A 57,671-nucleotide genomic window follows, 5' to 3' on the forward strand; every position below is an offset into this window, starting at 1 on the left:
GGACAGCGCCACCTCAGGCCACCGCGCTGCGCGGCTTGAGCGGTACCACCTTGGTATTGGCGTCGGCGCGGCGGGCCAGCGCCCGGTCGATGCGTGCGAACACATCGCGCATCACCTCGGCCTCCGGCAGCAGCGTCACCCGGAAGTGGTGGCGGTAGGGCACGTTGAAGCTCGAACCCGGCACTACCAGCACGCCTTCCTCGTTCATCAGTTCCAGCGCGAAATCGTGGTCGTCGAAGCTGCGCGCGGCTGCGCCCACCACCGCCGGGAACGCATAAAGCGCGCCGGCCGGAGCCACCAGCGACAGATGCTCGCTGGCGTCGCAGGCCTCGATCACCGCGCGCCGGGTTTCATACAGGCGGCCACCGGGGGCGCACAGCGCCGACACCGTGTCCGGGCCGTTGACCGCCGCATCAATGGCGTACTGGCCCGGCACGTTGGCGCACAGGCGCAGCGCGCTGAGAAGGTCCATCGCGGCGCGGAACTCACCCAGCCGTTCCGCCGCACCAGACAGCATGGCCCAGCCCACGCGCCAGCCGCACGCGCGGTGCACCTTGCTCAGGCCGCTGAAGGTGATGCACGGATGCTCGCCGGCCAGCGGGGCCACGGGCTGGAACCGCGCGTCGTCGTACAGGATCTGGTCGTAGATCTCATCGACCATCAGCAGCAGATTGTGCTTGGCCGCGATGGCCACGATACGCTCCAGCAGCTCGCGCGGATAGCTGGCGCCGCTGGGGTTGTTCGGGTTGATCAGTACGATGGCGCGGGTGCGCGAGGACACCAGCGTCTCGATCTCCACCGGGTCCGGCTGGAAGCCGTTCTCGGGCGCACAGCGGTAGTACACCGGGCGGCCGTCGTTGAGGATGGTTGCCGCCGACCACAGCGGATAGTCGGGCGAGGGCACCAGCACTTCGTCGCCGGGGTTGAGCAGGGCGCGCAGCGAGAGGTCGATCAGCTCGCTGACACCATTGCCGATGAATACCCGGTCCGGGTGTGCATCGGGCGCGCCACGGCGGGCATACGCGGCGGCGATGGCCTCGCGTGCCTCGGGCAGGCCCTGCTGGTGGGTGTACGGATCGGTGCGACCCATGTCGTCGGCAATGGCACGCTGCAGGTGTTCCGGCGCGCGGAATCCAAAGTTGCCCGGGTTGCCGATGTTCAGCTTGATCAGCTTGCGGCCCTGCGCCTCCAGCTCACGCGCTCGCCGCGCCAGTTCGCCCCGGATCTCGTAGCGGACTTCGGACAGGCGCTCGCGGGTGGCAAGCGGCTTCAGCGGGGGCGTGGACATGACTGGGCCGTGGTTCGGGCATGGAAATCGCATACTAGCGGAAATGCTGCGTTGCAGGGCAAGGGCTCCCGGGCAAATTCCCAGCATTGGCGGGCAGTTGCCGCCGATGCCTCTAGAATGGGCACATGAGCGAACCGATCGACTACCGCGCCCTGCAGACCATGGGCTGGCCCTGGGCAGGCGCCCCCGAGCCGCCCAGCTGGCAGGCCCTGTTCGAGCAGTACCCACAGGCCCGCCCGGGCCGGGTGGTCGAACAGCACCGCACCGGCTACGTGGTGGCCGATGCCCCGGGCGCGGCGATCAAGACCGAATCCCCGGCCGAATGGCAGCGCCCGCGCTTCCCCAGCCACGAACGCGCGGCGGTCGGCGACTGGGTGCTGCTGGACGGCATCCTGATCGTAGCGCTGCTGCCCCGGCGCACCGCGATCAAGCGCGGTGCGGCCGGCGAGCATTACCACCAGCAGGTGATCGCGGCCAACATTGATACCGTGTTCATCGTCTGCGGGCTGGATTCGGACTTCAACCCGCGCCGGATCGAGCGTTACCTGATGCTGGTGGGCGGTGGCGGCGCGCAGCCGGTGGTGGTGCTCACCAAGGTCGACCAGACCGAGTACAGCGAAGACGCCCTGGCGGTGCTCGAAGAACTGGCCGCGCAGGACATCCCGCTGCTGGCCATCAACGGCCGCGACCCGGCCAGTGCCCGCGCGCTGCTGCCGTGGCTCGGCGCCGGGCAGACCGTGGTCCTGGTCGGCTCCTCCGGCGCCGGCAAGTCGACCCTCACCAACACGCTGCTTGGCTACGAGCTGATGAAGACCGCCGAAGTGCGGGGCAATGATTCCAAGGGCCGCCACACCACCACCCATCGCGCGCTGATTCCGATGCCGTCGGGCGCGTGCCTGATCGACACCCCTGGCATGCGTGAGCTCAAGCCGACCGGTGAAGAAGCGTTGGGCGAAGTGGGCTTTGCCGACGTGGAAGCGCTGGCTGCCCAGTGCCGCTTCCGCGACTGCGCGCACCAGCGTGAGCCGGGATGTGCGGTGCGCGCGGCGATCGACGCCGGTGAGCTGGACGAAGAACGGCTGCTCAACTACTTCAAGCTGAAGGACGAAGTGGCCGCCGCGGCGGCCAAGCTGGCCGTGCGCCAGGCCCAGCAGGCGCTGGAGCGCAAGCATGTGAGCAAGGGCGCGCAGTGGCGCCCGCCGGGGAGGAAGCGCTGACCAAAGCGCGCTGGCCCTACCAGGGGAGGGGCCGACAGCGCGGTTCGGGCCTGCTAATGTCCGCGTCATGAGCATCGCTCCTCACCGCCCGCCGATGACCGTGGACCGGGACGTGGCCCACCACACCGAGCTCGATGCCCGGCTGGTGCAGGCCGTGGGGGGGCTGCGGCTGCTGGGCCTGACCAGCTGGCCGGCCGCCCTGCAGGCCCCGTTCCTGGCCAGCGTGGCGCGCGGCCAGCCGGTGCTGCCGGTGCTGGAGTACCCGAAACTCGATTTTGCCGACACCCGCCGCGAACTGGCCGCGATCAGCGCACAGTGCGACGTGGACCACCCGATCGGCCTGTACATCCGCCGCTCCGCGCACAGCTGGGACCAGGCGGCCGGCCTGCTTGAATCGCTGGGCACCGCTGCGGTGGACGGGTATTCGGTGGAATTGTTCGGGTCGCCCGAACAGCCGCTGCCTGGCAATGGGCCCAGCACCCGCGACGCGGCCCGCCACTTCATCCAGATCGCCCAGGAACTGGACCACGAGCTGCTCGCACCCGAAGAGCAGGTGCCGGTATCGGCCACGGCCTTGCAGCTGCAGCTGCAGAGCGACCTGGATACATTCTTTGAATCACGCATCATCAGCGTACAGCTGGACCCGGAATTGATCTCCAAGGCGGCCGCCGGCCCGACCCGCATCCGCCTGCGCACCAGTGCGCGCTTCAGCGCCTACGACCGCGCGCAGCTGTTCCACCACGAAGCACTGGTGCACTCGCTCACCGCGCTCAACGGCCGGGAGCAGCCGCACCTGCCCAGCCTGGCGTTGTCCTCGCCCCGAGTGACCGCTACCCAGGAAGGGCTGGCCACGTTCGCCGAACAGATCACCGGCAGCATCGACATCGAGCGGCTCAAACGCATCAGCCTGCGCACTGAAGCCATCGCGATGGCGCGCGAAGGCGCCGATTTCATCCAGGTGTTCCGCTACTTCTGCGATGCCGGACAGAACAACGAAGAGAGTTTCGCCTCGGCCCAGCGCGTGTTCCGCGGCGTGCCTGCCACCGGCGGCGCGGCCTTCACCAAGGACACCGTGTATCTGCGCGGGCTGGTGTCGGTGCACACCTTCTTCCGCCACATGCTGGCCGAAGACCGGCTGCAGAACTGCCGTTGGCTGTTCGCGGGCAAGATGTCACTGACCGACGCGGTGGATTTTGCGCCGCTGTTCGAAGAAGGCATCCTGCGCCCACCGCGCTGGTTGCCACACTGGGTCAGCCGCGCCAACGGGCTGGCCGGCATGCTGGCGTTCTCGCTGTTCGCCAACCGCATCCGCATGGACCAATTGGCAGCAGAGTAGGTGGCAGTACCTGCCCACCGTCGGTGGGCACGCCGTTGACCGCACGCAATCCATGCGCCGCGTCGCACTTTCGATGCGCGCTCGCCCAAGCGTAAAATTCCTTTCATGTTGCGTCCCCATGATGGCCGCGCACCTGCACCACGCAGGCACCTCCATCACCCAACGGACCCCCATGCTCAACCGACCTCTGACGATCGCCGTGGCGATCGCGCTGTGCGCTGCCAGTGCACATGCCGCCGACGTGGACACCCCCCTCGATGCCAGCGGCGCGCCCAGCGCCCGCACCCTGGACGCCGTGTCGGTGATCGGCCAGGGCGAAACCCGCCAGGTGCAGCGCATCACCGCCGTGGACAAGCAGGTGCTGCCACCGGGCACCAGCGCGCAGAAGATCCTTGACCGCCTGCCGGGTGTGTCGGTGCAGTCCAACGATGCCTTCGGCGCCAACGAGGAATCGCAGACCATCAGCCTGCGCGGTTTCGACAAGAGTCGCCTGGGCTACACGCTCGATGGCATTCCGCTGGGCGACAACAGCTACGGCAACTACAACGGGCTGAGTATCGCGCGTGCGCTGATCGCCGAAAACCTGGCTGGTGCCGAGCTGTCGCAGGGCATCGGCTCGCTGGGCGTGGCGTCCACCAGCAACCTTGGCGGCACCATCCAGTACTTCTCGCAGGACCCGTCCACCGAATTCGGCGGCCGTGCCAGCGTCACCGTGGGCGACGACAACCAGCGCCGTGGCTTCCTGCGCGTGGATACCGGCGACCTCAATGGCTTCTCGGCCTATGTTTCCGGCGTGCACCAGGACGCGGACATGTGGGCGGAACCGAACCAGAACCAGACCACCCGGCAGTTCAACGCCAAGGCGGTGTGGAACGTGGGTGACCACCGCTTCGGCGCGTTCGCCGCCACCTCGAGGGTGAGCCAGGCCAACTACGCGTACCTGTCCAAGAGCATGCTCGCGCGTGGCCTGGGCTGGGACTGGAACATCTACGCGCCGGACTGGGATCGCGCCCTGGCTGCCGCCTACTGCGCGCCGGCCACCTACAACGCGCAGCGCTGTGCGTTCAGCGGGGGTGTCAACAGCATCGACGACGCGTACTACCAGAGCCGCGCGCTGCGCGATGACAACCTGTATTCGCTGGATGCGGATCTGGCATTGGGCGACAGCGCCCGCCTGAAGCTGCTCGCCTACCACCACGAGAACCGTGGCCAGGGCCACTGGTGGGCACCGGGGCAGGCGTCCAATCCAGGCACCCCCCAGGCGCTGCCGATCTCCATCCGCAGCACCAACTACACCATCAACCGCCAGGGCATCACGGCTGCGCTGAGCTGGCAGCTGGGCCTGCACGAGCTTGAAGCAGGGCTGTGGTACGAGCGCAATGACCACAACGTGGAGCGCAACTTCTACTACATCACCGGGCCGTTCCTGGACGACGGTTACCTGAATTACCCGAACCGCCGCCTGTTCGACCAGGACTACGACATCCGCACCCGCCAGTTCCATGTGCAGGACCGGATGCGCTTCCTGGACGATCGGCTGACCGTGGATGTGGGCATCAAGAGCCCCAATACCCGCATGACCGCCGTGTCCAGGCCGGGTACCGAGGCCAGTTATGCGTCTGGCACGCTGACCGCCAAGGAATCGGTGCTGCCGCAGGCGGGTATCGGCTTCAAGCTCAACCCGAACAACGAGCTGTTCGCCTCCTACTCGGAGAACATCGCCGCGTTCGTCGGCGGTGGCAGCGGTGGCCCGCTGCAGGTATCGCCGGAATCGTTCGCGGCCAGCGTGGATGACCTGGAGCCGGAGAAGTCGCGTTCGTTCGAAACCGGCTTCCGTACCTTCGGCGAGACGTACCAGGCCTCGATCGCGGCCTACCACGTGATGTTCGACAACCGCCTGCTGTCGCTCAATCCCTGCACCAGCATCGAAGTGGGCACCCGGCCGGAGTGCATCACCCGTTTCATCAACGTCGGCTCGGTGAAGAGCCAGGGCGCGGAGCTGACCTTCATCCTCAAGCCGGTGGATGGGCTGCAGTGGTACAACGCGGTGTCGTGGAACAAGAGTACCTACGAGGACGACTACACCTCGGGCGGCGCGGTGGTGCCGGTGGCGGGCAAGATCACCGTGGATACGCCGCAGCGGATGGCCTCCAGCGAGATCAGCTGGAACCGGGATGGCTTCTTTGCCAGCCTGCGCGCCAAGTACACCGGCAAGCGGTACTACACCTACACCAATGACCAGTCCGTTCCGGGCGTGACCACGTTCGATGCGGGTATGGGGTATTCGTTCGGGCCGGGCCTGGGCCTGCGCGACGTCAAGGTGTCGCTCAACGCCACCAACCTGACCAACAAGCGCTACGCGGGCCAGCTGAGTTCATTCGCCCCGACCGACCCGAGCGGAACGCGCTACGCGATCCACGCAAGCGCGCCGAGGCAGCTGTTCATGACGGTAAGCGCGGAGTTCTGACGGTGGGTCGCCGCCCGACCAACGGTCGGGCGCTACCGTCCGGGGCGACATCCCCGGGTGACATCCCCGGGGCGACACCGATCCGGGACGCACGGTAGGTGCCGACCGTTGGTCGGCACATTGCCCGTCATCCCGGTACGCCATCAGAACATATGCAACCCGCCGTTCACCGCGTAATCGGCGCCGGTCACGTATGCGGCATCATCCGACGCCAGCCACGCACACAGGCTGGCCACCTCTTCGGGCTTGCCCAGGCGGCGGATCGGTACCGAACCTGCCAGCCGGTCCAGTACATCCGGCGGGAAGCTGCTGATCGATTGGCTGGCGATATAGCCCGGCGAAATGGTGTTCACCGTCACTCCGCGCGTGGCCACTTCGTTGGCCAATGCCCGGCTGAAACCGTGCATCGCCGCCTTGGCCGTGGCGAAGTTGACCTGCCCGATCTGGCCCTTGTGCGCGCTGACCGAGCCGATGTTGATGATCCGGCCCCAGCCGCGTCCGGCCATGCCATCGATCACCTGCTTGGTGATGTTGAACAGCGCATGCAGGTTCGAGCCCATCACCGCGTTCCAGTCGTCCTGGGTCATCTGCCGGAACAGCACATCGCGGCTGCCGCCGGCGTTGTTGACCAGAACGTCGATCTCGCCGACTTCAGCCTTGACCTTGGTGAAGGCCGCCACGGTGGATTGCCAGTCGGCCGCATTGCCTTCCGAGGCGATGAAATCAAAGCCCAGCTCGCGCTGTTCGCGCAGCCAGCCGGCCTTGCGCGGGGAATTGGGCGCACAGCCGGCCACGACCGTGTGCCCGGTGCGGGCCAGTTTCTGGCAGATGGCAGTGCCCACGCTGCCCATGCCGCTGGTGACGTATGCGATACGAAGGGTCATCTCGGAATCTCCAGGATCAAGCGGCGAGGGGATACAGCGCGAACAGCAGGCTGCCGGCCATCAGCACCAGCGACACCATCACCGCCCACTTCAGGGTGAACTTCTGGTGGTCGGCGAATTCCACCTTGGCCAGGCCCACCAGCAGGTAGGTCGACGGCACCAGCGGGCTGAGCAGGTGCACCGGCTGGCCGGCCAGCGAGGCGCGCGCCATTTCCACCGGGGTGATGCCGTAGTTGCCGGCGGCCTCGGACAGGATCGGCAGCACGCCGAAGTAGAACGCGTCGTTGGACATGAAGAAGGTAAACGGCATCGAGGCCAGCGCGGTGATCACCGCCAGGTACGGGCCCCAGGCGTCGGGAATGATGGCCAGGAAGCTGTGCGACATCGCCTCCACCATGCCGGTGTTGTTGAGGATGCCGGTGAAGATGCCCGCCGCGAAGATCAGCGATACCACCGAGAGCACGTTGCCGGCGTGGTTGACCACGCGGCGGCGCTGCTCGGCCAGGTTCGGGTAGTTGATCACCAGCGCGATGGCAAAGCCGACCATGAACAGCACCGGCATCGGCAGCACGCCCATCACCAGCGCGGTCATCAGCGCCAGGGTCAGGCCCAGGTTCACCCACAGCAGCTTCGGCCGCTTGGTGTCCTCGGCATCGTCCATGGTGGGCAGCGCGCCATCATCGGACACGCTGGCATCCATCCAGCTGCCACCCTTGGGCAGGGTCACCACGCCCAGCCGACGGCGTTCCTTCAGGCCCAGGTACCAGGCCAGCAGCAGCACCGAGATGCAGGCCAGCACCATCGCCGGGATCAGCGGAATGAACACGTCGGCCGGGTCCACATGCAGCGCCGTCGCCGCACGCGCGGTCGGCCCGCCCCACGGGGTGAGGTTCATCACGCCGCCGGCCAGGATGGTCACGCAGGTCATGTTCAACGCGCTCATGCCCAGCCGCTGGTACAGCGGCAGCATCGCCGACACGGTGATCATGTAGGTGGTCGAGCCATCGCCATCGAGCGAGATCAGCATCGCCAGCGCGGCCGTACCCAGCACGATCTTCATCGGGTCGCCCTTGACCAGACGCAGGATGATGCGCACCAGCGGGTCGAACAGACCGGCATCGATCATCACTCCGAAGTACAGGATGGCGAACATCAGCATCACGCCGGTGGGCGCGATCTTCTTGATGCCATCCAGCATCATCTGGTCGATATCCGCACCGAAGCCGCCCATCAGTGCGAACACGATGGGAATGGTGATCAGCGCGACCAGGGGCGACAGTCGTTTGCTCATGATCAAGTACATGAACGTAATGACCATGCCAAAACCGAGGATGCTCAGCATCATCTGCGGGTTTCCTTGCAAGGGGAGGTTAGAAATCGAACTGCAGGCGGCCGGTGACCGCGCGGGTGTGGTCCACGGTGGCCGCGGCGAGGTAATCGCGGTTGCGGCTGTCGATCAGGTTCAACATGAAGCGCAGGTTCGGCCGCATGTACCAGTTGCCACCCAGGGTCCAGGCGTCGGTGCGCGCATCGATCAGGTCCGGTTGGCCGAACAGGTGCTGCTCACCGCGCATCTGGTCGTAGCGCAGCGCCAGCTCGAATGCACCGGCCTTATGGCGGATGTCCTTGATGCGCGCGAAGCGCCCGGTCTTGCGATCGTAGCCGCGCGACTCGCCGGTGACGAACCAGCTCAGCATCCCGTAGCCGGCCAGCACGGTGCCGCGCTGGCTGCCGTCATCGAAGGTGGCACCGCTGAACTCGCCCTGCCACGACAGCGGGCCGCGCACCTGCGCGTATTCCAGCGACCATTTGTTGACGTCGGTATCGCGCCCGGACGAGAAGTCGATCAGAGTCAGCCGGCTGTTGTCGGAAAGGTGGCCGGCCGGGCGCGGGCGGATGCGCAGCGCCGGCACCCCGTTGGCACCGGGCGTGTCGTAGCGCTCGTGCGCCAGTGACAGCCCCAGGTGCAGCACGTCGCCGGCAGTGGCGCCCGGTGCCCAGGTGACGCGGCCGCCGGCCGCACGGCCCTTCACCTGCCACGCATCGATGCTTTCCAGACTGTAGGCGCTGGCGGCCCAGGTCATGTCGTTCTTGGCCGCCTGCCACGACGCGCCCAGCCGGTACAGCGGCGCCAGCGTGGTGCCGGCGTTGCCGCGCTCCAGGAAGCTGCCGTAGTTGGAGCCGGTGCGGTCATCCAGCGAGAAGAACTGCTTGAACTGGCCCACGCTGAGCTTGCCGCCGCTGAAATCGCGGCTGACGTAGACATCCTTGGCTTCCACCTGGTCGCCGGAGAAATCGGCTTCCAGCTTGTAGTCCACCACGAAGAACCTGCCCGACATGTCCAGCCAGGCACGACGGATCTCGGTATCGTCCTTGTTCGGGGTGCCGCGCGCATCGTTGTCGAAGTCGGCGAAATCCAGGTGCAGGCGGCCGCCGAAGGTGGCGGTGACCGGGCGGTCCGGATCGGCCTCCTCGGCGGCCCAGAGCGGGGCGGTGGGCAACAACAGGACGCAGGCGGCCAGCCCGCGGCGGCGCAGGAGATCGAAGTGCATGAACCCTCCCAGGTACATGGCGGTGGGAGGGCAGGGCGTGTGGCCCCACCCGCCCGCAGGTTGTCGGTGATCGCATCGGCACCGGGGTGCGACGCGATGGCGCAGCCTAGAGCGGGGAAGCTGTCATCCACCTGTCGGCGCCTGCTGCAGCGCAGCGCAACCCACGAAACACCCCGCTCGCGCTAGGATTCCCGCACCCCCGCCTGTTTGCACCCGATGCGCATCCTGCTGGTAGAAGACAACCCGGACCTGGCCGACGCCATCGTGCGCCGCATGCGCCGCAGCGGTCACGCGGTGGATTGGCAGAACGACGGCCTGGCCGCTGCCAGCGTGCTGCGCTACCAGAGCTTCGACCTGGTGGTGCTGGATATCGGCCTGCCCAAGCTCGATGGCCTGCGCGTGCTGGCCGGCATGCGCGAGCGCGGCGATGCCACCCCGGTGCTGATGCTCACCGCGCGTGATGGCATAGAAGACCGCGTGCAGGCGCTGGACGTGGGCGCGGATGATTACCTGGGCAAGCCATTCGACTTCCGCGAATTCGAAGCACGCTGCCGCGTGCTGCTGCGGCGCACGCGTGGGCAGGCCAGTGAAGTGGTGCAGATCGGCGGGTTCCAGTTCGACAATGCCTCGCACCGGGTCAGCCTGGATGGTCAACCGATCGAGCTGCCCAACCGCGAGTACCGCCTGCTGGAAATTCTGATGGGCCGGCTGGGCCACGTGGTCGGCAAGGATGAGATCGGCAATGGCCTGTTCGGCTTCGACGACGAAGCCGGCCCGAATGCCATCGAGCTGTATGTGGGACGCCTGCGGAAAAAACTGGCCGGCGCGCCGCTGCGCATTGTCACCGTGCGTGGCAGCGGGTACCTGCTGGAAGCCATCGACGGCACGCCCGATGCCGAAGGCTGATACCGGCGCGCCCAGCTCGCTGCGGCGTACGCTCACCCTGTACCTGGGCGTGCTGCTGGCGGTGTTTGCCGTGGCGTTGCTGTTCGCCGCCCGCGATTACGGCCAGCGCGCTGCCAACCGCTCCTACGATCACCTGCTGGTGTCGTCGGCGCTGTCCATCATCGACTCGGTGGCACTGGTGGATGCGCAGTGGCAGGTCGACCTGCCGTATGCCGCGCTCGACCTGCTGTCCATGGCGCCGGATGATCGTGTGTTCTACCGCGTGTTCGATGGCCAGAACCGCACCGTGACCGGGTATGCCGATCTGCCCCTGCCGCCACGCACGCCTTCCGACGAACCGCAGTTGTTCGATGCTCAGTACAGCGGCGAAACGGTGCGCTTCGTCGTGGTCTCGCGGCGCGTCTCCTCGCCCTCGGCGCAGGCCGAAGTGCGCGTGCAGGTCGGCCAGACCCGCCGCGCGCGCGAGGCGGTGGCGCAGGACATCGTCAACCGCGCGTTGCTGGCCATCGGCGTGCTCTCACTGCTGTCGCTGGCACTGGTGGCCTTCGGCGTGCACCGCGCGTTCCGGCCGCTGGTGAAGGTGGAGCGCGAACTCTCGCGACGTGAACCGTCCGACCTGAGCCCGCTCGACGCCCGCGTGCCGCGTGAGATGGACCAGATGGTGGCGGCCTTGAACCGCTTCATGGCGCGCCTGTCCAGCAGCAATGAAACCCTGCGCGCATTCATGGCCGAGGCCGCCCACCAGATGCGCACCCCGCTGGCCGCCCTGCGCGCCCAGGCACAGCTGGCGCTGGACGACGACGACCCCGAAGACATGCGCCGCAGCCTGGCCGCCATCGACCGCAACGCCACCCACATGAGCCGCCTGCTCAACCAGCTGCTCAGCGACGCCAGCGTGATCCACCGGTCCAACCTGCAGCGCTTCGCTCCGGTAGACATGGTGGAAACCGTGCACCAGGCCCTGCATGAGGCGCTGCCCCAGGCATTGCCTGCTCCACGTGTGCAGCTGGCCGTGGGCGTGGCTTCCTCGCGTGTGCAGGGCGATGCACTGCTGCTGCGCGAAGCGATCAAGAATCTCATCGACAACGCCCTGAAGTACGGCGGCGATGGCCCGTTGCAGGTCGCACTTACCGAAGACGACACCTACAGCATGATCACCATCGCCGACCATGGCCCCGGTATTCCGCCGGGCGATGCCGAGCGCGTTTTCGAGCGCTTCGCCCGCGGCGAAGATGCCGCACCGGGCGGGGCAGGGCTGGGCCTGGCCATCGTCAAGCGCGTGGTGGACGGCCACGGCGGCCAGATCGACCTGAGCAACCGGCCCGGCGGCGGGCTGGTGGCCACCATCCGCCTGCCGAGGCTGCACGCATGATGCGCACCGTGTTTCTGTTGTTGCTGCTGGTGGCGGGGCCCGCGTTCGCCGCCCCTGGCGATGTACGGAAGTTCCCCGCCAAGGGCACCGCCACGGCCGAGCTGCGCATCCACGGCTCCACCGATATTGAAGTGTTCGCCACCGTCATCACCGATTACCAGCGCCTGCACCCGGGCACCGAAATCGTCTATGAAGACGTGATCACCCAGGACATGTACGCCCAGTACCTGCGCCAGCGCCACAGCCCCACCGGTCCGGACATGCTGATCAGCAGCGGCATGGACCTGCAGGCCAAGCTGGTCAACGACGGCCACGCGCTGCCACACCGCTCGCCGCAGACCGACGCACTGCCCGCATGGGCGCAGTGGCGGCATGAAGCGTTCGGCATCAGCTACGAGCCGGTAGCGATGGTCTACAACACGCGCACCCTGCCCGCGGCCCGCGTCCCGAAAACCCGCCGCCAGCTGCTCGAACTGCTGCGCGCCCCGGACGCCCCGCTGGCCGGCAAGGTGGGCACCTACGATGTGGAACGCAGCAGCGTCGGCTACCTGCTCGCCACCCAGGACGGCCAGCGCGGCAGCATGGCCGGCGCGCTGCTCGGTGCACTGGGCGACAACCAGGTACAGCTCGAAGAGCGCACCGGCGTATTGCTGGACCGCGTCAGCAGCGGCCAGCTCTCGCTGGTCTACAACGTACTCGGCTCCTACGCGCAGGCCCGTATCGATGCAGGCGCCCCGCTGGGCATCGTTGAACCGGAGGACTACACCCTCGTAGTCCTGCGCACCGCCGTCATTCCGCGCACGGCCCAGAACGCAGCAGAAGCCCGCCGCTTCCTCGACTACCTGCTATCCCCCCGCGGCCAGCAGGTGCTGTCCCGCGAAGCGCGGCTGATGTCGATCGTCCCCACCCAACGCGGCCGCGCCCCGGGCCGCAGCTATCGCCCGATCCTGCTGGGCCCGGGCCTGCTGGTCTACCTGGATGCGCTGAAGCGCCGCCAGTTCCTCGACGCCTGGAAGGGCAGCACCCAGCCGCGCTGAACCGACCCACGTGGGGTGCACGGGTTGCGCTCCTTTCCGCGCTGACACGCGTGGCGTGTCCGCTTTTCGCGGGATCCAAAAATCCCCCCTACAATCCCCCCATGAGCGAAATCACCATCCTCGTAGCCGACGACCACCCGCTACTCCGCGCCGCCGTAGTCCACTCCCTGCGCCAGGCCCTTCCAGCGGTGCAGGTCATCGAGGTGGCCAGCGCCCAGGCGCTGGAAGCAGCCCTGAACCAGCACCCGGAAATCGAACTGGTCCTCCTGGACCTCACCATGCCCGGCGCCCGGGGCTTCTCGTCACTCCTTCACGTACGCGGCTCCCACCCCGACATCCCGGTGATCATCGTCTCTTCCAACGACCACCCGCGCGTCATCCGCCGCGCCCAGCAGTTCGGCGCCGCCGGCTTCATCCCCAAATCCGCCCCGGCCGAAACCATTGGGCAGGCAGTGGCAGCCGTACTCGACGGCGGCCTCTGGTTCCCGGCGATGGCAGCCGAGCGCTCCGAATCGGATGCCCTGCTCGCCGCCCGCCTGGCCCAGCTGACCCCGCAACAATTCCGCGTACTGCTGAGCCTCGCCGACGGCCTGCTCAACAAGCAGATCGCCTACGAACTGGGCCTGGCCGAAAACACCGTAAAGGTGCACGTAACCGCCATCCTCAAAAAACTCGAATGCCACAGCCGCACCCAGGCAGCAGTGCTGGTAAAGGCCCTCGAACCAGAAGGCGACGCAGGCGCAGACCTGACCTAAGGCCATTGAGTGTGAAAACGCGGTGTCAGCCATGCGCTGGCAAAACCGGTAGGGTCGCATCCCAATCGACCGCCGATACAACTGATCGGCACGGTAGGGCTTGACCCAACCCGAAGCCCCGCTTCAATCGCCGACCACCCAGATCCCGCAACCCCTCAAGAAGGAAGAGACCCAGCCCCATGTTGCTATCCGGCGAACAGATCTTCGTAACGTTCCTGAAGACAGTTCTGTTGATAGGAGCAGGCTACTTCCTGATAGCTCTGGGAAGTCTGGTGCTCAAGATGGATTGCGCATCAACTGTCTAACCGGGTGCCTTCCAGTGGTCATGGCTGCTTTCCCTGTTTGCCGTGGCTGTCTACTCAAAGTTCGACGTCCTATCGAAGGGGTTATTCAAGGCCAGAGTGGCGCACGTCCGCGTAGTGACTGCCTGCCTGCTATCTACCGAGTTGGTAATTGCGGTGTACCTTGGCACCCAACTCGCACTCTGCGAGAGCGTGGATGGCGGGATGATCGCTCCTCCAGCCGCGTATCTGATGATCTATACGGTCATCGCCGTGACATTGTTGTTCGGCGATGGCTGGCTCGGCTGGATCCGGAATCTGATCTGCCTCGGCCAAAGACCTTTCGATCTCTCCCCTGCGGACGATGAGGAACCGGCCGAAGCAAAGCGAGCTGGGGCACGCCGCAAGGGGCGAAACCGGTCTTGAATCCTCGCGGTACTCGCGGATTGAAGCCGGTAGGGTCGCATCCCAACCGACCGCCGACCTTGGTCGGCAGTGCGATTTCGTCATGATCCGAACCGAAGGCGGCGTTTCGCTGGACGCCAAACGCGTATAAACGACACCAGCGCCGCTCCCGGTTCCAGCCGAGCCGATTGACGCGTCAGACAAGTTCTACGTGGCACGTAGGGCGCGCCCGATGGTGAAGAGAGAGTTCTGTCCGCAGAATGCCTGTGCGGATCGGTCGACTCCTGTCTCGAAACTACCCGACTCAAAGGCAAGAAACCCGCCAGCGGCGGGTTCCTGAAAAAAGACTGGCCCCGCGAACGGGGCCAGTACGTACCTAGTGTCATCACCAGTAATGGTGGCTGGGAGAGGACGTGTTCCTAGGGCTGCAATCGAAGGCTAGCAGAACTTCCCATTGAAGAAAAGTGAACTGAAACATGGAATGGCACCAGATGGAGCGGAACTTCTCATCCGCACGGATTGAGCGATATCGGGCGGCTCGTGCCGGCGATAGAGTCTTGGCAGCTGAAGACTACGCCCGCAATCTGCGATTGGCCGAGTCGATGATGCCGATGCTGAACGTTCTGGAGATTGGACTTCGCAACGCAGTTCATAGACGCCTGACGCAGCTGTATCGAAAAGAGGACTGGTGGCGTGAATGGGCGGGTCGGTCGGAATTCGCCAGAGTGCTTGGCTCAGTCAATGAGGCCCAAAGCAAGCTGATAGCACGTCGTGAACGAGTAACTTGCGACAAAGTACTGGCGGAGCTGACCTTTGGATTCTGGTGCAGTCTATTCAATGCAAGCTACCAGGACGAGCTGTGGAAGCATCTGCGCCTCGCGTTTCCTGCTTGCCCTCGCGATGAACGACGCAGAAGAAGCGTCTCCGGCGCTCTGAATCAGGTTCGAGCGCTTCGCAATCGGGTCTTCCATCACGAACCGTTGCTATGGCTCACACCGGGCCTCAATGAGCAGCACAGCAAGGGCGTAAGCGTCATCAAATGGGTCGATCCTACCCTCGCTGCCTGGCTGGCGCGGCACGATCGCTTTCCGGAGTTGTGGTCAAGCCAACCGTAACGGTGGCGGCCCGCAGACTATCAGCGCGACTACGACGCAGCAGTAGGCGGTACTCATAGCGTGATCCTGTACGACTCAACGGCGGAATCACAACATTCGGGCATGTTTCATCTCATGCTATCAACATGACTTACACGCTCGGTCTAGCATCCTCGCGGTACTCGCGCGTTGCAGCTGGTGTGGTCGCCTTGGGTCGCAGATGCCAATGTCTGGCCAAACATGGCAACAACTAGCAAAGGTGAGCGGAACTTGATAGCGAAAGCGAGGTCGGTCGCGCATATTCAAGTGTCTCCCTTCCACGCGAGCGCACGGCATGATCCCAGCGTCACTCAACACGGCTACCAGCAGGCATGCCATCAGCAATCCACCCTCATTGCGGCGCGAGACGACTTCTTTGAATGACGCGCATCCCACCGGTGGCGCGGCGTCAAACGGATCTGCGGTGGCCGGTTTCGAATCAATCGGAAATGCACCCCACGCTGCCTCGTTGACCGATTCGCCGGCGAGCGCCGGCAGCTCGAATACACCGATAGAAACAATAACGTCCTTTGCTGAAGTAATGCAGTCCCTTGTTGATGCCGATGGGAATATTGTTCTAGGCGCCAGTGTCAACGACTTTGCCCTGGTAGGGCCTTCCATGATCGCAAACGTCCATCAGGTGAGCCGCCGCGTGAATGTGTTCGAGTACACGCCGCTGCATCTTCTTATCCAGCATGCAGCTCGAGGCGATGACTCATGCTCTGAGAAGGTCAAGCGGCTGATTGAACTCGGGGCCGACGTAAATAAGATGTCAACCTATAACTGGAGCGTCGCCGGCGGCTATAAGAGAATTCCGCCACTCAAGCTGGCGGAGAGCCTGATGGTGAAGCTGGAGAACAGCGAAGATGCAGAGTTCTGGGCGGTGGACGACATGAGGGAGATCATCGAACACCTTGTCGAAGCAGGAGCCACTACGGATGGTGCAGTGCTTAAAACGTGCGATTCCGATGAAGAAGGTGCAACTGACTGGGACTCTGACGTGGACGATGTCCCGGGGCGCTCTCAGGCCTGGTGAGGTTGCGGCTCTTGCCGCTCCAAGCGAAGGACGGCCAACCATGCTCGGCAGCGCGGTAACGGCCTGCCCTGTGCCGAAGGCGTCGCGCGGTTAAGGTCATGCCTTCGCCGCGCCGATCATCCTCAAGTGCAGTCGGCTGGGGCGCGACCCTACCAGTGCGGTACGGATGTGAGGCATTTTCGTGTTGATTGCGACGAACCAAAGTGCTTGCCTATCAACTCTCGAATATCATTCAGAACAAGCGATTTAACTTTGCGCGCTGCATGGCGCATGGTGTTGCCTCGGAGCTTGAAATCTCCACAGCAGTTGAACGATGACGTGCCTATGTCGGGAGGGTGTCGGAATACAACACCCCCGTGGGAATACGTCACGCCGTGAGCTGCTGTGCGGATTTCAACCTCCCGACTCCCTCGCCATTCCGGCGAGGGAGACTTCCTTGGAGGTGGCAAATGCGTCGTTCAGATTCGGATCTACATTCCAACGAACAGCCCCAAACCCGCATCGGCATGCATGTGCCGGAGAGTCTGCGTGTCGGATCGTTCTCCCATCCCGGTGGTCATGCCCTGCCCGATGGTGGTCGCATTCCCTGCCTGGTGTTGCGCGGCATGTGGATGGAGCGGTTTGAGCTGCCGGTAGGCAGTCGTGTGATCGTGGAAGTCGAGAGCAAGCGGATCACGTTGACGTTGGATGAGACGCCGATTCCGGTGCCGTATCGGTATCTGGACCACACTCCGAGGAAGGGTCGCCGGGTGGCAGATACGACAGCCAAAGAGGCGACGGAGTAACCCGGGTTGGTCCGATATCGCGGGATACACCCGGTAGGGTCGCATCCCGATCGACCGCCGACCACGTTCGAACGTTCGGTAGTGGCATGAGCGTCAGCGAAGAAGCGCCTTTCGTTCAGAGGTCATGCGTTCGTCGCACGTAGCAGCGTTACGTGCAGTCGACCGGGGTCCGACCCTACCGAAAGGCGGATCCCGGTAGGGTCGCATCCCAATCGACCGCCGACCATGTCCGAACGTTCGGTAATGGCATGACCATCAACGAAGATCAGAATTTCGCGCTGGTGCATCGCGCACCGGACTAAGTCTGGTGCCGCACCAGCAACTGCATCATCAACGCCCGCAAGGCCGGCGGGCGCACCGGCTTGGACCGCCCCAGCCGTTCTCCGCTGTTCGTAGTGCGTATATCTGTCGAACAGCCGCACGAACAGGACCGCCAGCGTGGATACGATGGCTCCGAGGTAAATGGCGGTCGATGCCTGAACTCCGTTCACCTCATCGCTCTCCCCAATCAATCGTAGTGCCACGTCCTGCGTGGCCGCAACCGACCAGTTTGACCCTGCAATGCGGGCATGGTCGAAATCACCAGCCTTGGAGCCGGCGACGAAGGACATCCCGGTGGTCCTGAAAAAGTTCTATACGACAGCCGTACCCGGGCAGCCGTACTGGTAAAAGCTCTGGAATCCGAGCGCGACTGGATACTGCCCTATGCGCGCCGGATTGAAAATCAGTCCTAAAGCGACAGCACCGAAGAGCCATGATGCACCGCGTTCCTCCTTCGCCGTGCGCCGATGCGCGCGCGGGACGCGCTGCCCATGGTGGACAAAACTGTGTAGTACAACGCCTCGACAGGGCGGCTGTCGGGTGCCTCATGCCGCACTCGGCAACTGTGACCCAACGTTCTCACGTTTGCATGAAACCCCTGTGGTGACTGGGCATTGCGGGTGTCTGCAGCATCTCGTCACATGCAGGCGCGACGCCGAAGGTGCTGGCCAGCATCTTGTCCAGTTCGCGTGTGCAATGAAAAAGTTCTGATAACGCAACGCCTCGCTTCCGGGCGTGGTGCAACACTGGCCCCACCGTTTTACTCGAAATACATCGACATTCTTCACTGGGAATCGACATGTCCATTGCGAGTCTGCGCGCCCTTTCAGGAGGAACGAGCATGGACAAGAGTGAAATGGTCAAGAGTTTTGTCGAGGGCGATGCGATGGTGATCCTCAAGACAGACGGCACGACGGTGCAGGGACGGCTGGCGAAGATCGACCTCGTGCAGAGTCGCGTGGTCCTGAATGTCGCCGTGTACATCGGTCTCGATGGAAAGGTCGAGCAGGTGGTTCAAGAAGAGGTCGGATTCGACAGTATCGACACGATCAGCAAGCTGGTGACGGCCGTCCAGCAACCCCCGACCCTTGATGACGATCTCAGGAAATACCCGATCGGCAAGTATCTGATGATCTGGGGCAAGCATGACGGTTCTATCAATCCGACTATTCAGCAAGGCCAGTTGAAGAGCATCAACTGGGGAAATCGCACGCTTGTGCTGCACAACACCAACTACGATGAGGACCTGACGGTCAAAATGGACCAGATCAGTTTCATCGACGATACCCGGAGCGGATCGGGCGCCAAGAGTTCGGTCCAGACGCCTGACTGGCATTTGCGCCCCGATGGTGCGTGGTACCGCGGTGACCGTAAATACGGGGGCGACTGAGCTCCTCTGGCTTCACATTTCAACGCATCCCGGTGCCAACTGGCGACGGGGACGATCCACGGAGACCGCAGGGCTGCTGCCCAGTGTGCCTGCGAGTGCTCCTGAATCCCGGAGAATGAATGTGGACAAGCACGATATGGTGAAGGGGTTTTCCCAAGGCGATGCGGTAGTGATTATCGAGACAGGGGGCAGGTCGCTGCAGGGGTACCTGTCAAAGATCGATGTCGCCCAGGATCGCCTGGTGCTCAGGGTGGGCGCCGACATCGGCTACGACGGCAAGGTGGAGCGCGAACACCTGGTTGAGCTCAAGTTCGACGGTATCGCCGCGATCGGTCGGTTTGGCAGCAATCTCAACAGGCACCCCACCCTGGAAGACGAGCTCAAGAAGTATCCGATCGGGAAATACCTGATGATCTGGGGCACGCATGACAACTCCATCAACCTGACGATCCAGCAGGGGCAGTTGAAGAGCATCAACTGGGAAAAACGCACACTTGTGCTGTACAACACCACCTACAAGGAGGACCGCACGGTCAACTTTGATCGGATCAGCAGCATTGACGCGTCCCGCAGTGGCCCCGGGGCCGCATCGCCTGCCAGTGTTCCCGATTGGTACATGCGGCCGGACGGTGCCTGGTACCGCGGTGAGCAGGAACATTCTGACGGTGGTGACAAGTAGCTGATGCCAGGTAAACCACTGCGGCGTTGGGTGGCATTGCTCCGATGCCGCCCAACGCGCAGTGGTCTTCTGGATGGCAAGGTCCGCTACCTGGGCGGGCAGGTTGCGCGCCGGTCTACGACCGGTGCCGCACCAGCAACTGCGTCATCAACGCCCGCAAGGCCGGGGGGCGCACCGGCTTGGACAGGAAGCCCCAGCCGTTCTCAGCCGCCTGCGCCTTCAACGCATCATCGCGCTCGGCAGTGACCAGAATCACCGGCGGCCTTGCCTGCCACAGCTCGCATAGCTGCTCGTACAGATCCGGCCCCTGCCATTGGCCCATGCGCACATCCAGCAGGACCAGCTGCGGCACGTTCAATGCGGAGGCGATTTCCAGGGCGGCGTGCGGCCCATCGGCCAGCTCCACCCGGCAGCCCCAGCGTTCCAACAGTGCCCGGGTAGCCGCACACACACGCGGGTCATCATCAATGCTCCACACCCGGCACCGCCGCAGCGGGCCGTCATCGCCCGAATCCGCGGACACCGCCGGGGCAGGAGCGGGTGCGGGTATCGCCTCGGCGCTGCCCAGCGGCACGGTGACGGCAAACACGCTGCCGCTGCCCAGCGTGGAACGCAGGCTGATGCGGTGCCCCAGCAGCCGCCCGATGCGCTCCACGATCGCCAGGCCCAGCCCGGCCCCGCGCTCCTGGTCCACGCCATCATCCAGCCGCCGGAACTCCTCGAAGATCTCGCCCTGCAGGCTCTCCGGAATACCCGGGCCCTGGTCATGCACTTCGATGCGCAGCTGGTCGCCCACCCGGCGACACCCGATCAGCACCCGCCCACGCGGGGTATAGCGCAGCGCATTGGACAGGAAATTCTGCAGGATGCGACGCAGCAGCGCCTCATCGCTCACCACCACCGCACGGGTATCCACCCAATCCAGCCGCAGCCCGCGTGCCTGTGCTGCAATGCCGAACTCACGCGCCAATGTTTCCAGCAACGGCGACAGCGCAAACGCACGCACATGTGTCTGCAACGTGCCCGATTCCAGCCGCGAGATATCCAGCAGGCTGTTGAGGATGGAGTCCTGCGCCGCCAGCGCCGCATCCACATGCTCGCTCAGCTCGCGCGCATCGCCACTCAGCTTGCCGCGCAGCACCGAAACGAACATGCGCGCAGCATTGAGCGGCTGCAACAGATCATGCACCGCCGAGGCCACGAAGCGGGTCTTGTAGCGGTTGGCCCGCTCGGCTTCGCGGCGGGCCTCGTCCAGGTCACGGGTACGCTCGGCCACGCGGTGTTCCAGCGCATCGGCCAGCGAGCGCAGCTCACGCGCGGTGTTCTTGTAGGCGGTGATATCGGCGTAGCTGGTGACGAAGCCGCCATCGGGCAGCGGGTTGCCACGGATCTCCAGCACCGTGCCGTCGTCCTTCTCGCTCTCGCGCATGTGCGGGCGGCCACTGCGCAGGTGATTCAGGCGACGCTCGATGGCCTCATCGATCGGCCCCGGACCCAACAGGCCACGGCGGGCGTTGTAGCGGAACGCCTCGGCGATGGGCACGCCCACCCGGATCAGATCCGGCGGGAACCGGAACAGTTCCAGGTAGCGCGCATTCCACGCCACCAGCCGCTGCTCGCTGTCGATCACCACCACGCCCTGCGGCAGGTGCGCCAGGCTGCGGCTTAGCCCGCTGTCGGCCTGCTGGGCGGCCTGCAGCACGCCATCCTGTGCGGTGCGCAGTTCCTGCGCGTGCTGCTGCAGCACCGCTTCCAGCTCCAATCGACTGCGCTGGCGGTGCGAGGCCAGGCGCCGGCGCTGCTGGACGAACAAGGTCAGAAAGCACAGCGCCAGCCAGATGCCGCCCGCGGCCAGCGCGGTACTGCGTCCCACGGCGGCGCTGGCGCCGGCATCGTGCAGCAGGTGCAGCTTCCACTGCGGGTCATCCAGCACGTAGGTCTGCCACAGCACCGGGCGTGGCAGCGAGGGCTGCTCCAGCCGCACCATGCGGCCGCCATCGGCCAGCACATCCAGCGTGCGCGCCTGCAGCGGCTGCAGTGAGCGGTCGGCGTACTGGCGGGTGGCGAGCATCTCTTCATGCTCGGTCGGGGAGAGCGGGCGCAGCAGCCGGTAGCGCCACGCATCGCCGTTGGCCAGGAACACCACGTCATGCGCATCGCTGGCCATCACGATGTCGGTGCTCTGCAGCCATTCCTGCTCCAGCGCCCGCAGCTCGATCTTGATCGCAATGACGCCCAGCACATCACCCGCGTGGTTGAGGATCGCCTGCGACAGGAAGTAACCCGGCACCGCCGTGGTCATGCCGATGCCGTAGAAGCGCCCGGTGCCCTTGGCCATGGCCTGCTGGAAGTAGGGGCGGTAGCTGTAATCCTCGCCCACGTTGCTGGTGGGCTGGTCCCAGTTGCTGGCGGCCACGGCTACGCCGTGGCGGTCGATCAGGGTGAGGGTGGAGGCGCGGGTGACGTTGTTGGCCTGCTGCAGCTTGAGGTTGAGCCGGTGGCGTTCGGTGTCATCCAGCGGGTTGCTCACCGCCTGCAGCAGCTCCGGATCCAGCGCCAGCAGCTGGGGCAGCGTGCGGAACCGGTCGATGCGCTGCTGCAAGGTCTGCGCGTACAGGTCCAGCTGGCGGCGTACCTGCGTGCTTTCTTCTGCGAGGGCCCGCTGCTGGGCATAGCGGCCGGCGGCCAGGCCAGCCAGAAGCGTACCGCCCACCATGATCAGCAGGGTCAACAGCAGCGGCCGATAGCGGGAAGCGCGGTACATGCAGGGCGGGGCACCAGCGGGCAGGTTTCACGTGGGATTGACTGGCGACAATGATAGTTCACGTACGGACCCCGGCTGTGGAGCGGGTCTGCCGAAACGGGGGCGTTTCGAGACCGGGGCGCTGCGTCCTGGGAGGAGCATCGTGAAAAAGAAGATGACGGCGGTCGCGGTCTGTTGCCTCTCACTGATGGCTGGCCTCGCCCACGCGGGCGAATGCAAGCCCGGCGGCTCCATGATGTCGGTCGACAAGCGTGAGGCGAGCCCAACGCATCGTGGCTATGCGTGGACGCTTGGCTTGGAGGCCAGAGCGACCACGAACCTGGAGCAGCTGCGGCGGGACCTCCAGCTGGAACGCTCAAGCCTGACGGTGGGTAGAGAGCCAGCCGGCGCTGGCATGATGTACGCCGTGTCCGTCGTTGGCGACAGCACAACATCGACATGCGTGGTCTACGAGCCCTGGCGACAGGATCTGGACAGTGCCGGTCTGATCGGGGAGGTAATGCAGATGGATGGAACGCCACCCGGGATCTGTATTGATCCGGACGGACGGATTGCAGCCAGGCTTCAGGTGCACACGATTATCGGAACGGCTCCGTTCGTCAGGTTGGTCATACCGGGCCGCGACCCGTCCCGGCGAGGGCTTGACGTCGTTTTCAAGGAAAATGGTTGTCCAGACTGAGCTGAAACTGCACGACCCGGCTCGGCGGCAGAACACCATCAAACGCTCTGCAGACGTTCCCCGGAAATGCATCTGGGTGCACAGCTCATGGCGCTTGGGCCTGGCCCGCACGTCACGGCGGCGGTGGCGCTCGGCGTCGTCCAACGAATGGCTCACCGCTGAAACGGGAAGAACGGACAAAGGTCGCGACAGGGCGGACTCAGGCGCCCTGTCGCGATTCCATCAGAAGTGAACCTGCGCCCGAAGCTCGAAGATCTCCGGCTTGGTGCGCACGCCGCGGCGGCTGGCATCCGCCCACACGTAGTTCGCCTGGAACTTGAAGTGGCTGGTCAGGTACCAGTTCGCACCGACGGTCCAGTCGTGCTGGCGGCCGCCGAGCACGTCGGCGTCATCCAGGTCGATGCGGCTGTAACGGGCCAGCAGTTCGACCGCGCCGTAATCGTGCGCCGGCTTCACGTTGGCAACGGCACCTGCGCTGTACGGGCGCGATTCGCCGGTGACGATCCAGCTGCCCATCACGTACTGGCCATCGCCGGTGTAATCCGGCTTGCCATCACGGGTGACGGTGGTGCGCAGCGCTTCGGCCTGCACCGAGAACGGGCCGTGGATGTAGATGCCCTCCAGGCCGGTACGGCGGATCTGGTCGGCGGTGACCAGTGCGCCCGAATCCACCAGGCGGATGTCGGTCAGGCCGGCTTCCGGGCGCGCACGCAGGCGGGCGCTGGCGTCGAAGTGCACGTCGCGGCCGTCGCGGTAGCCGCGCGGGTTTTCCTGCGAATAGGCCAGGCCCAGGTGGATCACATCGCCCGGTGCCTTCACCGGGGTCCACACGCCGCGCACGGCCTGGGTGGTGCCGGGGTTGTCACCCTGCAGATCCTTGCCGCCATAGGCGCCCACCTGCATCAGGTAGGCCGGGCGCTCCAGCACCCATTCGGCACCGGTGCGGCGGCCGGCGTAGAAGGCCTGCACGGGCAGGGCGGTTTCCATGAAGCTGCCCGCGCGCGAGGAGGTGTTGGCATCCAGGCCGACCGGGGTCTTCATGTAGCCGAAGCGGAAGCGGCCCACGTCCTTGCCGAACACGGCCTTGCTCTCGAAGCGGAAGAACACGTCCAGCCAGGTGTCGGCCTGGAAGTCGTAGTACACCATCGCGTCGTACACGCCCTTCTTTTTCAGGGTCGCGCCGAACTCCTTGCGGCGCACCGCGTCGTCATCTTCGAAGCGGTCGCTGCCGGAGAAGTCGTTGAGGTCGTAGGCGATGTTGGCGGTGGCGGCCAGTTCGGTGCCGTCGCTGAAGGCAAACTTGGTCGGCCAGTTGTCCCAGTCCGCGGCGGACGCGGCAACGGGGGCAGACAGGGCGGTAAGAGCGATGAACAGGGGGGTCAGGCGCATGGAATATGGTCTGGCTTCAAATAAGTGGGGCAGAACAACAACGGCCGCGAGCGGGAAAACTGTTGGACCACAAGGCCCGGAACGACACGGCCACCCGCCGCCGTGGGGGCGCGGTGCCCCTGCAGTGTAGGCACTGGGCTTGGCTGAACAGGGGGGCTAGTACCAATAGGTTATCTGCGTGGCGATGCAGCGGGCGTAAAAAGACCACGCCCGATGCCGCCGCGTGCGGCCGGCATCCCCGTGACACTGCCGGAGTTTCCCATGCACGTTCCCACCGCTGCCCCGCTTGCAGCCAAGCCGTTGCCGTTCTACCGCCAGCTGTATTTCCAGGTGGTGGTGGCGATCGTGCTGGGCGCCATCCTCGGCCATTACGAGCCGGCGTTCGCTGAATCGCTCAAGCCGTTGGGGGATGGTTTCATCAAGCTGGTGAAGATGATCATCGCCCCGGTGATCTTCCTCACCATCGTCACCGGCATCGCCGGCATGACCCACCTGCGCACCGTGGGCCGGGTCTTCGCCAAGTCGATGGCCTACTTCCTGTTCTTCTCCACCCTGGCGCTGATCGTGGGCATGGTGGTGGCGCACGTGGTGCAGCCCGGCGCCGGCATGAACATCAACCCGGCCGACCTGGACCAGACCGCGGTGCACAGCTACGTGGAAAAATCCCACGAGCTCACCCTCACCGGCTTCGTCATGGACATCATTCCGTCCACGCTGGTAAGCGCGTTCGTCGATGGCAACATCCTGCAGGTGCTGTTCGTGGCGGTACTGTTCGGCATTTCGCTGGCGCTGGTGGGTGAGCGCGGCCGCCCGGTACTGACCTTCCTGGAGGCGCTGACCGCCCCGGTGTTCCGGTTGGTCCACATCCTGATGAAGGCCGCGCCGATCGGTGCGTTTGGCGCCATCGCCTTCACCATCGGCAAGTACGGGGTGGGCTCGCTGATCAACCTGGCCTGGCTGGTGGGTTCGTTCTACCTCACCGCGTTCCTGTTCGTGGCGGTCATCCTGGGCGTGGTCTGCCGCCTGTGCGGGTTCTCGGTGTTCAAGCTGGCCCGCTACCTGAAGGCCGAGCTGCTGCTGGTGCTGGGCACCTCGTCCTCGGAATCGGCGCTGCCCTCGCTGATGGAAAAGATGGAAAAGGCCGGCTGCAGCAAGTCCGTGGTGGGCCTTGTGGTCCCCACGGGCTACTCGTTCAACCTGGACGGCACCAACATCTACATGACCCTGGCTGCGCTGTTCATCGCCCAGGCCACCAACACCGAACTGACCCTGGGTCACCAGATCGCGCTGCTGCTTGTGGCGATGCTCAGCTCCAAGGGCGCCGCCGGCGTGACCGGGGCGGGCTTCATCACCCTGGCCGCCACCCTGGCGGTGGTACCGGAAGTGCCGGTGGCCGGCATGGCGCTGATCCTGGGCGTGGACCGGTTCATGAGTGAATGCCGCTCGCTGACCAACTTCATCGGTAATGCGGTGGCCACCGTGGTGGTGTCGCGCTGGGAAGGCGCGCTGGACCGCGACCGCCTGGCGCTGGCCCTGGATGGCCGCGAGGCCGAGCTGCCGCCGCTGGCCAGCGACGACCTGCCGTCGCCGCTGCCCGCCCCGGCGCGCTGAACACGCCCCTCCCCCTGATGCGTGTGCAGCAGGTCCGTGCCGTTCCCCCTTGGACGGCACGGCCTGCTTTTTTCATGGGGTTTCCGGTGATGTAAGTTGTCATCGGTGCCCGTCAGGCTGGCGTCGCATACGCCGGCGCACGGCCCGCCCGATGTGCGGTCGCAGCATGATCGCGACAGCGTAGCGACAGGTCCAACACCGCCAACGGGGGTATGATCCCCTGTTCCTCTCGCCCATTCATCTGCAGAAAGCGATGTCCAACGAAGATTTCAAACAGGCCGCCCTCGACTATCACCGCATGTCGCCGCCGGGCAAGATCAAGGTCACGGCGACCAAGCCGATGCTGACCCAGCGCGACCTGTCGTTGGCCTATTCGCCGGGCGTGGCCCATGCCTGCGAGGCCATCATGGCCGACCCGCAGCAGGCCAGTGAGCTCACCGCCCGCGGCAACCTGGTGGCCGTGATCTCCAACGGCACCGCCGTGCTGGGGCTGGGCAACATCGGCCCCCTGGCCGGCAAGCCGGTGATGGAAGGCAAGGGTGTGCTGTTCCAGAAGTTCGCAGGTATCGATGTGTTCGACATCGAAATCAACGAAAACGATCCGGACAAGCTGGTCGAGATCATTGCTTCGCTGGAACCGACTTTTGGCGGCATCAACCTGGAAGACATCAAGGCGCCGGAGTGCTTCATCGTGGAGCGCAAGCTGCGCGAGCGGATGAACATCCCGGTGTTCCATGACGACCAGCATGGCACGGCGATCATCGTCGGCGCCGCGGTGCTCAACGCCATGGTGGTCACCGGCAAGAAGATCGAAGAGGTGAAGCTGGCCACCACCGGCATGGGCGCTGCCGGCATTTCGTGCGTGAACATGCTGGTCTCGCTGGGTCTGAAACCGGAAAACATCCTGGCCTTCGACCGTGAAGGCGTGATCCACACCGGCCGCAGCGACCTGGACCCGGAAAAGAAGCGCTATGCCCGCGATACGGACAAGCGCACGCTGGCCGAGATCGTCGAGGGCGCCGATATCTTCCTGGGCCTGTCGGCCCCGGGCATCCTCACCGCGGACATGGTCAAGACCATGGCCAAGGACCCGGTGATCTTCGCGCTGGCCAACCCCACCCCGGAAATCATGCCGGAAGTGGCGCGCGCGGTACGCCCGGATGCGCTGATCGGCACCGGCCGTTCGGACTACCCGAACCAGATCAACAACGTGCTGTGCTTCCCGTACCTGTTCCGTGGTGCGCTGGACGTGGGCGCCACCGCGATCAACGAAGAAATGAAGATCGCCTGCGTGCACGCGATCGCCGCGATGGCACGCCGCGAAGCCAGCGACCTCGGCTCGGCCTATGGCGATGACACCCCGAGCTTCGGCCGCGATTACCTGATTCCGCGCCCGTTCGACCGCCGCCTGCTGGTGGAGCTGTCGGCCGCCGTGGCCCAGGCCGCGATGGATTCGGGCGTGGCCACGCGCCCGGTGGCCGACATGGGCGCCTACCGCGAGAAGCTGGCCCAGTTCGTCTACCGCACCAGCCTGATGATGAAGCCGGTGTACGACCGTGCGCGCGCCGACAAGCAGCGCGTGGTGTACGCCGAAGGCGAAGAAGAAGTGGTGCTGCGCGCGGTGCAGAACGTGGTCGATGAGGGCCTGGCCTTCCCGATCCTGATCGGCCGCCCGGACGTGATCGAATCGCGCATCGAGCGCATGGGCCTGCGCATGAAGGTCGGCGTTGATTTCGATGTCACCAACATCAACGACGATCCGCGCTTCAACGAGTACTGGCAGTACTACCACAACCTCACCGGCCGTCGCGGCGTGACGGTGGCGGCGGCCAAGAACCTGATGCGCTCGCGCCCGACCCTGATTGCGGCGGTGATGGTGGCACGCGGTGAAGCCGATGCGCTGCTTACCGGCGTGGTAGGCCGCTTCCACAAGAAGCTGGGCTACGTGCGCAGCGTGCTGCCGCTGGAATCGAAGGTCACCTCGACCTCGGCCATGACCGGTGTGATCAACCAGCAGGGCGTGTTCTTCTTCGTGGACACCCACGTGCAGGAAGACCCCACCGCCGAGCAGATCTGCGAAGCCACGCTGCAGGCGGCGTATCGCATGAAGCTGTTCGGGATCGAACCGAAGGTGGCGCTGCTGTCGCACTCCAACTTCGGCAGCCACGATTCCAAGGACGCGCTGAAGATGCGCACCGTGCGCGAGCTGCTGCTCAAGCGCAACCCGCGTTTGAACGTTGATGGTGAGATGCAGGGCGACACCGCGTGGGACGAAGCGCTGCGCCAGAAGCTGCTGCCCGACAGCACGCTGAAGGGCCGCGCCAACCTGTTCGTGCTGCCCAACCTGGAAGCGGCCAACATCGCCTACAACCTGGTGCGGGTGTTCACCGACGGCGTGGCGATCGGCCCGATCCTGATGGGCGTGGCCAAGCCGGCGCACATTCTGACCACCAGCGCGACCTCGCGCCGCGTGCTCAACATGACCGCCATTGCCGCGGTGGATGCGCAGATCCGGAAGCAGCTGGAAGTGGAAAAGAACGCCTAAGGCGTTCTTGCCCACTTCCGCTGCCCACGCATTCCACCTCTACCCCCGCCTTCGGCGCGCCCCTTCAACAGAAGGGGCTCTGCACCCGACGAATCGCGGTGCCTGAACACGTGAAAGACGGGGACCAGTGCGCTGCACCGGTCCTTTTTGCTTTTGAGGATCCCGTGGGCCGGCCAACGGCCGGCGCTACCGGACACTTTCCCGCAGCCCCACGGTCACTCCCGTGCAACCTGCCAAGGGCCAAATACCCCCACGCGGCCCGGCCGTGGCGGTGGTCCGCTGGACCCCGCCACCCTGGGCCCGACCACTTCCCCCCTCTGGAACGGCGCCATGCGCACTCGTCCTGCAAAGCGGTACTTCAAGCAGTTGTTCGCGTTGTATGCAGGGTTGGTTGGCGGCCGCTGACCGGTAACGAACACCCGGTGGGGGCATGCCCCACCGGGTAGAGCCACGCCCTGCGTGGCTTGCGCGGACCCGGCCGAAGAGCAGCCACGCAGGGCGTGGCTCTACGTTATCGGGTGAGGTTACTGCGCGAGCAGCTCCACTTCGGCCAGCTGCATCCGCCCCGGCCCTTCAATGCGCAACCGGTACTCGGCATAACGGCCCGGCTTGGCAATCCGGAACGGGCGGGTCTGCTGCTGCCACTCGAACGTTTCACCGCTGCGCTGGTCCAGTGTGATCCAGTTGCCCCCGGCCTTGCGCGCTTCCAGGGTCCACTTGCCCCCCCGGATCGGCGCATTGCCACTGGTCAGCGTGTACATCGACGGCGTTCCGTCAGACACACCCGTGAACACCACGCTGCCCTTGCCGCCGAACGGCACCACGGTGCCCGCGTCGTCATCGGTCAGCGCCGCCAATACCTTGCCATCGTCCAGCTGCGCACGCGCGCCACCGCCCAGCAGGTCATGCAGCAGCGCCGGGCGTTCACCCCGCGCGGTCAACGAACGCGGCGCATCGTCCGGCCCGGTGCCCCACTTGGACGGCGCCGGACCCATCTCGAAGTCCAGCGTGGCGCCCTTGGCGATCACCTCGTGCGGCACCCACGTCTTCGTCCACGGCTGGCCGTTGATCTTCAACGACTGCACGTAGATGTTGCGGTCGGAATTCTCCGGCGCGTTGACGGTCAGCACCGCGCCGCCCTGCAGTTCCACCTTGGCGTGCTTGAACGCGGGCGAGCCGATCGCGTATTCCGGCGAGCCCATCCGCAGCGGGTACAGGCCCAGCGAGGCCAGCACGTACCACGCCGAGGTTTCGCCGTTGTCTTCATCGCCCGGGTAGCCCTGGCCGATCTCGCTGCCCACGTACAGCCGCTTCAGGATCTCGCGTACATGCTGCTGGGTCTTCCACGGCTGCCCGGCGTACAGGTACATCCACGGAATGTGGTGCGAGGGCTGGTTGCTGTGTGCGTACATGCCCATGCGCACATCGCGCGCTTCGGTCATTTCATGGATGGTGCCGCCGTAGGAACCGGAGAACTTGGGGTCGGCGGTTTCCGGGGTGCTGAAGAACGTATCCAGCTTTTCGGCCAGCTTTTCGCGGCCACCGTACAGGCCGGCGAGGCCTTCGCCGTCATGCGCGGCGGTGAAGGCGAACGTCCAGCCGTTCGATTCGGTGTAATCGTGGCCCCACACGCGCGCGTCGTAGTCCTTCGCAGCCACGCGCCAGCTGCCATCGTCCTTGCGACCCTGGAAGAAGCCGGCGGCCGGGTCGAACACGGTGGCGTAGGTGCCGGCGCGGGCGCGGAAGTAGTCCGCTTCGGTGGTGTAGCGCTCGCGCGCGGCCGGGCTGCCGGCGGTTTTCGCCAGCGCGGTGGCCATGTTGGCGATGCCAAAATCGTTGAGCGCGCCTTCCATCGTCCACGACATGCCTTCGTGAACGTCGGCGCTGGCGTAGCCACGGAAGGTGGATTTATCCATGCCCTTGCGGCCGACATGGCGGTCCGGCGGCACCACGGTAGCGTTCTTCAATGCAGCCTGGTAGGCCTCGTCCGGATCGAAGCCCTTGATGCCCTTGAGGTAGGCATCGGCGAAGGCCACGTCCGAACTGGTGCCCACCATCAGGTCGGCATAGCCCGGCGAGGACCAGCGCGCCACCCAGCCACCGGCGCGGTACTGCTCCAGGAAGCCCTGCACCAGCGCGCCGGCATCGTCCGGGGTGAACAGCGCATACGCCGGCCAGGTGGTGCGGAAGGTGTCCCAGAAACCGTTGTTGACGTACACCTTGCCATCGCGGATCGGCGCGAAGCTGCGCACCGCGCTGCCATCGGTGTTGTCGTCGGCGGCGCTGGCCTGGCTGGCGTAACGCCAGTCCGGGGCGGCGGCAGTACCGGCGTTCTCGAAGCCCGAATTCGGGTACAGGTAGAGCCGGTACAGGCTGGAATACAACGTGGTCTTCTGGTCGTCGCTGGCCTGGCCAATGTCGAAGCGGGCCAGGCGCTGGTCCCAGGCATCCTGGGCGCGGGCGGCAACGGTGGCCAGGGTGTCATCGCTGGCCAGCTCCAGCGCCAGGTTATGGCGGGCCTGCTCGACCGAGATCAGCGAGGTGGCGATGCGCATGGTCACGCGGCGGTCGCTGCCCGGGTCGAACTTGATGTAGCCGGTGGGCCGACCGCTGCTGATCTTGCCGCTGCTGCGCCACGGCCGGTCGAAGCTGGCCACTACGTACATGCGGGTGGCGCCGTTGGACAGCCCGCTGCGCGTATCGGTGTAGCCCGACAGCGTCTGCGTGGCCGCATCCAGGGTCAGCCCGCCACGCGCGTCGACGTTGTCGAACAGCAGGTTGGCGTCGCCATCCTTGGGGAAATCGAACTGGAACAGCGCAGCGTGGTCGGTTGGCGCGATGGCGGCGGCAATGCCGTTGTCGAAGCGCACCGCATAGCGGTACGGGCGCGCACTTTCGTTGTCGCGCGAGAACGACAACGCACGCTTGGCGCGGTCCGCTTCCGGCACGCCACGGGTGGCCGACGGCATCACCTGGAAGGTCTGGCGGTCGCCCATCCACGGGCTGGGCTGGTGGCTCAGGGCCAAGGCCTGCAGCTGCGGGCGGTTGGCCGCGTTGTTCTGCTCGTTCCAGCGGTACAGCCAGTTCAGCGCGCCGGCGTCGGTCACCGGGGTCCAGAAGTTGAAGCCGTGCGGCACGGCGGTGGCGGGGAAGTTGTTGCCGCGCGAGAAGGTGCCGTTGGCCTGGGTGCCGCGGGTGGTGAGCACCCAGTCGGAGGGGCGGGCCGGAGCGGTGCGCGGCTGGCTGTCCAGGCGCACGTCGTCGATCCAGCCCGACACCGGTGCGTTGGCGGCGCTGCCCAGCTCCAGTTCGACGGCGACCACGCGACGGCCGCGCAGTGATTCCACATCGCCCAGGCGCACCGACTTGTGCGCCCACTGCTGCGGATACAGCGTCTTGGAATCCCCCTGCGCCTTGGCGCCGAGCGGGATGCCGTGCAGGTCGCGCGCGGCGCTGGCCGAGACCCGGCTTCCGTCGTCCAGCACCAGATCCAGCGAGACATAGGTGGAGGCCACCGTGTCCCCGCCCACGATCTCCGGCAGCACCAGCCAGGACAGGGTGGTGTCGGCGTCGATGGTCACATCGGTGGTGAACAGCGGGGTGGTGGCGGCGCCGCCGGCACTGGCGTAGTGCAGGGCACGCAGACCGCTATAGCCGACCCCGGGCTTGGCCGCATAGGGCGCCGCCGGGCCCTTGCCGACCTTCAGTTGCACGCCGCCCTTGCTGGCCTGCGGGGCCGGTTCCCCCGGCTCGAAGGAGGTCTGCAGGCCCTGAGCGAGAGCGGGCAGGGCAAATGGCGCGCAGGCCAGGGCGAGCGCCAGCGGAAGCAGGGCGCGGCGGGCAGGGCGGGGGTGCGGCAGGGTCATGCAGGGATCTCCCGGGTGGGACAGGCGGCAGGCGGAGCCCGCATCGGCGACCTCGGCAGACAGCACCGCGCCGGCCGCCCGCAAGGGCAGTCGAAGCGATGCAGGTCCGGCGGGGGACGGGCCATGCGATCGGGTGTTTGATCGGAACGCATCCGATCCTGCAACACCGGGAGCGGCTCTGGCAAGTGAAATTAGTTCGATCTAAACCCGGAAAAACCGCATATCGCCATTTTCCTCGTGACCTCCCGCACGCAACCGGCCGCGCCGCGCCCGGCGCCCCGGGTGCTAGAATCGAGCCCCTCGCAATTCCTCTCCGTGCCCCGCCATGAGCCATACCGCCACCGCGCCCGCCAATGCCGAAAAGCGTTACACCGTGCACCGCAGCGACCTGCCGCTGAGCTGCCCGACGCCGGAGATGGCGCTGTGGAACTCGCACCCGCGCGTGTACCTGCCGATCGAAGACGAGCCGAACTGCGAAGCCGCGTGCCCGTACTGCGGTGCGGTCTTCGTGCTGGCCGACTGAGCAGGCGGAACCGAACGTGCGCCGACTGACCGTGGTGCAGCTGCTGCCGGCGCTGCACTCCGGCGGGGTTGAGCGCTCAACGCTGGAAATTGCCGCCGCGCTGGTCGCGGCCGGGCACCGCGCCATCGTGGTCTCCGCCGGTGGCCGGCTGGTCGAGCCGTTGCTGGCCAGTGGCGCCGAACATCTCACCCTGGATATCGGCCGCAAATCGCTGTGGACGCTGCGCCACGTACGCACGCTGCGCAACATGCTGGCCGAAACCGGCGCTGACATCGTGCATGCGCGCTCGCGGCTGCCGGCCTGGCTGGGGTACTACGCCGTGCGCAACCTGCCTGCAGCCACCCGCCCGCACTGGGTCACCACCGTGCATGGCTTGAATTCGCCCAGCCGCTACAGCGCGGTGATGACCAGCGGCGAACGGGTCATCTGCGTGTCCAACTGCGTGCGCGAATTCGTGCTGAAGCATTACCCGAGCGTGCCGCCGGAGCGTCTGCGGGTGATTCCGCGTGGCGTGGATACCGCCCAGTTCCCGCGCGTGGGCCGCCAGGACCGGCGCCCGCGCCTGACGGTGGCCGCGCAGCATCCGGCGCTGGCCGGCGACGCGCCGCTGCTGCTGTTGCCCGGCCGTGGCACCCGCCTCAAGGGCCATCACCACGCACTGTCGCTGCTGGCCGGGCTGCATGCGGCCGGCGTACCGGCGCTGCTGTGGATGCCGGGCACCCGTGAGCCGGGGCGTGAGCGCTATGTGGCCGAGCTGGAGGCGCAGGCACGCAGCTTGGGCATCGCCGACGCGGTGCTGATGACCGCGCCCACCTCGCGCATCGCCGAGGCCTATGCGGCCAGCGATCTGGTGCTGCAGCTGTCTGACAAGCCCGAGGCCTTTGGCCGCACCGTGGTCGAAGCGTTGTCGGTGGGCCGGCCTGTACTGGGCTGGAACCGGGGCGGGGTGGGCGAGCTGCTGCAACACCTGCAGCCATCCGGCGCGGTACCCTTGGGCGACGCCGGGGCATTGCAGGCACGTGCGCTGCAGTTGCTGGCGCAGCCACCTTCGCTGCCCTCGCGTATTCCGTTCACCCTGCAGGCGATGCAACGTGACACGCTCCAGCTCTATACCTCCCTCGCTGGCTGAGCCGGTCAAGGCGCCCGGTTCGCCGGGCTTCCGCGCCGGCCGCTGGGCTCCGTGGTGGGTCATCGCGTTCGTGGCGATGCTGCCACTGCCCGGCATCGCCGAAACCGTCCTGGGGCTGGGCGCGCTGTACGCCGCTGCCCGTATGGTGCAGCTGCGCCTGCAGGGCAAGCAGCGCATGCTCAGCAGCCCGGCCTGGGCGCTCACCAGCATCCTGTTCCTGGGGTATTGGCTGCCGCAGGCGTTTTCCACCTTTGATGCAATTGATCCAGGCACGGCGTGGCGCAAGACCGCCGCCGGGCTGCGCTACCTGCCTTTCATGTGGCTGGTGGCGATCGCGGTGGCGACGCCGGAGCGGCGCGCGCTGACCCTCAAGGGCATTGCGCTGATTACCGGGGTGTGGACGCTGGACGCACTGGCGCAGGCGGTACTGGGTACCAGCCCGTTGTTCTGGTCGATGGACCAGTTGAAGTGGGCGATCAGTGGGCATGGCCTGTGCCCGCCGGCGGAAATGGCCGCAGCCGATCGCCTGAGTGGGGTGCTGGGGCCGTGCAACCTGAAATTCGGCCAGGTGCTGGCCAGCCTGTCACCTTTCCTGCTGTTTGCCGCCGCTGCCCGCTTCGGCCGGTGGGGCTGGATGCTGGTGGCCGCTGCCGTGGGCGCGGTGCTGGTGCTGGCCGGTTCGCGTGCGGCGTGGGTGACCTATGCGCTGGTGCTGGTGTTCTCCGGCTGGCGCCTGCTTGGCGCGCGCGGTCTGCTGGCCTGCGTGGCGGTGGGGCTGGCGGCGGCGGTGGCGCTGGCCGCCGGCTCGCACCAGGTGCGCGAGCGGCTGGAGCGCACCGCGATGGCGTGGGAAGGCGAGAGCGATGGGGTGAACCAGGCGTTGTCCGGACGCGCACAGATCTGGGCCGCGGCGGGATGCATGATCGAGCAGCATCCGGTCAACGGCGTGGGCGCACGGGGTTTCCGCGATGCCTACCCGGATTGCAATCCGCGCCCTGAAGAACAGGAAGTGTGGGGCGCCGGCCCGGCGTTGCACGCGCACCAGATCCTGCTGGAGATCCTGGCCGAAACCGGCGTGCTCGGGTTGCTGCTGTGGCTGGCGGCTGCGGCGCAGGCGTGGCGCGCGTGGCGCTTCGCCCCACTACCGGCGCGCGAACGCGCCCGCCCGGCAATGTTGGCCCTGGCCGTCACCCTGTTCCCGTTCAACACCCACCTGGCGTTCTATTCCACGTTCTGGGGCGGCCTGACGTTGCTGCTGGCCGCCCTCTACGCAGGCAGCCTGCTGGCCAGCGACGAACGGTAATCGGAGCGTGCAAAACGCGTTGGACGCGCATTGCGTGTCCGACGTTGCCGTTATTTGTAGAAGTCGCTGCGGCCGCCGGGCTGGCGCTTGAAGCGGCGGTGGATCCACAGGTACTGGTCCGGGGCTTCGCGCACCATCGCTTCGATGGCCTGGTTCACCCGCGCGGTATCGGCTTCCACATCGTCGCTGGGGAAGTTCTCCAGCGGTGCGCCGATCTTCAGGAAGTACTTCCCGCCTTCGCGGCGGTGGAAATACGGAATCACCGCGCAGCCGGTCATCCGCGCCAGCTGGTGGGTGGCGGTGATGGTCGACGCGGTATGCCCGAAGAACGGCACGAACACGGTGTCCTTGCCACGCATGTCCTGGTCCGGCGCGTACCAGAGGAAGCCGCCCTTCTTCAGGTGACGCACGGTGGCGCGGATGTCCTCGTTGGCATACATCGCCTTGGCATAGCGCAGCCGGCCGAACTTCACCGCCCACTCGTACACCGGGTTGCGGTGCTTGCGGTACATGCCCGACAGGTCGACGTGGTCGCACAGCAGCCTGCCGCACATCTCCAGGGTCATGAAGTGGCCCGAGACCAGCAGCACGCCCCGGCCCTCGGCCTGCATGCGGTGCAGATGCTCCAGCCCTTCCACCTGCACCTTGGGGCGGATGCTGTCGATGCTGCCCCACCAGGCCCGGGCGAACTCGAAGATGCCCACGCCCAACGCGTCGAAGCTGTCACGCAGCAGGCGCTGGCGCCAGGCGTCGTCCTTCTCGGGGAAGCACAGTCTGAGGTTCACCTCGGCCGCGCGCCGGCGGCTGCCGGCCAGCCGGTAGGCCACGGTGCCCACCCCGCGCCCGAGCGCGCGCTGCAGGCCCCAGGGAAGACGGGCCAGGACGAAGGCGACCAGGATGAAGGCGAAGGTCGGCCAATGCCGGGGATTGCGCAGGGAGGGGCGGGTGGCGGTGGAAGCGTTATCTGACATGTTCCCGATTCTAAGTCATGCGCTTGTCGGGGTGCGTCAGGACCGGTCCCGCATGTCTTTCCCGGTGCCGCTCCCGTATCCTCTGCGCATGCGTAAAAGTCCCGTCGAATGGATCCTGCGCGGCCTGTATTCGGTCGTGCTGTACCTGCTGTTGCCAATCACCGTGTACCACCTGGTCTGGCGCGGTTTCCGGGTGCGCGAGTACTTCCAGCGCTGGGACGAGCGCTATGCCTCCTACCCCGATTCCACCGCGCAGCCGCGGGTCTGGCTGCATGCGGTTTCGGTGGGCGAAGTGAATGCTGCCGCGCCGCTGGTCAATGCGCTGCGCGAGCTGCGTCCGGACATCCGCTGGGTGATCACCACCATCACCCCCACCGGCTCGGAGCGGGTCCGTTCGTTGTGGGGCGATGCGGTCGACCACGTGTACCTGCCCTATGACGTACCGGGCAGCGTCGGCCGCTTCCTGGGCCACTTCAAACCCAGCCTGGCGCTGATCCTGGAAACCGAGTTGTGGCCGAACCTGCTGTTCGGCTGCCGCGACCGCGGCATTCCGGTGTACATCCTCAATGCCCGGCTGTCGGCGCGCTCGCTGCGCGGCTACCGCCTGCTGCGTCCGCTGATCGGGCGCACGCTGCGCACGGTCACCTGCGTGGCAGCGCAGTCGGCCGACGATGCCGAACGCTTCATCCAGCTCGGCGCGCTGCCCGAACAGGTGCAGCCGTTGGGCAACCTGAAGTTCGACATTGCCACGCCGAACGTGCGCGAGTTCACCGCCGATTTCCACGCCGCCGTGCCCGGCACGCGCCCGGTGTGGATCGCGGCGAGCACGCACGAAGGCGAGGAGCAGGCCACCATCGACCTGCACCGCCGCCTGCGGAAAGAGATTCCGAACCTGCTGCTGCTGTGGGCGCCGCGCCATCCCGAACGTTTCCCGCGGGTGGAAGCGCTGGCGCGCGAGCAGGGCTGGAAGGTCAGCACGCGCCGGCAGCAACAATGGCCGCAGGCCGACAGCGACGTGTTCGTGATCGATACGCTGGGTGAACTGATGGCGTTCTACGGCTGTGCCCAGGTGGCATTCGTTGGTGGCAGCCTGCAACCGATTGGCGGCCACAACCTGCTCGAACCGGCAGCGATGGGCACCGCCACGGTGACCGGCCCGCACCTGCACAATTTCGCCGAGATTTCCCGACGCATGCGTGAAGCAGGCGCGGTACTGATCGCCGACGACGTGACCGGCGTGGGCGATGCGCTGCTCACTCTGCTGCGCGATCCCGAAGCGCGGGAAGACATGGCCAGTGCAGGGTGTGCACTGGTGAGTAACGGCAGAGGCGCCTTGAAGCGCACTGTGGAGTTGATCGCACCGCAGCTTCCGCCGCCTCTGGTATGACCTTGGCGTAGGGACACGCCCTGCGTGTCTGCGCGGTGCCGGCGATCCGTGGGACACGCATGGCGTGTCGCTACGAAAAAGCCACCCTTTCGGGTGGCTCTTCTGGCTTCCGCCTTACCCTGCGATCAGTTGTTGACCTGGGTGCTCGGCGTCGCAGCCTGCTGGGTCAGCAGGCGGTTGACATCCTGCAGGTCGGCGATATCCAGCGTGCCGACCGCCTGGCCCAGCTGCAGGCGGTTCTGCAGGAAGGTGTAACGGGCGTTGGCGTAATCGAGCTGGGCCGAGAACAGGATGCGCTGGTTCTGGATCACGTCCAGCACGGTGCGGGTACCCACTTCCAGACCCACCTGGGATGCATCGTAGGCGCTCTGTGCCGAGACCACCGCCAGGCGACGGGCTTCGACTTCGCTGATGCCGGCCACCAGGGTCTGGTAGGCATTGCGGGTGTTGCGGTCCAGGGCGCGCTTCTGCTGCTCGTAGCCATCCTGGGCGATGTCGCGCTGGGCCAGCGCCTGGCGCACGCCCGACTGGGTGGCACCGCCCGAGAAGATCGGCACGCTCAGGGTCAGCCCCACGCTGTTGGTACGCTGGTCGGGGCTGAAGTTGGAGCCGCTGCCCACGACATCGCCCCAGCTGGCCGAACGGCCTGCGGTAGCGCCCAGCGACAGGGTCGGCAGGTGGCCGGCACGGGCTGCGGACACGCTGGCTTCGGCGGCGCTCACCTGCAGTTCCTGCGCCTTCAGTGCCGGGTTCTGGGCGACCGCTTCGTTGACCAGCTGGTCAACGGTGGCGTACTTGGCCGGCAGTTCCGGACGGAAGTCGGCGGGCAGCGCATTCAACTGGGTGACCGGCTGCCCGGTCAGTTCGGTCAGCGCCTGGTAGGCGTCGGCCAGCGTGTTCTGCGCGATGATGGTGTTGGCGCGGGCCTGGTCATACTGCGCGCGTGCTTCATGCACGTCGGTGATGGGGGCCAGGCCCACTTCCAGTCGCTTGTCGGCGAAATCGAACTGCTTCTTGGCTGCCGCTTCATTGGTCTGCGCCGCCGACAACGACTCGATGGCCACCAGCACGTTGAAGTACGCCGCCGAGGTGCGCACGATCAGGTCGTCGTTGGCCGAATCCAGGGTGAAGTCGGCCGCCTTGCTCAATTCGCGCTGCGCACGCAGATTGGCGAACTGGGTGAAGTTGATCAGCGTCTGCGAACCGGAGAGGCCGTAGGTGCGGCTCTTGGTCGTGTACGAGGTCGAACTCACGTCATGGTTCGGGTTGGTCCGATTGCGGTTCAGCGATGCCTCGCCGTTGATCTGCGGCAACAGTGCGGCGCGGGCCTGCACTGCGCCTTCCTTGTCAAACAGACGGGTCGATTCAGCCGCGGACAGCTGCGGATCGCCGTTGCGCGCCATTTCGTAGACCTGCAGCAGGTCGGCGGCAGAGGCGGTCATCGGCAGCAGGGCGGCGGCCAGCGCAATAGCGAGGGATCGGCGGATCATTGCGGCTTCCTTGGACTCAGAGGTGGAACTGGGGTGCCGGCGCGGCACCGCGCAGGTAATCGATATCGGTTTCAAACAGCGAATCGCTGATGCTGCCATCGGCATTGACCAGCACCGCTTCCATCGCCGGCGAATGGCCGCGGATCACGAACAGGCGGCCACCGGGACGCAGCCACTGGGTGAAGCGGGCGGGGATGGTCTCCACTGCCCCGGTAACGCAGATGGCGTCGAAGCGGCGCTCGGTGTCCCAGGTCAGGGCATCGGCGGTTTCAATCCGGACATTGCTGCCCAGGCCGGTGACATCCAGGCGCGCACGCGCCGCGTCGGCCAGGACCGGGTCGATTTCCAGGCTGAGCACTTCCCGGGCCAGGGCGCCCATGCAGGCGCTGAGGTAGCCGCTGCCGGTGCCGATTTCCAGCACTTCGTCGCCCGGCTGCAGGTTCAGCGCCTGCAGGGTGCGGCCTTCGATGACCGGCTTCATCATCTTGCGGCCGTCGCCCAGCGGCAGCTCGACATCGGTATAGGCGAGGGGACGGTTCGCATCGGCGACGAACGCCTCGCGCGGCAAACGTGCCAGTACGTCGAGCACACGGATGTCCAGCACGTCCCAGGGACGGATCTGCTGTTCAACCATCAGTTCGCGGGCGTGGGCGTAATCGATCGTCATGAGGTTCTTAATCCAGCGCAGTGGGCCGGCCATTTTACCGGTGCCGGGAGCCGGCGGCGCGCTGAGAGCATCGCTGCCGTCGCGCCGGGGTCGCAGTGCCGGAAGTCACCGCGACCTCCGGTCCATTCATGTTGTCCTTACCGCCCGGGGCGGGTGGCGTAAGCCCTCAGGAAGAAGGTCACGCTGGCCTCGACATGGGCATCGGCGTCGCACTCGGCCGGGGCCGTTCGCAGCCCGCACATCATATGCGTATGCAGCTCGCCTTTGATGAGGGTGAAGAACTGCAGGGCGGCGGTCTGGAAGTCGGCGATCTCCAGTTCGCCCCGTTCGGTGCGGGCGCGCAGGAACTCGGCCAGGGCATCGCTGGTGCGCTGCGGGCCCGCCACCCAGAACATCTCGCGGATGCGATCGTCGGTGTCGGGCGCCATCATCACCCGCTGCACGGCCACGGCCGCCGGCGAGGTGATCATGCTGAAGAACGCCCGTCCGATGCCCAGCAGCTGCTCGCGCAGCACGCCGTCAGCGTCGGCGACGAACAGCGCGTCCGGCAGCATCTCCATGCAGGTGGACTTCACAGCTTCGGTGAAAAGCGTCTCTTTGTCGCCGAAATGGCTGTAAACCGTCAGCTTGGACACACCGGCCTGGGCCGCGATGCTGTCCATGCTGACGCCGCCATACCCCTGGTCCACGAACAATGCCTTGGCCGCGTCCAGGATGGCCGCGCGCTTGCCCAGATCCTTCGGGCGGCCGGGTCCGGCTGCCTTGCTGGCGGGCTTGGACGGGACAGCGGAAGTGGTCGGAACAGTCATGCAAACAATACTAGACCAATCGGTTCGATATTTATACTATACCGACTGGTTCACTATTGTCCGTCATGGAATAGAGTGTCGCTTCCAGACGGTCTCCCCCGGTAATTCAAGGTCCAGGACCTCATGAACAACTTGCGATGGATGGGCAGTGGGCTGCTGGCGTTGGTGCTGGCAGCGTGTGGCAGACAGGATGCCGAGCCGCCCGCTCCGATCCCGGTGCTGGTGGTGCAGCCGGGCACGGTGAGCGGCCAGGAAGTGGCGGCGTACCCGGGCGAAGTGCGTGCGCTGCAGGAAAGCCCGTTGTCGTTCCGGGTCGGGGGCAACCTGGTCAAGCGGCACGTCGATGCCGGCCAGCGCGTGCGCAAGGGCGACCTGCTGGCCGAACTGGACGCCGCTGATTTTGCCTCCCAGGCAAGTGCCTCGCAGGCGCAGCTGGCTGCGGCCGAGGCCGACCTGGTGCGCGCCCGCGACGACCAGAGGCGTTACGCCAAACTGGCCGAGCAGCAACTGGTCAGCCAGTCCACCCTCGATGCGCAGACCGCGGCATTCAAGGCGGCGCAGGGCCAGGCCAATGCCGCCCGCGCGAACCTGGCAGTGGCCCGCAACCAGACCGGCTACGCCCAGCTGCGCGCGCCGGCCGATGGCGTGATTGCCAGCCGCGAGGCCGAAGCCGGACAGGTGGTCGGCGCCGGGCAGACGGTGTTCACCCTGGCCGCCGACGGTGGCCGCGAAGTGCTGATCGCACTGCCGGAGAGCAACATCCGCGATTACCAGGTCGGCCAGCAGGTGCAGGTGGAGCTGTGGAACAAGCCGGGCCTGATGCTGCCGGGCACGATCCGCGAGATCGCGCCGGCCGCCGATGCGCAGGCGCGCACCTACGCCACCCGGGTCAGCCTGGCGCCGGAAGCCGCCGCCGAAGTGGAACTGGGCCAGAGCGCGCGCGTGTTTGCCGCCGCCGGCCGCACCGGCACGTTGCAGCTGCCGCTGGGCGCGGTGCTGCGCGGCGCCGATGGCAAGGCCAGCGTGTGGGTGGTCAATCCGTCCAACGGGGCGATCAAGGCCACGCCGGTGACCGTGGGCGCCTATGGCCCCGACGCGGTGCCGGTGCTGTCCGGCGTGGCCGCGCAGGATTGGGTCGTTGCCGCCGGCGGGCATCTGCTGCGCGACGGCCAGACGGTCACCCCGGTGGACCGCCAGAACCGCCCGGTGCTGAAGCCGGCCGCCGCCCCCGCCGCAGCCAAGGGGCACTGATCCCGTGCGCCGCTTCAATCTTTCCGAATGGGCGCTGGGCAACCGCGCGCTGGTGCTGTTTGCGATGCTGGCCTTCGCGATCATCGGCGCGTGGTCGTACAAGCACCTGGGCCAGTCCGAGGATCCGCCGTTCACCTTCAAAGTGATGGTGGTGCGCACGATGTGGCCGGGAGCCACTGCCGAGCAGGTCTCGCGCCAGGTCACCGAGCCGATCGAGAAGGCACTGCTCAATACCGGGCAGTACGAGTTCATCCGTTCGTACTCGCGCCCGGGGGAATCGCAGGTGATCTTCGTGGCCCGCGACAGCCTGCGTTCCAAGGCCATTCCGGACCTGTGGTACCAGGTGCGCAAGCGCGTGGGCGACATCAAGCCGACCCTGCCGCGCGAGATCGTCGGCCCGTTCTTCAACGATGAATTCGGCGATACCTTCGGCAACATCTACGCGCTGACCGGGCAGGGCTTCGATTACGCGGTGATGCGCGACTACGCTGACCGCATCCAGCTGGAACTGCAGCGGGTGCCGGACGTGGGCAAGATCGAGCTGGAAGGCCTGCAGGACGAAAAGGTGTGGATCGAGTTGTCCAACACCAAGCTGGCCACCCTGGGCGTGTCGCTGCAGCAGGTACAGCAGGCGCTGGCCGACCAGAACGCGATCGCGGCCACGAGTTTCTTCGAAACCCCCACCGACCGCGTGCAGCTGCGCGTGACCGGTCAGTTCCAGAGCGTGGACGACATCCGCCGTTTCCCGATCCAGGCCGGCGACCGCACGGTGCACCTGGGCGACATCGCCGAGGTCAAGCGTGGCTTTGCCGACCCGGCGTCGCCGAAAATGCGCTTCATGGGCGAGGACGCCATCGGCATCGCGGTGGCGATGAAGGACGGCGGCGACATCCTCAAGCTGGGGTCCACCCTGGATGCCGAATTCGAGCGTCTGCAGAAGACGCTGCCAGCCGGCATGCAGCTGCGCAAGGTCTCCGACCAGCCGCACGCAGTGGAAGAATCGGTCGGCGAGTTCGTGCAGGTGCTGACCGAAGCGGTGGTGATCGTGCTGCTGGTCAGCTTCTTCTCGCTGGGCCTGCGTACTGGTCTGGTGGTGGGGGTGACCATTCCGCTGGTGCTGGCGATGACGTTCTTCGTCATGCACTACTTCGACATCGGCCTGCACAAGATCTCGCTGGGCGCGCTGGTGCTGGCGCTGGGCCTGCTGGTGGACGATGCGATCATCGCGGTGGAGATGATGGCCACCAAGATGGAGCAGGGCTACGACCGCCTGCGCGCGGCCAGCTTCGCGTGGGAGAGCACGGCGTTCCCGATGCTGACCGGTACGCTGATCACCGCTGCCGGCTTCCTGCCGATTGCCACCGCTGCGTCCAGCACCGGTGAATACACCCGTTCGCTGTTCCAGGTGGTGACCATCGCGCTGGTGGTGTCGTGGATCGCGGCGGTGCTGTTCATTCCGTACCTGGGCGACAAGATGCTGCCGGACCTGTTCAACCCGCAGCCGCCCAAGCCGGACAGCCTTGCGGGGCGCTGGCGCGCCCGGCGCCTGCAGTGGGCCGACCGCCACCCGGCGTTTACGCGCTGGATCGCCCCGAAGGAACTGGCGCATGACCACGATCCGTACCAGCGGCCGTTCTACACGCGCTTCCGCCGCTTCCTGGATACATGCCTGCGCCACCGCTGGTGGGTGATCGCGGCCACGGCGGCGCTGTTCGTGTTCTCGCTGTTGATCTTCCGCTTCGTGCCGCAGCAGTTCTTCCCGGATTCGACCCGCCCGGAGCTGATGGTGGACATCGAACTGGCCGAAGGTGCATCGCTGCAGGCCACCCAGGCCCAGGCGGGCAAGCTGGAGAAGCTGCTGAAGGGGCGCGACGGCATCAGCAATTACGTGGCCTACGTGGGCACCGGTTCGCCGCGCTTCTACCTGCCGCTGGACCAGCAGCTGCCGGCGACCAATTTCTCGCAGTTCGTGGTGCTCACCGAAAACGCCGAGGCACGTGAAGCCACCCGCGACTGGTTGCTGAAGGAGGTCATTCCTCAGTTCCCGGACGTGCAGATGCGCGTGACCCGGCTCGAGAACGGGCCGCCGGTGGGCTACCCGGTGCAGATGCGCATTTCCGGCGAGCACATCGAGCAGGTGCAGGCGATCGCGCGCAAGGTGGAAGCGAAGGTGCGCGAAAACCCACATGTGATGAACGTGAACCTGGACTGGAGCGAGCCGAGCAAGGTGGTGCGGCTGGTGATCGACCAGGACCGTGCGCGTGCGCTGGGCGTCAGCAGTGCACAGGTGAGCCAGCTGCTGGGTACGTCGCTGTCGGGCATGAGCGTGAGCACCTACCGTGAGGGCAACCGCCTGATCGAGATGCTGCTGCGCGGGCCGGACAACGAGCGCGTGCGCCTGGACATGCTGGGCAGCCTGGCCATTCCCACGGCGAGCGGCACGTCGGTCACGCTGTCGCAGGTGGCGCGGCTGGAGTACGTATTCGAGGACGGCATCATCTGGCACCGCAATCGACTTCCGACGGTGACGGTGCGCGCGGATATCGGGGATGGCAGCCAGGCACTGGATGTGGTGCAGCAGATCCTGCCGACGCTGGAAGGCATCCGTGCCGAGCTGCCGTCCGGTTACCTGCTGGAGACCGGTGGCACGGTGGAGGACTCGGCCCGCGGGCAGAACTCGATCAAGGCCGGCATGCCGCTGTTCCTGATCGTGGTGGCCACGCTGCTGATGCTGCAGCTGCGCAGTTTCTCACGCGCGGCGATGGTGCTGGTGACCGCGCCGCTGGGCATCATCGGGGCCACGTTGTTCCTGCTGCTGTTCCGCGCCCCGTTCGGGTTCGTGGCGCTGCTGGGCACCATCGCGCTGGCGGGCATGATCATGCGCAACTCGGTGATCCTGATCGACCAGATCCAGCAGGACATCGACGCCGGCCATGACCGCTGGCACGCGATCATCGACGCCACGGTGCGCCGCTTCCGCCCGATCGTGCTGACCGCGCTCGCCGCGGTGCTGGCGATGATTCCGCTGTCGCGCAGTGCGTTCTACGGCTCGATGGCGATTTCGATCATGGGCGGATTGATTGTCGGCACCGTGCTGACGCTGGTGTTCCTGCCGGCGTTGTACGCGGCGTGGTTCCGGGTGAAGCCGGATGAAGCAGGTGAAGCGGGTAAAGCGTCGGCGCCTTGATTGTTACGTGGCGGGGCGGCCGACGGTCAGCCCCCTACGGGACACGCCGTAAACCCATCCCTGGGGGCTTGGCAAAAACATCCATGTTTTTGACAGTCCCTACGGGGGCTGCCCGCCGGCCGCCCCAGACAGACGGTCGTGGGCGGAGACAATGATCAAAAGCCGGAGCAGCCACGCAGGGCGTGGCTCTACGGTAGGGTCGGTTCCCAAACGACTGCCGTGAACGAATCAACGCACGGTAACGCATGCAAATGATCGAGCCTGCGCTTGATCTCCCATGGCCCCTAAGCAACCGTCAATGGGTCGGCGGGGGTGGGGGTACGGGGGCTTTGCGAAACACGGATGTTTCGCAAGAGCCCCCAAGGATGGGTTCACGGCGCCCCCCGTACCCCCGCCACCGCCGGCCCATCACTCGTAAACGATCAAACGACGGTCTTTAAACGTCAGCCCAACCGCGCCAGCACAGCGTCGGTTGCCTGCGTAGTCGAAACAGCCTGGCCCTTCGAAGCCAGATCCGCAGTAAACACCTCATCATCCAACGCCGCATGCACCGCGGCTTCAACGGCAGCCGCTTCAGCTTCCAACCCCAGCGAATGGCGCAGCAGCATCGCGGCGCTGAAGATCGTGGCGTACGGATTGGCAATGCCTTTGCCGGCGATATCCGGCGCCGACCCGTGGATCGGCTCGTAGATGCCGACCGCACCAGGCTCACCCAACGACGCCGACGGCAGCAGGCCGAGCGAACCGGCCAGCATCGAGGCCTCATCGGTGAGGATGTCGCCGAACATGTTCTCGGTCACGATCACGTCGTACTCGCGCGGCTTGGCCAGCAGGTGCATGGCCATCGAATCCACCAGCTGGTGCTCCAGCGCGATCTCCGGGAATTCCTCGAGGCCGATCCGCGCCGCCACGTCACGCCACAGGCGCGAAGTTTCCAGCACATTGGCCTTGTCTACTGAAGTGACCTTGCCACGGCGCTGCCGCGCCAGCCGGAACGCACTTCGCATCACCCGCTCGATCTCGCCCACGCTGTAGCTGCACAGGTCGCTTGCGGTATCGGCTGTGCGCGTCTTTTCGCCGAAGTAGATGCCGCCGGTGAGTTCGCGCACCACCACGAAGTCCACGCCCTCCAGCAACTCCGCCTTGATCGGCGACGCGCCCAGCGCGGCAGGGTGGGTGCGCACCGGGCGCAGGTTCGCGTACAGCCCCAGTGCTTTGCGGATTGCCAGCAGGCCCTGTTCCGGGCGCACCTTCGCGTTCGGGTCGGACCACTTCGGGCCGCCCACCGCGCCCAGCAGGATCGCATCGGCCTGGCGGCAGGCATCGAGCGTGGCCGCCGGCAGCGGCTCGCCGTGGCGGTCGATGGCGATACCGCCGATATCGTGTTCGCTGAAACCGAAGGTGTGGCCGAAACGTTCGGCCACCGCGCCCAGTACCGCAACCGCGGCCGCAGCGACTTCCGGACCGATGCCGTCACCGGGCAATACGACAATCTCAGCGTGCATGTTCACTCTCGTAACGTTCAATGTCAGGGGTACGACCCAACAGATACCCCAACTGGTCCACGCCTTCCAGCAGGCAGGTCTGCGAGAAGCCGTCGAGCGGGAAGGAATACACGCGGCCATCGGGCGTGCGCAGCTCGCGCGCGGCGATGTCCACGGTCAACGCGTCGTCCGGGCGCTGCATCAGCGTCTGCACGTCGGCTTCGTCGAGCACGATCGGCAGCAGGCCGTTCTTCAGTGCGTTGCCGCGGAAGATGTCGGCGATCTCACTGCTGACGATCGCGCGCAGGCCCAGGTCGGCCAATGCCCATGGCGCGTGTTCGCGCGAGGAACCACAGCCGAAGTTTCGCCCGGCCAGCAGGATGCTGCGGCCGGCGTTGTGCGGCTGGTTGAAGGCGAAGCCCGGGTTCGGGCTGCCATCGGCCTGCCAGCGCCAGTCGTTGAACGCGTGCCTGCCAAGCCCGGCGCGCTCGGTGGTGGAGAGGAACCGAGCCGGAATGATCTGGTCGGTGTCGATGTTGGTCTCGCGCAGCACCACGCTGCACGAGGTCAGGGTACGGAAGCCGCTCATCAGGCCACCTCCTGGCTGGCATACAGTTCACGCGGGTCGGCTACGCGGCCGTTCACCGCCGCCCACGCGGCGGTCATCGGCGAGGCCAGCAGCGTGCGCGAGCCCGGACCCTGGCGGCCTTCGAAGTTGCGGTTGCTGGTGCTCACCGCCAGCTGCCCGGGCGCCACCAGGTCGCCGTTCATGGCGATGCACATCGAGCAGCCCGGTTCGCGCCATTCGGCGCCAGCGCCGCGCACGATGGCGTCGATGCCTTCGGCTTCGGCCTGGCGCTTGACGATCTCCGAGCCCGGGACCACCAGCATGCGCACGCCCGAGGCGACGCGCCGGCCCTGCAGCACCTGCGCCACTTCGCGCATGTCGCTCAGGCGGCCGTTGGTGCATGAACCGACGAACACCACGTCCACCGGGGTGCCAGCCAGGGTCTGCCCGGCCTGGAAGTGCATGTAGTCCAGGCCTTTCTGGTCGGCCGCATCGTTGGCCGCCGGGATCGGTGCGTCCACTGCGATGGCCGTGCCCGGGTGGGTGCCCCAGGTCAGGGTGGGGCGGATGTCGGCGGCGTCGATATGCACTTCCACGTCAAAGCGCGCGCCGGCATCGCTGCGCAGCTGCGACCATTGCGCCATGGCCACGTCGAACGCCGCGCCCTTGGGGCCGCGCGGGGTGTTGGCCACCCAGTCGAACGTGACCTGGTCCGGCGCGACCATGCCGGCGCGTGCGCCGGCCTCGATGGACATGTTGCACAGGGTCATGCGCTGCTCCATGTCCATCGCGGTGATCGCGCTGCCACGGAATTCCAGCACATGGCCGGTGCCGCCGTTGACCCCGATCACGCCGATGATGTGCAACACCACGTCCTTGGCGCCCACGCCCGGCGCCAGCGCGCCATCGACGGTGATCGCCATGGTTTTCGCCTTGCGCTGCAGCAGGCACTGGGTGGCCAGCACGTGGCCCACTTCGCTGGTGCCAATCCCGAACGCCAGCGCGCCGAACGCACCGTGGGTGGAGGTGTGGCTGTCGCCGCACACGATGGTCATGCCCGGCTGGGTGAAGCCCTGCTCGGGTGCGATCACGTGCACGATGCCACGGTTGGCCGACTGCAGGTCGAACAGCTCGATGCCATGCTCGGCGCAGTTGCGCGCCAGCATGGCAACCTGGGCTTCCGAGGCGGCGCTGGCATACGGCAGCTTGCCGTCGGCGCCGGCCGGCAGGGTTGGGGTGGAGTGATCCATGGTGGCCTTGGTCCGGTCCGGGCGGCGCGGCGACAGGCCGCGCTCGCGCAGTTCGGTGAAGGCCTGCGGCGAGGTCACCTCATGGATCAGGTGCAGGTCGATGTACAGCACGGCGGGCGCGCTGTCCGATTCGGGCACGACCACGTGGGCGTCCCACAATTTGTCGTACAGGGTGCGGGGAGCTGGGGTCATGGAATGGCCTTGCTGTGGTTCATGTGACGATAGGACGGTTCGGGTCGGTCAGGAAGTGCGCAGCCGCGCCTCGAAGCGCAGCCGCACATAATCGGCGGTCCATTGGCCATGCGCATCGCGCTGGGTCGGGGCCAGCAGCGCCACGGTGTCGTCGAGCACGCGCTGGCGCTGGCCGGCATCCAGGCCGACGAGGAACGGCGAGGCGAAGGTGCGCAGCCAGCCCTGCATGCCGGTGGGCAGCACGGTCGGGCGCGCCAGGCATTCGATATGGCGCACCTGGAAGCCGTGCGCGCGCAGGCGGTCGGCATACTCGTCTTCATTGGGGAAGTACCACGGGAACGCCGGCACCGCATGGCCGTTGCTGCACAGGGCGGCCTGCAGTGCGCTGGTGATGGTGGCCACGTTGCCCTGGCCGCCCATCTCGGCGACGAAGCGGCCACCGGGGCGCAGCGCACGGCGCACGCCGTCGATCACCTCGTCCGGTTCGCGCATCCAGTGCAGCGCGGCGTTGCTGAACACCGCATCGAAGCGGCGCTCGAAGGTCATCGCATGAGCGTCCATCAGCTGCGCATCGATGCCGCGGGCGCGCGCGGCGCCGATCAGCTCGGGCGAGCTGTCCACGCCGGTCACCTGTGCACCGCTCAGTGCCAGGTCGAAGCTCAGTACGCCATCGCCGCAGCCCAGGTCGAGGATCCGCTCGCCGCGCTGCGGGTCGAGCAGGCGCGCCACCGCACCGCCGAGCAGCGGCACGAAGCCGGCATCGATGGCGTAGTCGTGCGCGTTCCAGTGCTGGGAAGCGTCGGTGGTGTAAGGACTGTCGAAGGCACTCATGCGTGGGTTCCTCAGGCGGCGGCGGTGGCGGCAGGGTGTTCGGCACTGGCCTGGCGCTGGCGCAGCAGGCGGTTGGCCACGTCCAGCCAGGCCAGGGCGGAGGCTTCGATGATGTCGCGGCTGGTGCCGGTGCCTTCGTACTCCACGCCGTCGTGGCGCACGCTCAGGTTGGCCTCCCCGCGCGCGTCGGCGCCGATGCCCACGCTGTGCACGTGGTAGCTGTCCAGCATCAGCTGCACGCCGGTGGCGGCGGCCAGCGCGCCAAACAGCGCGTCCACCGGGCCATCGCCCTGCGCGGTTTCGGCCACGCGGTTGCCGTCCGGGTCCGACAGTTCGACCAGCGCGTTGGCGCGGCTGCCCACGTCGCTGATGGTCATCGAGGCCAGCCGGTAGCCGTTCTGGGTGGAGCTGCCCTGCATCAATACCTGCAGGTCGGCATCGGTCACCACGCGCTGCTGCTCGCACAGGGTCTTGAACTGCTCGAACACCAGCTTCAGCTCTTCCTCCTCCAGCCAGAAGCCCAAAGCACGCAGGCGCGCTTCCACCGCGGCACGGCCGCTGTGGCGGCCCAGCACCATCTGCGAATTCTCCCAGCCCACGTCTTCCGGGCGCATGATTTCGTAGGTGCCGCGGTGGCGCAGCATGCCGTGCTGGTGGATGCCCGATTCGTGCGCGAAGGCATTGGCGCCCACGATCGCCTTGTTGCGCTGCACCGGCATGCCGACCAGACGCTGCAGCAGCTGCGAGGTGGACACGATGCGCGGCGTGTTGATGCGGGTGTCTTCTTCGTAGAAGGCGTTGCGCACCTTCAACACCATGGCCAGCTCTTCCAGCGAACAGTTGCCGGCGCGCTCGCCGATGCCGTTGATGGTGCACTCCACCTGGCGGGCGCCGCCTTCGATGGCCGCCAGCGAGTTGGCCACGGCCAGGCCCAGGTCGTTGTGGCAGTGCGTGCTGAAGATGATGCGGTCACTGTCGGGCACCCCGGCGATGACGCGCTGGAACATGCCGCGGATCTCTTCGGGGGTGGTGAAGCCCACCGTGTCGGGCAGGTTGATGGTGGTGGCGCCGGCGGCGACGGCCACTCGGGCCACTTCGACCAGGAAGTCTTCCTCGGTGCGGGTGGCATCTTCGGCCGAGAACTCCACATCGTCGATATAGCTGCGCGCCAGGCTCACGTGCTTGTGCACCGACTCCAGTACCTGCTCGCGGCTCATGCGCAGCTTGTGCTCGCGGTGCAGCGGGCTGGTGGACAGGAACACGTGCAGGCGCGCATTGGCAGCTGCGTCCAGGGCTTTGGCCGAGGTTTCGATGTCGGCCGCCAGGCAGCGCGACAGCACCGCCAGGGTCGGGCGGCGCACTTCGCGGCCGATCATCGCCATCGCATCGCGGTCGGACTGCGAGCTGGCCGGGAAGCCGGTTTCGATGACGTCCACGCCCAGCTCGTCGAGCGCGCGTGCCATCACCAGCTTCTGCTGCGGGCTCATGCTGCAGCCGGGCGATTGCTCGCCGTCACGCAGGGTGGTGTCGAAAATTCGAATTCGGGGGGAGTTGGGCGTGGTCACCAGGAGGTCTCCTCGACGGCAAGGTCGGATGGCAAGGCAGGGGAAGGAAGGACGATGGAATGCGGGGGTGGCGCGAGCACGGTCGGTAGCGGTGGCCGTGTGCGCTCGCTGGCGCGGCGGCGCGGTTTGCGCGGCGGGCGTGGGCGGATGTCGGACAGCAGCTGGGCCAGCACCATCGCGTCGATGTTGCCGCCGGAGACCACCGCGCACTTGCGCTTGCCGGCCACGCGGCGACCGGCGGCCAGCGCCAGCGCGCCGGCGCCTTCGGCGATGATGTGTTCTTCCAGCGCCAGCCGGACCAGGGTTTCGCGCAGTTCGGCTTCGCGCACGATCACCACGTCGTCCAGCAGCGCACTGCACAGGCGGCGGGTCAGGGTGCCGGGGATCTTCACTTTCACGCCGTCGGCCAGGGTGGCCACCGGTGCGATCTCGCGCGTGTCGCCGCGGATCGCGCGGGCCATCGAATCCACGCCTTCGACCTGCGCGCCGACAATGCGCACGCCCTGCGACTTCAGCGCCAGTGCCACGCCGGACGCCAGCCCGCCACCGCCGATCGGCACGATCACCACGTCCGGCGCATGCGCGGCCAGTTCGATGCCCAAGGTGCCCTGGCCGGCGATCACGTCCGGATCGTCGAAGGCGGACAGGAACCGGTAGCCGTGCTGGTCGGCCAGGGCGCGCGCGAAGGCGTACGCCTCGTCATAACTGTTGCCGTGCTGGCGCACGGTGGCGCCCCAGTGGGCGACGCCGGCAATCTTGGTCGCCGGGGCGCCATGCGGCATCACCGTGATGGCCGGGATATCCAGCCGGTAGGCCGACCACGCCACGCCCTGGGCGTGGTTGCCGGCCGAGGCGCAGATCACCGGACGGTCGTCGCCGCGCTCGCGCCCGGCCAGCAGCGCGTTCAATGCGCCGCGCACCTTGTACGAGCCGGTGCGCTGCAGGTTTTCCAGCTTCAGCCAGGTGCCGAACCGCTCCGCGTAATGCAGCGGCGTGGGTGGCAGGAACCGGCGCAGCCGCGCCTGCGCGGCCAGCACGTCGGCGACGCTTACATCGCCTACCTCCGATTCCTGCGGGGCACGGCTAGCCGGCATGGCGGCTCCGCAGCTCGCATGCGGGATGATGGACACGGTCGTGCGTGGGCGGCGGGCCTTGAAGAAGACCCCTCCGTACCGGCACCGGAACCACGGCGCGGGCGTTCATGCAGTGACTCCGGACCCTGGCTCCAGCGCGCTGATCCGCACCGAAACACAGTCATAGATCTTCTCGATCTGGCGGCACAGCGTCTCCGGCGGACGGGTGCTGTCCACCACCAGTTGCAGGTGCCAGCGGCCGTCGTCGGCCGCATTGGGCGCACCCACGATCGCGCGCGGCGCGAAGCCGCGGCGTTCGGCCATGCCGATCACGCGCAGCAGCGCGCCTTCGGCGGGAACCAGCACCAGGTCAAGCCGGTATTGCATGGGGGAACTCCTGGGGCTGATGGGCAGGGTTGCTTTCCAGCATCGTGCTGTTGGCGTTGTTGGGCGGCACCAGCGGCCAGACGTTGGCGCGCGCATCGATGGCCACGTGCAGCAGCGCCGGGCCGGGTTCGGCCAGCAGCGCGGCCAGGCCACCTTCGACGTCGTCGCGGTTCTCGATGCGGGTGGCGGGAATGCCGAACACCTTGGCCAGTGCGGCGAAGTCCGGGTTGTCGGACAGGTCGATCTCGCTGTAGCGCTCGGCGAAGAACAGTTCCTGCCACTGGCGGACCATGCCCAGCGAGCTGTTGTCCAGCAGCACGATCTTCACCGGCAGACGGCAGCGGGCGATGGTGGCCAGCTCCTGCACGTTCATCATGAAGCTGCCGTCACCGGAGACCAGCACCACGGTGCGGTCGGGGCAGGCGAACTGCGCGCCCATCGCGGCCGGCAGCCCGAAGCCCATGGTGCCCAGCGCACCGCTGGTCAGGTGGTTGCGCGGGTGGTTGAACCGACAATGCTGCGCCACCCACATCTGGTGCTGGCCGACATCGCAGGCAATGATCGCGTCGGCCGGCGCCACTTCGCTCAGGCGCTTCAGCAGCGCCGGGGCGTAGATGTGCGCGCCCGGTGCGTCGTAGCGCGCGGCAAAACGCTCACGGTGCCCTGCGCAGCGCCTGCGCCACGCCTCCTGCGATGCGGCGGCGCGCGGCAGGGCCGCGGTCAGGGCACGCAGCGCGGTGCCGACATTGCCTGGTACCGCCACATCGGCGGTACGCAGCTTGGAGATCTCGTACGCGTCGGCGTCGATATGGATGACCCGGGCGAACGGGGCGAACTCATTCAACTTGCCAGTGGCGCGGTCGTCGAAGCGCGCGCCGACCACCACCAGCAGGTCGCTCTCCTGCACCGCCATGTTGGCCGCGCGGGTGCCGTGCATGCCCAGCATGCCCAGGTAATGCGGGTGCTGCGCCGGCAGCCCGCCCAGGCCGCGCAGGGTCAGCACGGTGGGAATGGCGGTGGCATCGACGAAGGCGCGGAAATCTTCCACCGCATCGCCCAACGCCACGCCACCACCGGCGTAGATCACCGGCTTTTCAGCGGCCTGGATCGCGACGATGGCCTCGGCCAGCGCCGCGTCGGCCGGGGCCACCGGCGGGTTGACCGTTTCCGGCACGTGCGAGGACAGGTGGCTGGCGTCGGCGATCTGTACATCCTTGGGCAGGTCGATCAGCACCGGGCCGGGGCGGCCTTCGCGCGCAATGCGGAACGCCTCACGGACGATCCGCGGCAGGTCGTCGACCGAGCGCACCAGCCAGCTGTGCTTGACGATCGGCAGGGTCAGCCCGAACACGTCCAGTTCCTGGAACGCGTCGGTGCCCAGCAGCGGGGTGGCGACCTGGCCGGTGATGCAGACCATCGGCACCGAGTCCAGCATGGCATCGGCGATGCCGGTGACCAGGTTGGAGGCGCCCGGGCCGGAGGTGGCCACGCAGACGCCCACGCGGCCGCTGGCGCGGGCATAGCCGTTGGCGGCCAGCGCCGCGCCCTGTTCGTGGCGCACCAGGATGTGCTTCAGCCCGGAATCCACCAGGGCGTCGTAGAAGGGCATGATGGTGCCGCCCGGATAGCCGAACAGCGTATCGACGCCCTCGGCTTCCAGGGCCTGCGTCAACCAGCGTGCGCCGTTGCGGGGCGCGGTGCTGTGTGCGGAGGTGTTCATGCGGTGACCTTTGCGAAAGCGGTGGGGGAGCCGCGCGGTTACGCGGCTTGACTTTGCAACCAGACCATCTTGGCGCGCAGTTCCTTGCCTACCTTCTCGATCGGGTGTTCCAGGTCGGCCTGCTTGAACTTGTTGTAGTTCGGCAGGCCCGCTTCGTATTCGGCCACCCAGTTCTTGGTGAAGGTGCCGTCCTGGATGTCGGCCAGCACCGCCTTCATGCGCTCCTTTGTGCCGGCGTCGATCACCCGCGGGCCGCTCACGTAATCGCCGTACTGCGCGGTTTCGGAGATGAATTCCAGCATGCGGGTGATGCCGCCTTCGTAGAACAGGTCCACGATCAGCTTCAGTTCGTGCAGGACTTCGTAGTAGGCGATTTCCGGCTGGTAGCCGGCTTCCACCAGCGTTTCAAAACCGGCCTGGACCAGCGCCGAGGCGCCGCCACACAACACGGCCTGTTCGCCGAACAGGTCGGTTTCGGTTTCTTCCTTGAAGGTGGTCTGGATCAGGTTGGCGCGTGCGCCGCCCAGGCCGGCGGCATAGGCCAGCGCGTACTCGGCGGCCTTGCCGCTGCGGTCCTGGTAGACCGCCCAGATGCACGGCACGCCACGGCCGATTTCGTATTCGCGGCGGACCAGCGCGCCCGGGCCCTTCGGTGCAACCAGCACCACGTCCAGGTCATCGCGCGGGGCGATCATGTTGAAGTGCACGTTCAGGCCGTGGGCGAACAGCAGCACCGCGCCCTGTTTCATGTTCGGCGCCAGCACGTCTTCGTAAAGCTTCTTCTGCACCATGTCCGGGGTCAGCACCGCGACCAGGTCCGCATCCTTCACCGCCTCGGCCGGCGCCTTGACGGTGAAGCCGTCGGCCTGTGCCTTGACCTCGGTAGGGCCGCCCGGACGCAGGCCGATGACCACGTCGAAACCGGATTCGCGCAGGTTCAGTGCGTGGGCGCGGCCCTGGCTGCCGTAGCCGACAACGGCGATCTTGATCTGGGGCAGGTCGTTGGTGCTCATGGGGGAGGTCCTTTGGAGGAAGAAATCGGAGGGTTCTGAAACGAAAAAACCCGCACCAGGGCGGGTGCGGGTTTTGATGGATACCTGGCAGTTCTACTTACACGCCGGTCCGTCCCGCACCTGTTGGCTGGGTAATAAGTACGAGGACGAGAAGCGAACGGATCGTGGCCGCGCCGGGACCGGCGTGCTCGATGGATTCGCGAATGGGCGTGTGGCGCTGCAACATGTGATCGAGAAAACCACAGCGGTTTTGCCGCTGTCAACCGTGTTCCGACAATTTCCAACGGTTTCCGCTGCATCCAGCGCAAAGCCCTGCTCTGTAAGGATGGTTGCGCCTGAAAGCGTTCCGGTGAACACCCGTTCAAGTATTGAAGCCCGGTTTCTGCGCGGATCAGGCTGTCGCGGACGGCTCTGTGCATGACCATTGTCGGATGTGCGCAGCCGGCCCCAACCGCCACCATCGAGCGCTTGCCACCCCTCCAGGAAACCCACGCCGTGACCCGACCCCTGACCCGTGCCGTTCTGGCCGCAGCGCTGCTGTGCGCCCTGCCGCCGCTGTCTTCCGCTGCAGACCGGGTGACCGGTCGCGACTTTGCCACGCGCTCGGAAGTGATCGCTCCCCATGCGATGGCAGCCACCTCGCAGCCGCTGGCCACCCAGATCGCGCTCGATGTGATGAAGGGCGGCGGCTCGGCGGTGGATGCCGCGATCGCCGCCAACGCGGCGCTGGGACTGATGGAGCCCACCGGTAATGGGGTGGGCGGGGATCTGTTCGCGATCGTGTGGGATCCGAAAACGAAGAAGCTGTACGGCTACAACGGCTCGGGCCGGTCGCCGAAGTCGTTGACGCTGGCCGAGTTCCAGCGCCGCGGGCTGAAAGAGATTCCGGCCACGGGGCCGCTGCCGGTGTCGGTGCCGGGCGCCGTCGACGGCTGGTTCGCGCTGCACGACCGCTTCGGCCGCAAGCCGATGGCCGACAACCTGGCGCCGGCGATCCGTTACGCCCGCGAGGGCCACCCGGTGGCGGAGGTGATCGCCTACTACTGGGACCGTTCGGTGCCGAAGCTGTCGCAGTACCCGGGCTTCAAGGAGCAGTTCACGATCAACGGGCACGCGCCGCGCAAGGGTGAGCTGTGGAAGAACCCGAACCTGGCCAACACGCTGGAACAGATCGCACAGGGCGGCCGTGACGCGTTCTACAAGGGCGACATCGCACGCATGATCGGCACCTACTTCAAGGCCAATGGCGGTTACCTGAGCTACGACGACATGGCCAGCCACCACGGCGAGTGGGTGGAGCCGGTGAGCAGCAACTACCGCGGGTATGACGTGTGGGAGCTACCGCCGAACAGCCAGGGCATCGCAGCGCTGCAGATCCTGAACGTGCTGGAGGGGTACGACTTCTCGAAGATTCCGTTCGGCTCGCCGGAGCATGTGCACCTGTTCGTGGAAGCCAAGAAGCTGGCCTTCGCGGACCGTGCGCGCTTCTACACCGATCCGGCGTTCCAGCCGGCGCCGGTGGCCAGGCTGGTCTCGAAGGAATACGCGGCCGAGCGGCGCAAGCTGATTTCCCTGGACAAGGCGCTGCGCGAGGTGCAGCCGGGCACGCCAAAGCAGCTGGAAGAAGGCGACACGATCTACATGACGGTGGCCGATGCGGACGGGATGATGGTGTCGCTGATCCAGTCCAACTACCGCGGCATGGGCAGCGGCATGGCGCCGCCGGGGCTGGGCTTCATCCTGCAGGATCGCGGTGAGATGTTCGTGCTGCGCAAGGACCACCCCAATGGGTATGCGCCGGGCAAGCGGCCGTTCCATACCATCATTCCAGGCTTCGTGACCAAGGACGGCAAGCCGTGGATGAGCTTTGGCGTGATGGGCGGTGCGATGCAGCCGCAGGGCCACGCGCAGATCGTGATGAACCTGGTGGACTTCGGTATGAACCTGCAGGAAGCCGGCGATGCGCCGCGCATCCAGCATGAAGGGTCGACCGAGCCGACCGGGCAGGCCACGGCAATGAGTGACGGCGGTGAGGTGAACCTGGAAACCGGCTATCCGTATGAAACGGTGCGCGCACTGATGCGCAAAGGCCACCGCGTGACGTTCGCCGACGGTCCGTACGGTGGGTACCAGGCGATCATGCGCGATCCGGAAACCGGCGTGTATTACGGGG

General features: G+C 66.4%; 45 protein-coding genes (2 of these 45 running past the window's edge). 23 read left to right on the forward strand and 22 right to left on the reverse strand.

The genetic code is table 11. The annotated features are described in order from the left end of the window. Nucleotides 1-12, reverse strand: partial view of an SGNH/GDSL hydrolase family protein gene (locus ACTJI4_RS02985; protein ID WP_392918108.1) — the beginning only. Its footprint begins 612 nt before the window's first position; the window shows 12 of its 624 coding nt (coding positions 1-12); the start codon lies at nt 10-12; its stop codon lies off the left edge, out of view. 1 nt (nt 13) lies between these two features. Further along, on the reverse strand, nt 14-1,288 hold the full coding sequence (locus ACTJI4_RS02990) for a pyridoxal phosphate-dependent aminotransferase (protein ID WP_440868466.1): 1,275 nt from the start codon (nt 1,286-1,288) through the stop codon (nt 14-16). A 125-nt stretch (nt 1,289-1,413) separates the two neighbouring features. On the opposite strand from ACTJI4_RS02990, the gene rsgA reads away from it, so the two are divergent. The 3 genes from rsgA (at nt 1,414) to ACTJI4_RS03005 (ending at nt 6,308) form a co-directional block, all read left to right on the forward strand. Next, a complete protein-coding gene (gene rsgA, locus ACTJI4_RS02995; RefSeq protein ID WP_440868467.1) occupies nt 1,414-2,505 on the forward strand; it encodes a ribosome small subunit-dependent GTPase A in 1,092 nt (363 codons plus the stop codon). A gap of 67 nt (nt 2,506-2,572) precedes the next feature. Then, complete coding sequence (locus ACTJI4_RS03000) at nt 2,573-3,841, forward strand: flavohemoglobin expression-modulating QEGLA motif protein (RefSeq protein WP_440868468.1); 1,269 nt, start codon at nt 2,573-2,575, stop codon at nt 3,839-3,841. A 172-nt stretch (nt 3,842-4,013) separates the two neighbouring features. Continuing rightward, a complete protein-coding gene (locus tag ACTJI4_RS03005; RefSeq protein ID WP_440868469.1) occupies nt 4,014-6,308 on the forward strand; it encodes a TonB-dependent receptor in 2,295 nt (764 codons plus the stop codon). Between the two features lie 143 nt (nt 6,309-6,451). Here ACTJI4_RS03005 and phbB read toward each other — a convergent pair whose 3' ends face one another. Genes phbB through ACTJI4_RS03020 form a run of 3 tightly spaced genes read right to left on the reverse strand, consistent with a single transcriptional unit; the run spans nt 6,452 to nt 9,744 of the window. Beyond that, the gene (phbB, locus tag ACTJI4_RS03010; RefSeq protein ID WP_068853963.1) at nt 6,452-7,192 is read right to left on the reverse strand and encodes an acetoacetyl-CoA reductase; all 741 of its coding nucleotides are present in this window, start codon (nt 7,190-7,192) and stop codon (nt 6,452-6,454) included. Nucleotides 7,193-7,208: 16 nt separating this feature from the next. Further along, a complete protein-coding gene (locus tag ACTJI4_RS03015; RefSeq protein ID WP_392918884.1) occupies nt 7,209-8,534 on the reverse strand; it encodes a CitMHS family transporter in 1,326 nt (441 codons plus the stop codon). Nucleotides 8,535-8,562: 28 nt separating this feature from the next. After that, nucleotides 8,563-9,744: an OprO/OprP family phosphate-selective porin gene (locus ACTJI4_RS03020; protein ID WP_440868470.1), complete on the reverse strand. Its 1,182-nt coding sequence runs from the start codon at nt 9,742-9,744 to the stop codon at nt 8,563-8,565. A gap of 216 nt (nt 9,745-9,960) precedes the next feature. On the opposite strand from ACTJI4_RS03020, the gene ACTJI4_RS03025 reads away from it, so the two are divergent. The 8 genes from ACTJI4_RS03025 to ACTJI4_RS03060 all read left to right on the forward strand — a co-directional run bounded on the left by ACTJI4_RS03025 (nt 9,961) and on the right by ACTJI4_RS03060 (nt 17,454). Continuing rightward, entirely contained in the window at nt 9,961-10,650 is a 690-nt protein-coding gene (locus ACTJI4_RS03025; protein ID WP_392918091.1) for a response regulator, read from the forward strand. Next, the gene (locus tag ACTJI4_RS03030) at nt 10,637-12,022 is read left to right on the forward strand and encodes a sensor histidine kinase N-terminal domain-containing protein (RefSeq protein WP_440868471.1); all 1,386 of its coding nucleotides are present in this window, start codon (nt 10,637-10,639) and stop codon (nt 12,020-12,022) included. Before ACTJI4_RS03025 ends, ACTJI4_RS03030 begins: the two co-directional genes overlap by 14 nt. Next, complete coding sequence (locus ACTJI4_RS03035; RefSeq protein WP_440868472.1) at nt 12,019-13,059, forward strand: ABC transporter substrate-binding protein; 1,041 nt, start codon at nt 12,019-12,021, stop codon at nt 13,057-13,059. Before ACTJI4_RS03030 ends, ACTJI4_RS03035 begins: the two co-directional genes overlap by 4 nt. 101 nt (nt 13,060-13,160) lie before the next feature. Beyond that, the gene (locus ACTJI4_RS03040) at nt 13,161-13,814 is read left to right on the forward strand and encodes a LuxR C-terminal-related transcriptional regulator (RefSeq protein WP_440868473.1); all 654 of its coding nucleotides are present in this window, start codon (nt 13,161-13,163) and stop codon (nt 13,812-13,814) included. A 506-nt stretch (nt 13,815-14,320) separates the two neighbouring features. Further along, a complete protein-coding gene (locus ACTJI4_RS03045) occupies nt 14,321-14,521 on the forward strand; it encodes a hypothetical protein (RefSeq protein ID WP_440868474.1) in 201 nt (66 codons plus the stop codon). A 455-nt stretch (nt 14,522-14,976) separates the two neighbouring features. Beyond that, on the forward strand, nt 14,977-15,615 hold the full coding sequence (locus ACTJI4_RS03050) for a hypothetical protein (protein ID WP_440868475.1): 639 nt from the start codon (nt 14,977-14,979) through the stop codon (nt 15,613-15,615). Between the two features lie 313 nt (nt 15,616-15,928). After that, nucleotides 15,929-16,669: a hypothetical protein gene (locus ACTJI4_RS03055; RefSeq protein WP_440868476.1), complete on the forward strand. Its 741-nt coding sequence runs from the start codon at nt 15,929-15,931 to the stop codon at nt 16,667-16,669. A gap of 449 nt (nt 16,670-17,118) precedes the next feature. Further along, a complete protein-coding gene (locus tag ACTJI4_RS03060; protein ID WP_440868477.1) occupies nt 17,119-17,454 on the forward strand; it encodes a hypothetical protein in 336 nt (111 codons plus the stop codon). A 122-nt stretch (nt 17,455-17,576) separates the two neighbouring features. On the opposite strand, the gene ACTJI4_RS03065 is transcribed toward ACTJI4_RS03060, so the two are convergent. After that, nucleotides 17,577-18,065 carry a hypothetical protein gene (locus ACTJI4_RS03065; protein WP_440868478.1) on the reverse strand — a complete coding sequence of 163 codons (489 nt, stop codon included), beginning with the start codon at nt 18,063-18,065 and terminating at the stop codon, nt 17,577-17,579. Between the two features lie 551 nt (nt 18,066-18,616). Here ACTJI4_RS03065 and ACTJI4_RS03070 point away from each other — a divergent pair. Together ACTJI4_RS03070 and ACTJI4_RS03075 are read left to right on the forward strand one after the other, a co-directional pair. Continuing rightward, the gene (locus ACTJI4_RS03070) at nt 18,617-19,165 is read left to right on the forward strand and encodes a hypothetical protein (RefSeq protein ID WP_440868479.1); all 549 of its coding nucleotides are present in this window, start codon (nt 18,617-18,619) and stop codon (nt 19,163-19,165) included. Nucleotides 19,166-19,280: 115 nt separating this feature from the next. Then, on the forward strand, nt 19,281-19,844 hold the full coding sequence (locus ACTJI4_RS03075; protein ID WP_392918075.1) for a hypothetical protein: 564 nt from the start codon (nt 19,281-19,283) through the stop codon (nt 19,842-19,844). Between the two features lie 115 nt (nt 19,845-19,959). Here the strand turns inward: ACTJI4_RS03075 and ACTJI4_RS03080 are convergent, their stop codons facing one another. Continuing rightward, complete coding sequence (locus ACTJI4_RS03080; RefSeq protein WP_392918072.1) at nt 19,960-22,608, reverse strand: hybrid sensor histidine kinase/response regulator; 2,649 nt, start codon at nt 22,606-22,608, stop codon at nt 19,960-19,962. A 142-nt stretch (nt 22,609-22,750) separates the two neighbouring features. Between ACTJI4_RS03080 and ACTJI4_RS03085 the strand changes: the two genes are divergently transcribed. Then, nucleotides 22,751-23,287, forward strand: coding sequence for a hypothetical protein (locus ACTJI4_RS03085; RefSeq protein WP_440868480.1), 537 nt, complete (start codon nt 22,751-22,753; stop codon nt 23,285-23,287). A 222-nt stretch (nt 23,288-23,509) separates the two neighbouring features. On the opposite strand, the gene ACTJI4_RS03090 is transcribed toward ACTJI4_RS03085, so the two are convergent. Further along, nucleotides 23,510-24,676: an OprO/OprP family phosphate-selective porin gene (locus ACTJI4_RS03090; RefSeq protein WP_440868481.1), complete on the reverse strand. Its 1,167-nt coding sequence runs from the start codon at nt 24,674-24,676 to the stop codon at nt 23,510-23,512. A gap of 261 nt (nt 24,677-24,937) precedes the next feature. Here ACTJI4_RS03090 and ACTJI4_RS03095 point away from each other — a divergent pair, with 261 nt between their 5' ends. Continuing rightward, a complete protein-coding gene (locus ACTJI4_RS03095; RefSeq protein WP_392918064.1) occupies nt 24,938-26,287 on the forward strand; it encodes a dicarboxylate/amino acid:cation symporter in 1,350 nt (449 codons plus the stop codon). Between the two features lie 253 nt (nt 26,288-26,540). Next, entirely contained in the window at nt 26,541-28,832 is a 2,292-nt protein-coding gene (locus ACTJI4_RS03100; RefSeq protein WP_392918062.1) for an NADP-dependent malic enzyme, read from the forward strand. 524 nt (nt 28,833-29,356) lie between these two features. On the opposite strand, the gene ACTJI4_RS03105 is transcribed toward ACTJI4_RS03100, so the two are convergent. Further along, complete coding sequence (locus tag ACTJI4_RS03105) at nt 29,357-32,698, reverse strand: GH92 family glycosyl hydrolase (protein ID WP_440868482.1); 3,342 nt, start codon at nt 32,696-32,698, stop codon at nt 29,357-29,359. Nucleotides 32,699-33,023: 325 nt separating this feature from the next. On the opposite strand from ACTJI4_RS03105, the gene ACTJI4_RS03110 reads away from it, so the two are divergent. From ACTJI4_RS03110 to ACTJI4_RS03120, 3 genes are read left to right on the forward strand one after another with little or no spacing between them, the layout of a single operon-like run. After that, a complete protein-coding gene (locus ACTJI4_RS03110) occupies nt 33,024-33,221 on the forward strand; it encodes a zinc-finger domain-containing protein (RefSeq protein WP_019183790.1) in 198 nt (65 codons plus the stop codon). A 16-nt stretch (nt 33,222-33,237) separates the two neighbouring features. Beyond that, entirely contained in the window at nt 33,238-34,350 is a 1,113-nt protein-coding gene (locus tag ACTJI4_RS03115; protein WP_440868483.1) for a glycosyltransferase, read from the forward strand. After that, nucleotides 34,331-35,653 carry an O-antigen ligase family protein gene (locus ACTJI4_RS03120; RefSeq protein ID WP_440868626.1) on the forward strand — a complete coding sequence of 441 codons (1,323 nt, stop codon included), beginning with the start codon at nt 34,331-34,333 and terminating at the stop codon, nt 35,651-35,653. The genes ACTJI4_RS03115 and ACTJI4_RS03120 overlap by 20 nt, the downstream gene beginning before the upstream one ends. Before the next feature lie 50 nt (nt 35,654-35,703). Here ACTJI4_RS03120 and ACTJI4_RS03125 read toward each other — a convergent pair whose 3' ends face one another. After that, nucleotides 35,704-36,624, reverse strand: a complete 921-nt coding sequence (locus ACTJI4_RS03125; protein WP_440868484.1) for an LpxL/LpxP family Kdo(2)-lipid IV(A) lauroyl/palmitoleoyl acyltransferase — start codon at nt 36,622-36,624, stop codon at nt 35,704-35,706. Between the two features lie 88 nt (nt 36,625-36,712). Here ACTJI4_RS03125 and waaA point away from each other — a divergent pair, with 88 nt between their 5' ends. After that, nucleotides 36,713-38,011: a lipid IV(A) 3-deoxy-D-manno-octulosonic acid transferase gene (gene waaA, locus ACTJI4_RS03130; protein WP_440868485.1), complete on the forward strand. Its 1,299-nt coding sequence runs from the start codon at nt 36,713-36,715 to the stop codon at nt 38,009-38,011. Between the two features lie 125 nt (nt 38,012-38,136). Here waaA and ACTJI4_RS03135 read toward each other — a convergent pair whose 3' ends face one another. The 3 genes from ACTJI4_RS03135 to ACTJI4_RS03145 form a co-directional block, all read right to left on the reverse strand. Then, nucleotides 38,137-39,501, reverse strand: a complete 1,365-nt coding sequence (locus ACTJI4_RS03135) for a TolC family outer membrane protein (protein ID WP_392918045.1) — start codon at nt 39,499-39,501, stop codon at nt 38,137-38,139. Nucleotides 39,502-39,517: 16 nt separating this feature from the next. Next, complete coding sequence (locus ACTJI4_RS03140) at nt 39,518-40,168, reverse strand: protein-L-isoaspartate O-methyltransferase family protein (protein ID WP_392918042.1); 651 nt, start codon at nt 40,166-40,168, stop codon at nt 39,518-39,520. 137 nt (nt 40,169-40,305) lie between these two features. Then, on the reverse strand, nt 40,306-40,977 hold the full coding sequence (locus tag ACTJI4_RS03145) for a TetR/AcrR family transcriptional regulator (protein WP_392918039.1): 672 nt from the start codon (nt 40,975-40,977) through the stop codon (nt 40,306-40,308). 123 nt (nt 40,978-41,100) lie between these two features. On the opposite strand from ACTJI4_RS03145, the gene ACTJI4_RS03150 reads away from it, so the two are divergent. Both ACTJI4_RS03150 and ACTJI4_RS03155 read left to right on the forward strand, forming a co-directional pair. Next, complete coding sequence (locus ACTJI4_RS03150) at nt 41,101-42,228, forward strand: efflux RND transporter periplasmic adaptor subunit (protein ID WP_392918035.1); 1,128 nt, start codon at nt 41,101-41,103, stop codon at nt 42,226-42,228. 4 nt (nt 42,229-42,232) lie between these two features. Next, complete coding sequence (locus ACTJI4_RS03155; protein WP_440868486.1) at nt 42,233-45,415, forward strand: efflux RND transporter permease subunit; 3,183 nt, start codon at nt 42,233-42,235, stop codon at nt 45,413-45,415. A gap of 443 nt (nt 45,416-45,858) precedes the next feature. On the opposite strand, the gene leuB is transcribed toward ACTJI4_RS03155, so the two are convergent. From leuB to ilvC, 9 genes are all read right to left on the reverse strand, one after another. Beyond that, nucleotides 45,859-46,920: a 3-isopropylmalate dehydrogenase gene (gene leuB, locus ACTJI4_RS03160; protein WP_440868487.1), complete on the reverse strand. Its 1,062-nt coding sequence runs from the start codon at nt 46,918-46,920 to the stop codon at nt 45,859-45,861. Further along, a complete protein-coding gene (leuD, locus tag ACTJI4_RS03165) occupies nt 46,910-47,488 on the reverse strand; it encodes a 3-isopropylmalate dehydratase small subunit (RefSeq protein WP_440868488.1) in 579 nt (192 codons plus the stop codon). The genes leuB and leuD overlap by 11 nt, the downstream gene beginning before the upstream one ends. Then, a complete protein-coding gene (gene leuC / locus ACTJI4_RS03170) occupies nt 47,488-48,909 on the reverse strand; it encodes a 3-isopropylmalate dehydratase large subunit (RefSeq protein ID WP_440868489.1) in 1,422 nt (473 codons plus the stop codon). The genes leuD and leuC overlap by 1 nt, the downstream gene beginning before the upstream one ends. A gap of 48 nt (nt 48,910-48,957) precedes the next feature. Continuing rightward, nucleotides 48,958-49,740 carry a class I SAM-dependent methyltransferase gene (locus ACTJI4_RS03175; protein ID WP_392918020.1) on the reverse strand — a complete coding sequence of 261 codons (783 nt, stop codon included), beginning with the start codon at nt 49,738-49,740 and terminating at the stop codon, nt 48,958-48,960. Between the two features lie 11 nt (nt 49,741-49,751). Further along, entirely contained in the window at nt 49,752-51,305 is a 1,554-nt protein-coding gene (locus ACTJI4_RS03180; RefSeq protein ID WP_392918017.1) for a 2-isopropylmalate synthase, read from the reverse strand. Continuing rightward, nucleotides 51,302-52,399, reverse strand: a complete 1,098-nt coding sequence (locus ACTJI4_RS03185) for a threonine dehydratase (RefSeq protein ID WP_392918014.1) — start codon at nt 52,397-52,399, stop codon at nt 51,302-51,304. Before ACTJI4_RS03185 ends, ACTJI4_RS03180 begins: the two co-directional genes overlap by 4 nt. A gap of 105 nt (nt 52,400-52,504) precedes the next feature. Further along, complete coding sequence (locus ACTJI4_RS03190; protein WP_392918011.1) at nt 52,505-52,765, reverse strand: ACT domain-containing protein; 261 nt, start codon at nt 52,763-52,765, stop codon at nt 52,505-52,507. Beyond that, nucleotides 52,749-54,485, reverse strand: coding sequence for an acetolactate synthase 2 catalytic subunit (gene ilvG / locus ACTJI4_RS03195; protein ID WP_440868490.1), 1,737 nt, complete (start codon nt 54,483-54,485; stop codon nt 52,749-52,751). The genes ACTJI4_RS03190 and ilvG overlap by 17 nt, the downstream gene beginning before the upstream one ends. 38 nt (nt 54,486-54,523) lie before the next feature. Continuing rightward, nucleotides 54,524-55,498, reverse strand: a complete 975-nt coding sequence (gene ilvC / locus ACTJI4_RS03200; protein ID WP_093533610.1) for a ketol-acid reductoisomerase — start codon at nt 55,496-55,498, stop codon at nt 54,524-54,526. A gap of 495 nt (nt 55,499-55,993) precedes the next feature. Between ilvC and ggt the strand changes: the two genes are divergently transcribed. Next, nucleotides 55,994-57,671, forward strand: partial view of a gamma-glutamyltransferase gene (ggt, locus tag ACTJI4_RS03205; RefSeq protein WP_440868491.1) — the 5' portion only. It continues 41 nt past the right edge of the window; the window shows 1,678 of its 1,719 coding nt (coding positions 1-1,678); its start codon is at nt 55,994-55,996; its stop codon lies off the right edge, out of view.

Origin of the sequence: Stenotrophomonas sp. 22385 (assembly GCF_052045085.1) — a bacterium.
Classification (GTDB): domain Bacteria; phylum Pseudomonadota; class Gammaproteobacteria; order Xanthomonadales; family Xanthomonadaceae; genus Stenotrophomonas.

What these genes read in the sequence shown, in the direction of transcription:
- ilvC (WP_093533610.1), bottom strand. Translation starts at nt 55,498, where the DNA reads ATGAGCACCAACGACCTGCCCCAGATCAAGATCGCCGTTGTCGGCTAC.
- ACTJI4_RS03030 (WP_440868471.1), top strand. Translation starts at nt 10,637, where the DNA reads ATGCCGAAGGCTGATACCGGCGCGCCCAGCTCGCTGCGGCGTACGCTC.
- ACTJI4_RS03140 (WP_392918042.1), bottom strand. Translation starts at nt 40,168, where the DNA reads ATGACGATCGATTACGCCCACGCCCGCGAACTGATGGTTGAACAGCAG.
- ACTJI4_RS03125 (WP_440868484.1), bottom strand. Translation starts at nt 36,624, where the DNA reads ATGTCAGATAACGCTTCCACCGCCACCCGCCCCTCCCTGCGCAATCCC.
- ACTJI4_RS03015 (WP_392918884.1), bottom strand. Translation starts at nt 8,534, where the DNA reads ATGCTGAGCATCCTCGGTTTTGGCATGGTCATTACGTTCATGTACTTG.
- ACTJI4_RS03105 (WP_440868482.1), bottom strand. Translation starts at nt 32,698, where the DNA reads ATGACCCTGCCGCACCCCCGCCCTGCCCGCCGCGCCCTGCTTCCGCTG.
- ACTJI4_RS03190 (WP_392918011.1), bottom strand. Translation starts at nt 52,765, where the DNA reads ATGCAATACCGGCTTGACCTGGTGCTGGTTCCCGCCGAAGGCGCGCTG.
- ilvG (WP_440868490.1), bottom strand. Translation starts at nt 54,485, where the DNA reads ATGAACACCTCCGCACACAGCACCGCGCCCCGCAACGGCGCACGCTGG.
- leuC (WP_440868489.1), bottom strand. Translation starts at nt 48,909, where the DNA reads ATGACCCCAGCTCCCCGCACCCTGTACGACAAATTGTGGGACGCCCAC.
- ACTJI4_RS03075 (WP_392918075.1), top strand. Translation starts at nt 19,281, where the DNA reads ATGAATGTGGACAAGCACGATATGGTGAAGGGGTTTTCCCAAGGCGAT.
- ACTJI4_RS03185 (WP_392918014.1), bottom strand. Translation starts at nt 52,399, where the DNA reads ATGCCGGCTAGCCGTGCCCCGCAGGAATCGGAGGTAGGCGATGTAAGC.
- leuD (WP_440868488.1), bottom strand. Translation starts at nt 47,488, where the DNA reads ATGAGCGGCTTCCGTACCCTGACCTCGTGCAGCGTGGTGCTGCGCGAG.
- ACTJI4_RS03135 (WP_392918045.1), bottom strand. Translation starts at nt 39,501, where the DNA reads ATGATCCGCCGATCCCTCGCTATTGCGCTGGCCGCCGCCCTGCTGCCG.
- ACTJI4_RS03050 (WP_440868475.1), top strand. Translation starts at nt 14,977, where the DNA reads ATGGAATGGCACCAGATGGAGCGGAACTTCTCATCCGCACGGATTGAG.
- ACTJI4_RS03060 (WP_440868477.1), top strand. Translation starts at nt 17,119, where the DNA reads ATGCGTCGTTCAGATTCGGATCTACATTCCAACGAACAGCCCCAAACC.
- ACTJI4_RS03065 (WP_440868478.1), bottom strand. Translation starts at nt 18,065, where the DNA reads ATGTCCTTCGTCGCCGGCTCCAAGGCTGGTGATTTCGACCATGCCCGC.
- ACTJI4_RS03000 (WP_440868468.1), top strand. Translation starts at nt 2,573, where the DNA reads ATGAGCATCGCTCCTCACCGCCCGCCGATGACCGTGGACCGGGACGTG.
- phbB (WP_068853963.1), bottom strand. Translation starts at nt 7,192, where the DNA reads ATGACCCTTCGTATCGCATACGTCACCAGCGGCATGGGCAGCGTGGGC.
- ACTJI4_RS03020 (WP_440868470.1), bottom strand. Translation starts at nt 9,744, where the DNA reads ATGCACTTCGATCTCCTGCGCCGCCGCGGGCTGGCCGCCTGCGTCCTG.
- ACTJI4_RS03005 (WP_440868469.1), top strand. Translation starts at nt 4,014, where the DNA reads ATGCTCAACCGACCTCTGACGATCGCCGTGGCGATCGCGCTGTGCGCT.
- ACTJI4_RS03110 (WP_019183790.1), top strand. Translation starts at nt 33,024, where the DNA reads ATGAGCCATACCGCCACCGCGCCCGCCAATGCCGAAAAGCGTTACACC.
- ACTJI4_RS03045 (WP_440868474.1), top strand. Translation starts at nt 14,321, where the DNA reads ATGATCGCTCCTCCAGCCGCGTATCTGATGATCTATACGGTCATCGCC.
- ACTJI4_RS03090 (WP_440868481.1), bottom strand. Translation starts at nt 24,676, where the DNA reads ATGCGCCTGACCCCCCTGTTCATCGCTCTTACCGCCCTGTCTGCCCCC.
- ACTJI4_RS03025 (WP_392918091.1), top strand. Translation starts at nt 9,961, where the DNA reads ATGCGCATCCTGCTGGTAGAAGACAACCCGGACCTGGCCGACGCCATC.
- ACTJI4_RS02990 (WP_440868466.1), bottom strand. Translation starts at nt 1,288, where the DNA reads ATGTCCACGCCCCCGCTGAAGCCGCTTGCCACCCGCGAGCGCCTGTCC.
- ACTJI4_RS03175 (WP_392918020.1), bottom strand. Translation starts at nt 49,740, where the DNA reads ATGAGTGCCTTCGACAGTCCTTACACCACCGACGCTTCCCAGCACTGG.
- ACTJI4_RS03035 (WP_440868472.1), top strand. Translation starts at nt 12,019, where the DNA reads ATGATGCGCACCGTGTTTCTGTTGTTGCTGCTGGTGGCGGGGCCCGCG.
- ACTJI4_RS03095 (WP_392918064.1), top strand. Translation starts at nt 24,938, where the DNA reads ATGCACGTTCCCACCGCTGCCCCGCTTGCAGCCAAGCCGTTGCCGTTC.
- ACTJI4_RS03080 (WP_392918072.1), bottom strand. Translation starts at nt 22,608, where the DNA reads ATGTACCGCGCTTCCCGCTATCGGCCGCTGCTGTTGACCCTGCTGATC.
- ACTJI4_RS03055 (WP_440868476.1), top strand. Translation starts at nt 15,929, where the DNA reads ATGATCCCAGCGTCACTCAACACGGCTACCAGCAGGCATGCCATCAGC.
- ACTJI4_RS03070 (WP_440868479.1), top strand. Translation starts at nt 18,617, where the DNA reads ATGGACAAGAGTGAAATGGTCAAGAGTTTTGTCGAGGGCGATGCGATG.
- leuB (WP_440868487.1), bottom strand. Translation starts at nt 46,920, where the DNA reads ATGCACGCTGAGATTGTCGTATTGCCCGGTGACGGCATCGGTCCGGAA.
- ACTJI4_RS03100 (WP_392918062.1), top strand. Translation starts at nt 26,541, where the DNA reads ATGTCCAACGAAGATTTCAAACAGGCCGCCCTCGACTATCACCGCATG.
- ACTJI4_RS03040 (WP_440868473.1), top strand. Translation starts at nt 13,161, where the DNA reads ATGAGCGAAATCACCATCCTCGTAGCCGACGACCACCCGCTACTCCGC.
- ACTJI4_RS03150 (WP_392918035.1), top strand. Translation starts at nt 41,101, where the DNA reads ATGAACAACTTGCGATGGATGGGCAGTGGGCTGCTGGCGTTGGTGCTG.
- waaA (WP_440868485.1), top strand. Translation starts at nt 36,713, where the DNA reads ATGCGTAAAAGTCCCGTCGAATGGATCCTGCGCGGCCTGTATTCGGTC.
- ACTJI4_RS03145 (WP_392918039.1), bottom strand. Translation starts at nt 40,977, where the DNA reads ATGACTGTTCCGACCACTTCCGCTGTCCCGTCCAAGCCCGCCAGCAAG.
- rsgA (WP_440868467.1), top strand. Translation starts at nt 1,414, where the DNA reads ATGAGCGAACCGATCGACTACCGCGCCCTGCAGACCATGGGCTGGCCC.